Source organism: Sanguibacteroides sp. AM78-02pH3A, assembly GCF_027666085.1.
Lineage (GTDB): Bacteria > Bacteroidota > Bacteroidia > Bacteroidales > Marinifilaceae > Gabonibacter > Gabonibacter massiliensis.
The window spans coordinates 1-57,671 of the sequence record NZ_JAQEHX010000009.1; the positions used below are offsets into that span (position 1 = coordinate 1).

Consider the following 57,671-nt stretch of genomic DNA (forward strand, 5'->3'; position numbering starts at 1 on the left):
GACGGCTCGCGCTCGCTTGTTCGTCTTTTTCACTTCAATATATTCAAGAACTCGTCTCTCTATCTACCGGCTTCCCCCTTTTTTAACGGCGAAAGCGGACGCAAAGATAACACCATTTATTCTTACCTTCCAAATCTTTTTCACTATTTTTTCGAACTTTTTTCAACCCCCTCGTTCAACACCTCCAGGCCCGTTTCATCTCGCTACCCCTCCGGAAAGCGGGTGCAAAGATAAAACAACTTTATCCCCTTTTCCAAATTTTTTATCACATTTTTTCCAGGAAAAAATCAAACGGGAAGCTATCATCCTGCGGATGAATCGTTTGAAAAAAAAGAAACTAACGCGTTTTCACGCGAGAGGAAAATCGAGAATCGATCGCTTCGAATAAAAACACGGGGTACATAAAAGGTGGTCAAATACTCCATACATCGACCAAGGGCATTTTACAATTGTCAATTTTCAATTGCCAATTATCATTTTTATCTTCTATATTTGCAGCAGAAAAATGAGAGATTAACGTAAATTTTAGGCGAAAAGGCAATACATTGTCCGTCCTAATATATTAAAAACATAAATCTAAAACCGACCATGGCACAAATTCCATCCATACCCAAAGGCACAAGAGATTATTCACCTGAAATCATGGTGAAACGGAATTACATATTCGATACGATCAAATCCGTATTCAAACTTTACGGATACCTTCCATTGGAAACACCGGCTATGGAAAATCTATCGACATTGATGGGAAAATACGGGGAGGAAGGAGATAAGCTACTCTTTAAAATCCTTAACTCCGGTGATTTTCTATCCTCCGTCTCCAATAACGAGATCGAAGAGAGAAACATTCCCCGACTTACGAATAAAATCTGTGAAAAAGGATTAAGATACGACTTAACGGTCCCATTTGCCCGCTTTGTCGTTCAGCATCAAAACGAAATCAGCTTTCCATTCAAACGCTATCAAATTCAACCCGTATGGAGAGCCGATCGTCCTCAAAAAGGACGTTACCGGGAATTCTATCAATGCGACGTGGATGTAGTCGGTAGTGATTCCCTATTAAACGAGGTAGAACTTATCCAAATCGTAGATGAAGTATACCGTCGTTTAAAAATCAACGTACGCCTACTGATCAATAACCGCAAAGTCTTGGCCGGAATCGCCGAAACAATCGGTGCTTCCGACAAACTGACCGACATTACGGTCGCCATTGACAAAATGGATAAAATCGGTGCAGAAAGCGTAAATGCAGAACTGCGGGAAAAAGGAATTTCCGAAGAGTCCATCCAAAAACTGCAACCCATATTGAATTTGCAGGGTAGTAACGAAGAAAAATTGAACTCTTTACAGCATATACTTCAAGAAAGCGAAACGGGTCTAAAAGGCGTTGAGGAATTAATTACGGTCTTTCAATACATAAAGGAGCTGAACATTGCAACCGATATAAAATTAGACCTTACCCTCGCCAGAGGTTTAAGCTATTACACGGGAGCTATATTTGAGGTGAAAGCGAAAGACGCGGAAATCGGAAGCATCACGGGAGGAGGACGCTACGATGACCTAACCGGTATCTTCGGCATGAAAAACATGTCCGGCGTAGGTATATCTTTTGGAGCCGATCGTATTTTCGACGTCATGAATCAATTGGATCTATTCCCCAAAGATACTACCACTACGACCCGTATTCTGTTCGTCAATTTCGGAAAACGCGAGGAAGCATTTTGTCTCCCACTTCTGAAAAACTTACGGGATCAGGGCATCAATGCAGAGATCTATCCGGATACGGCAAAAATGAAAAAACAAATGACTTACGCCGACAAAAAAGGAATCCCTTATGTAGCATTAGTGGGAGAAAATGAGATGGCAAATCATACGGTAACATTGAAAAACATGGCAACGGGAGAACAGGAGAGTGTAGCAATCAACCGTCTATATGAAAAATTAAAATAACCTCTACCGATAAGTTCTATATTATGCAAATCTATAAAAAAGAACAGCGTCCTTTAAAGAATCACGGATTCGATACCCGTTTCCCATGAGAATCCCCTTCCTACTGTTTAGAGGATAGTTATCCTCTGTTTTACATATTGATAATTTCTAATTTTTAATTGTTAACAAGATGAAAACTCATTATATATCACCTGATATTTTAACCTTTGAAACAATCGAGGCTATCTTAACTCAAAAATATAAATTAGCCCTATCGGAAGAAAGCAAAAAACGAATCAACGATTGTAAAGCCTATTTGGACAACAAAATTGCGACATCAGACAAACCCTTATACGGTATCACGACCGGATTCGGCTCTCTTTGCAAAATAAGTATCTCGACAGAAGACTTAAGCCAACTGCAAGCCAACCTGGTCATGTCCCATGCATGCAGCATCGGAACTCCCATTCATAAAGAGATCATCCGCCTGATGTTATTATTAAAAGCCCACGCCCTCTCGTTAGGCAAATCCGGGGTACAACTTCAAACAGTGGAACGAATCATCGATATGTTCAATCGCGACGTGCTCCCTGTCGTTCGGGAATTAGGCTCGTTAGGTGCTTCCGGGGATTTAGCTCCGTTAGCCAATCTCTTTTTGCCGATTATCGGTGAAGGAGAAGTCTTTTATAAAGATAAAATCTACCCGGCGCAAGAGATCAATAAAAAATTCGGTTGGGAGCCTATTGCTTTAGGAGCGAAAGAAGGTTTAGCCTTATTGAACGGAACCCAATTCATGAGTTCTCATGCTGTATACGCCTTATTAAAGGCTTTTAAATTAGCTAAATATGCCGATATTATCGGAGCTCTCTCTTTAGAGGCTTACGATGGCCGCATCGATCCGTTTTTACCACAAATTCACGAGGCTCGTCCTCATCCCGGACAAATCGAGACGGCCCGTAATATACGCTCCCTGTTAGAGGGTTCCGAATTCCAACAAATAGAGAAAACACACGTGCAGGATCCTTATTCGTTCCGTTGCATACCGCAAGTTCACGGAGCCGTCAAAGATACGATCAATTATGTCGCCTCGGTCGTAGAAAGAGAGATCAATTCCGTTACGGACAATCCGACAATCTTTTTGGAAGATGACCTGATCCTGTCCGGAGGAAATTTCCACGGAGAACCCTTAGCCTTAGTACTGGATTTCTTAAGCATCGCCGTAGCTGAATTAGGCAGTATATCGGAAAGAAGAACATACCGGCTTATTGCCGGCGACCGTAAAACACCCGAATTTTTAGTCGCCAATTCAGGACTGAACTCCGGATTTATGATCCCGCAATATGCAGCAGCAGCTATCGTAAGTAAAAACAAACAACTGTGTACCCCGTGTTCCGTCGATTCTATTCCCTCATCCAACGAACAGGAAGATCATGTCAGCATGGGAGGCAATGCCGCCACGAAGAGTGTAAAAGTGATGGAAAACGTGGAGAGGATCTTGGCCATAGAACTTATGAATGCCGCACAAGCCATCGACTTGCAACGTCCCACTAAAACTTCTCCCTATTTGGAAGATTTCATGGCAGAATTCCGTAGCATCGTTCCTTTCAATGCAGAAGATCGGGTGATGTACAAAGACATTGAAAATGCCATCGAGTTTTTAAATCAAGGCGAATTCGCTAATTTTAAATAATAAATATAACGACCGAGGGGATAAAGCCTCTTGGTCGTTTTCACGCAAACCTATATTCTTCTATTTAAAATTCAAACGATATTCTTCCTATCGCCCGCACAAGCTTAAAATACAATTCCCAAATTGAAAATTCTGTATTTTCACGTACTTGATTAAATGATCATTCTCTTTCAATCAGGTACATAACAATGCCCCACCTCACGCGGGGACAGGATCGTCCGATTTCGTTCGATACCGCTCGTAAACACCCGCACGTTTAATATCTTGCCATCATTTGCTCCCTTTTTACATCTTGCAGAATGAGTAAAACATATGCATTCAAACGTTCAAACTACCGTTCCCAACAAGTAAAAAAGTATAAAAGAATAACATAAAACGTTCGTTTAATGCGTTCAAATGTAACAAAAAAAAATGATTTGCTATTTTTTTTGAAATAATTGATAATTAGTTTGTTTAAAAATAATTAAAAATTTCATTTGGCAATAAGGTTGTATATCATTAAACGAACATTTTTAGCTTGCATATGGCAGAAGGTATTTCATACGAAGCTATCAAAGGTGGTGATATAGACGCATTCGGGAAATTATTTGAAGAACTTTATCCGTCCATGTGCAGGATCGCGATGAAATTTATTGCAAATAAGGCTGCAGCAGAAGATATCGCACAAGAGGCATTTGTCCGATTATGGGAAAAAAGAACGGCTTACGATAGTATTCCCAACCTGAAAACCTTTTTATATGTTTCAGTTAAAAATTTATGTTTTAATCACTTGAGAGACAGAAAGGAGACCATCGAATATACCTCTCCCGAGGTTGAAAGGCAGGAGATCCTTTTCCATAACCGACTTATCGAGGAAGAAACTTACCGAATCCTTACACAAGCCATAGAGAAATTACCCCTTCAAAGTGCAAAGATTATAAAACTAACTTTGGAAGGTAAACAAAATAAAGAGATATCTGAAATTATGGGCATATCTGTCAATAGTGTTAAAACACTAAAATACAATGCCATACACAACTTAAAATACAGTCTTAAAGACTATTTCTACCTCTTATTGATTTTATTGAGTCAAAAATAAATTAATAGATACATTCACACTCTATCATTTACATGGAAGAATCCATTTTTGATCTCTATTGAAGAAAAAATTATCTACCATTCATCCTTTTTAATATTTGTCGTGTTCTCTAAAAAGGAACACGGAATTTTCCCGTTTTCCGGCCAAGTCGATGGCAAAAAAGATTGATTGTATGGAAATCTGTAAAATAAATTGAATGTATGGAAGAATCAGTAGTAAAAGTTGTACATCTTTCTCATCGTTATAGCATTCAATGGGCTATAAAGGATATCAATTTTGAAATAAAAGAAAAAGGTATCCTCGGTCTGTTAGGTTCTAACGGGGCGGGTAAATCCACGACTATGAATATTATTTGTGGAGTTCTGAATCAAACCGAAGGAGAGGTGTATATCAACGGTATTAATTTAAGTGAAAATCCGGTCGAAGCCAAGAAGCATATCGGTTTTTTACCGCAAAAACCTCCTTTACACCCGGATCTGACAGTTGAAGAGTACCTTCGACATTGTGCCATTTTAAGACTTGTCGAGAAAGAAAAAGTAAAACAAGCTGTCGATGAAGCAATGGAAAGGTGTCGCATCACCCAAGTCAGCAATCGATTGATCCGAAATCTATCAGGAGGCTATCAGCAACGGGTTGGTATAGCACAAGCTATTGTACATCATCCCCGTTTCGTTGTGTTGGACGAACCGACCAACGGACTGGATCCCAATCAAATAGTGGAGATTCGTAACCTGATAAAAGAAATTGCCAAAGATCGATCCGTATTGCTTTCCACTCATATTTTGCCCGAAGTACAAGCCACTTGTGACGAGATTAAAATGATTGAACACGGTCACGTCGTTTTTTCAGGTTCCATCGGAAATTTCAATAATTACATGGCACCCAGTACTTTCGTCATGACATTGGAAAATCCTCCCGATCTTTCCATATTAAATCAAATACCCGGCGTCGTACATGTCGAATCATTAACCAGAACACGCTTCAGGGTTCACTTTAAAGACAGTCCCGACATAACCAAAAAAATAACAGCATTAAGTGTTTCCAACGGTTGGAGATTAAGTGAAATCGTGTTAGAACGAGAGTCGTTAGATACGATTTTCGCTCAATTATCCGGGAAGAATCTTTAAAATACAAAATTAGATAACTTATGAATACTATATATAGACTTGCAAAATCCGAATTAGGACAATTGTTTTTCTCTCCTGTTGCCTGGTTAGTACTCATTATTTTTGCTTTTCAGACAGGAATGATCTTTTCCGACGTTTTCGGGAAACAGCTACAAAACCAATCCTTAGGGCATTCACTTTACGGTGTAACCCATCAAGTATACGTAGGGTATGTGGGAATTTTCACCAAAATGGTTCGTAATCTTTATCTTTACATCCCTCTTTTAACCATGGGATTAATGAGTAGAGAATTTAGCAGTGGTTCCATCAAGCTACTTTATGCTTCCCCCATCACTAATTTACAGATTATTTTGGGTAAATATCTTTCCATGATGGCATACGGTTTTATTCTCATCTGCATTTGGTTACTTTACATCCTATTCGGAGCATGCACCATCGACCATATGGATATTCCCTTGACGTTGTCATCCGTATTCGGTTTATATTTATTGATCTGCGCTTATTCTGCCATCGGACTTTTCATGTCCACTTTAACCTCTTATCAGGTTGTCGCTGCCATGGGTACTCTTGCTGTTCTCGGTTTTTTGAATTTTGTAGGAGAAATGGGACAAGGCGTTGACTTCATTAGGGATATCACCTATTGGCTCTCCATTTCGGGAAGAGTTTACGAGTTTTTAGAAGGTATGATCTGCAGTGAAGACGTCATCTATTTTGTTGTCGTTATTTTCCTTTTCCTCGCACTCTCCGTTATAAAGCTACAAGCCGAACGAAAAAAACGAAGCTTACCGAAAACCATATTTCAATACAGTGCAGTTATTATTTCCGCACTATTTATCGGTTATTTGAGTACTCTTCCCCATGCAAAATACTATTACGATGTAACAGCAACAAAAAGCAATACATTAACTCCTAACAGCCAAGAGATTGTAAAAAAAATAGAAGGAGGACTTACAATTACTACCTATGTCAATTTATTGGAAGAGAACCGTTACACAGGACTGCCACGGAACAGAAAAGACGACTTCAAAAGGTTCGAGAAATACATTCGTTTTAAGCCAGAGATTAAAATGAAGTATGTTTACTATTACGATCATGCCAAAGATGAATCTCTTGAAAGTCGCTATCCCGGATTAAGCGACAAGGAAAAAGCAGAAAAACTTTGTAAAGTGGATAAACTAAACTTCAACATGTTCCTGTCACCCGAAGAGATAAAAAAAATAATCGATTTAAGCCCGGAAGAAAATCGTTTCGTTCGTCTTATAGAAAGAGATAACGGCCAAAAAGCAGTACTACGAGTTTACGATGATATGGAGAAGCATCCTTCCGAAACCGAGATTACAGCAGCTTTAAAACGCTTTTTAGTAAAAAGTCCCCGGTTGGCCTTCCTCATCGGACACGAAGAACGGAACATCACGAGTGGCGGAGATCGTTATTACAAACGTTTTGCCACCGATGTTTATTTCAGACATTCATTGATCAATCAAGGATTCGATGTAACAACCCTTTCTCTTAAAGAGGAGGAAGTTCCTCAAGACATCGACATACTGATTATTGCCGACATGAAAACGCCCCTGGACCCGTTAGAGCAAGAGCGTTTGAAACGCTATATTGATAAAGGGGGTAACCTGTTTATCTTGGGAGAACCCCAACGTCAGGAATTCATGAATCCCATCTTAGCTAATTTCGGAGTTCAACTCATGCCGGGAATCCTTGTACAGGACAACAAAGAGGATTTTTCTCCTACCTTAATCATCGGAGAAATTACGGATGAAGCGGCAGAACGATTTCCTTCATTCAGACTGACCCGCTACCACGGTTATTCTTTTGCTTTTCCTTCTGCCTGCGGCTTAAACTACGTGACGAACAAAGGGTTCGATGTATGTCCCGTCGCCCGGAGTCCGCAACAAAAAAGTTGGAACGAATTAGAAACGACCAACTTTCAGGATGCCGTACTCACGGTCAATACCCAAGCCGGGGAAGTGGAACAGGCCAATTCCGTCGTTCTCGCTTTAAGTCGTAAACTCCACGATAAAGAACAAAGAATTATGATTGTCGGCGATGCGGACTGCATCAGCAACGGAGAACTGGGTAAACGACGGAATGGAATTTATATAGCCAATCACCAATTCGTAACAGGTACATTCAAATGGCTTTCTTACGATGAGTATCCCATCGCTACGGATCGTCCGAATCTCCCGGATAAAAAAATAAAGTTGTCCATTCAAGCTTCAACCTGGATTAAAACAGCAGCCATGGGTGTTATACCGGGTTGTTTATTCCTATTAAGCATCATGACTTGGATTAGAAGAAAAAGAAAATAACGCGAATCCTATCCTGTAAATCATCATCTATTATTATATATCAAAAACACATGGAAGAATCAGTCGTAAGAGTAGAACATCTCTCCCACAGATATAGTGTTCAATGGGCTATCCGTGATATTAACTTCGAAATCAAAGAGAAAGGTATCCTCGGATTATTAGGTTCCAACGGAGCAGGTAAATCCACCACCATGAATATCATATGCGGTGTACTAAACCAAACAGAAGGAGAAGTATATCTAAACGGTATCAATTTACGGGAAAATCCGGTAGAGGCTAAACGCCATATCGGTTTCCTTCCTCAAAAACCCCCGCTATATCCCGATTTGACGGTAGACGAATATTTAACCCTATGCGCCCATCTGCATCTGGTAGAAAGAAACAAAATAAAAAAAGCGATAGATACAGCCAAAGAAAAATGTTGCATTACTCATTTCAGCAAAAGACTAATCCGAAACCTATCGGGGGGATACCAACAACGGGTCGGCATTGCACAAGCCATTGTTCATAACCCCAGTTTTGTCGTTTTAGACGAACCGACAAACGGATTAGACCCCAATCAGATCGTAGAGATTCGCAACCTTATCAAAGAGATCGCAACAGACCGAACAGTCATGCTCTCCACTCATATTCTTTCAGAAGTACAGGCCAGTTGTGACAATATTAAAATGATCGAACAAGGAAGAGTCGTTTTTTCGGGGAGCATGGATGATTTTGATAATTACGTGGAACCGACCGCCTTTCTGGTTACTCTGGATAATCCTCCCGCAATAGAAGAATTACAGGCATTAGAAGGCGTAAAACGAGTTGAACCTCTCGATAACTCGATTTACCGGATTCAATTCGACGCACCCAGGAACATTACCGAAAGGATGGTAGAGCAAAGTATCTACAATGGATGGGAACTTCGTGAAATTCACCTTGATAAAGAATCATTAGATGAAATCTTCGCTCAATTGTCCGGAAAAAGATCACACAAATAAAAATAGTAAAGATACATTATGAGAACATTATTCAGAATCACCAAAACAGAACTAAGCACGCTGTTTTTCTCCCCGATAGCGTGGCTGATTCTAATCATTTTCACCTTTCAAGCAGGGATGACCTACGCGGATGTATACTCGGACGTGATACGTTATCAGGCATTGGGTTACAACCTTTCAGGTATAACTTCCAGACTTTTTTCCAACTACAACGGAGTTTTCTCTAAAATGCTCGATAATTTATATTTATATATTCCTCTTTTAACCATGGGATTAATGAGTAGAGAATTTTATAGCGGATCCATCAAATTACTTTTCTCTTCTCCTGTAACCAACAAACAAATCATATTTGGAAAATACTTGGCCATGATCATCTACGCGTTGATCCTAATTGCCATTCTCTCCATATATATCATATTTACCGCTTTTGCCATAAAAAACATCGATCTTCCCCAACTTTTGTCCGGATTGCTGGGAGTATTTTTAGTCACGTGTACTTACGCGGCGATCGGTCTCTTTATGTCTTGCCTGACCTCTTATCAAGTGGTTGCCGCAATAGGAACATTAGCTCTTCTAACTGTATTAAACTTCATCAAAGAGGTAGGACAAAACATGGAGTTTGTTAGAGAAATAACCTATTGGCTGTCGATCTCGGGGCGGTCATCCACCCTGTTGGATGGTCTGATTTGCAGCGAAGACGTACTTTATTTTATTATCGTGATAACTTTATTCTTAACTCTTTCCATTCTGAAATTAGGTTCTGAACGGAAACGGCACAAGCCATACGTTGTCCTCTTCCGGTATGCTTCAGTCATTATCATAGCCCTTTTACTCGGTTATATATCTTCCCGACCCCAGTTTATGAGTTTCTACGACACCACAGAAACTAAAATAAACACGTTAACGCCCAACAGTCAGGAGGTAATGAAAAAACTAACAGGAGGTTTAACGATCACTACTTATGTCAATATTTTAGAGGATAACTATTGGCGGGCAATGCCCGATCGAAGAAAATACGATTTCGAAGAATTTGAAAAATATGTACGTTTTAAACCGGAAACCGAAATCAAATACGTATATTACTATCATCCCTGCTATAATCCTTATATGGACAGGCGTTATCCCGGATTAACCCCCGAACAGCGGGTCCAAGAAATATGTAAAGTCATGGAATGGGACACCGCCATGTTCCTCACCCCGGAACAAATCAATCGACAAATCGATCTCTCCGGGGAAGGATACCGATTGGTTCGGGTTATCGAACGGGAAAACGGTCAGAAATCATTCTTGCGATTTTATGAAGACATACGGCGCACTCCGACAGAAAGTGAGTTTACGGCTGCTTTAAAACGTCTCGTCACGAAACCTCCCAAAGTTGCCTTCCTTACGGGACACGGAGAAAGAAACGTAGACGGGGCAGGAGAACGGGATTACGGAGCTTTCGTCAGAGATCTCACCTTCCGCTACTCGTTACCGAACCAAGGATTCGACGTAACCTTGTTAAGATTAGACGAGCAAAAAAATATCCCGGAAGATATCGATATACTTGTCATAGCAGAACCCAGAACGGTTTTAGCACCGGAAGAATTAACCAAAATCAAAGAGTATATAGACAGAGGAGGAAATATGATCCTATCGGGAGAACCCTACCGTCAACACATAATGAATCCCCTTCTCTCTTTTCTCGGACTTGAATTTATGCCAGGAATCTTAGTCCAACCCTCCAAAGATTTCACGGCCGATTTGATTTTTGGCAACATTACCGAAGCAGCAGCACAATCGTCCAAAGGGTATCAAAAACTATGGAGAGGAAAATATAAAATTACAATGCCGGGAGCCGTAGGAATCAAAATCTTAGAAGAAAAAGAATTCAAAGTCACTCCTCTTGTCACCACCAACGAAGAAGGAGCCTGGAACGAATTAGAAACGACAGATTTTATTGATAATCAACCTATTTACAACTCCCAAGTCGGAGAGGAGGAACGAACGATTCCGGTTGTTGTCGAATTAACGCGTCGGGTAGGAGAAAAGGAACAACGTATCTTCGTATGGGGAGATGCCGACTGCATCGGAAACGGAGAATTAACCACCTCGCGAGAGGGAGTGAGGAGTTCTAACTTTTCCTTGATTACAAATTCATTCGGCGATCTCAGTTACGGTGAATTCCCGGTAGACACGAGCCGACCTCGCCCCTCTGATGATAAAGCTTACATAGGAGAAGGTTCTGAAATCTGGTTAAAACTACTATTCATGGGACTTCTTCCCGGCATATTAGTATTTATCAGTCTGAGAATGTGGTGGTTCAGAAAAAGTAGATAATACAATAATCCAATTCATTCGTATCAACAACCAAGAGCTGTCCGAAACTAAAATTTCGGACAGTCTCTTCATCAAATCAATTATTTATAAAAAATAAACACTCTCATTCATCCTTTTCAACTTTTGCTGTGTTCTGTCAATAAAAGGTCCCATTAAAATAAAAATAATGACTACACATTATTCTGAAGGTTACAGGATTTCACAACTTTTAGCCAAATACTTGGCCAAAACCATAACCCCAAAGGAAGAGGCTGAGCTGGAGGCATGGAAAGCGACAGACGAAAACAATCGAATCCTATTTGAAGATATCTGTTCTACCGAAAACAGAAAAGAACGAGATCAATTCATACAACAAATTAATATCCCCCTGGCATGGAGTAAAACCCGGAAGCGCCTATTCATACCCCGAAAGAGAAATAAAAAGTTATTTGTCTATGGCGGTATGGCAGCAGCTATCAGTCTGTTTATCGGTTTTTCCATCCTCTTTCAATCTCCTCAATCGGAAAAAGCTGTAACTCCTACGGCACAAATTGTACCGGGAAGTTCAAAAGCCATGTTGATTACCTCCTACGGACAAAAAATAGCTCTATCATCAATTGATGAAGAAGAACAGGCCATTCAGCTTAAAAACGGTACAAAAATAACCAATGACGGGAAAAAAGTAACTTATTTCCCAACAACGGATTCCTTAGTTCCCGTTAAGATCGATACGATCCGTACTCCTCGCGGAGGGGAATTTATTCTAATTTTACCGGATGAAACCACCGTTTGGTTAAATTCGGAAACGGAAATCTCCTTCCCGACCCGATTCGATAAAGACAAACGAATTGTCAATTTAAAAGGTGAGGCTTTTTTTTCCGTGACAAAAGATTCTTCTGCCCCATTCATCGTTCGAACGGCGGATAAATTAACAATCAAAGTTCTCGGTACAAAATTCAACGTACAGGCCTATACCGATGAAAATACCATAGAAACAACACTTAGCGAAGGTTCTGTTTTAGTCAGCAACGGACAACGGTCGATCCAATTAAAACCGAACCAACAAGCCGTTTACCATACGAGTAATCGAGTTTTAAAGTCCAGAGAAGTAAATGCCGATCACATATCTTCCTGGAGAGAAGGCAAATTTATTTTCGAAAACGAAACGCTTGAATCTATCATGAATAAATTGAGCCGATGGTACGATATTCATCTGTTTTACGCGAACGAATCTGTTAAGAGTTTCCATTTTACAGGAGATTTGGAACGATACGATGATTTCAGTGAAGTACTAAAAATGCTTGAGAAAGCAACCAATATTCAATTCAATATCAACGGGAAAAATGTGATTATAAATAAAACTCATAAATAAAAATACAGAAGATAGTGGTAATATCTTCTGTATCCTATTAATCTATTAATCGACTATTAATAAATTCTCAAATTTATGGAAAAAAAACGAATCTATGTCTTTGATTTACATCAAAGATACAAAAAAACGTTAACCATTCTGCGAGCAACTCTATTGCTTACTCTGATTTCCACGTTTTCACTACAAGCCGGAAATACATCACAACACGGAAGGTTGACTTTAAAAATGCAAAATGCAACCATCGATGAGTTAATTAAAAGTGTCCGGGCAGAAACAGAATACAAGTTTCTGTATCGTATCGAAGAAGTCCAAAAATACGGGAAACGGGATATCGATATCAAAGATGCTACCATCGAAGAATTTTTACAAAAAATTTTAGCCAATACCCAACTATCATATGAAATCCAAAACGGAGTGATCATCATTCGCCCCCAACAAAAAGTTCGGGAGGACTACAAGCCTCGTGTAATCAAAGGAAAGGTTATGGACGATAAAGGTTTGCCTCTGCCCGGGGTTTCTGTTATCATCAAAGGAACGACACTCGGCATCGCTACCGGAATAAACGGTGAATTCAAATTGGAAATACCCAAGTTAGACAGTACGATTTTGGTCTTTTCGTTTATCGGGATGCAAACCGTAGAGCATCGTTTAAAAGAGGATCGCAAAGATGATAATAAAGATTTGATCATCAGAATGAAAGAAGACGTAACAGAAGTCGACGAAGTCGTTATTACCGGTATTGCCAATATCCGTAAAGAGAGTTTTACGGGTTCTTCCGTAACCATCCATAGAGAGGAACTGTTAAAAGTATCCAAGACCAATGTGATCAAGGCATTACAGGTTTTTGATCCCTCTTTTCGTATTCAAACCAATAACGAATGGGGATCCGACCCGAACGCCTTGCCTGAAATGTATATTCGCGGCCGTTCCGGAATCGGATTAAAAGAATTGGATAAATTAAAAGCCGATCAGGCACAAGGCTATATTTCCAAATCGGCGTTAAAAGACAACCCGAACCTGCCGACGTTTATCATGGACGGTTTCGAAATCAGCGTACAAAAATTATACGATATGGATCCCACGCGGATCGAATCGGTCACCATCCTAAAAGATGCCGCCGCCACGGCCATGTACGGCTCGCGAGCTGCCAACGGAGTTGTAGTTATTACAACCGTTGCCCCGAAAGCCGGAAGTATCAATGTCTCTTATAGTTTCGATAGTGAGATTACCATGCCGGACTTAACCGATTACAACCTGACGAATGCGGCGGAAAAACTCGAAACGGAAGTTCGTGCCGGTATCTTCGAGGCGGAAGACGAATATGACAGGGTAACCCTTGAAAAGATTTATCACAGGAAACAGGCTAATGTAGCCAAAGGTGTCGATACCTACTGGCTTTCGTTACCTTTGAGAACAACCTTTAATCATAAACATGCCCTTTTCGTGGAAGGAGGTTCAGAAGCCTTGCGTTTCGGGTTAGATGTTTCTTACCATAATCAGGACGGTATTATGAAAGAGTCTTTTCGAAACAGATTTGGCGTGGCCTTATATATAGATTACCGGTTAAAATCCTTACAGGTAAAAAATCAGGTCTCCTATACTGTTGTAAGATCCCAAGAGTCCCCTTTCGGAAGTTTCTCCGAATACACGAAAGCACAACCTTACGATGTGTACAAAGACAAATTCGGACGTTATTTGGAAAATTTGGATGGTTGGGGAGAAACTCTGAACAAGCCCAACCCTCTATACGAATCGACTTTGGGAAGTTTTGAAAAATCCTCTACCGAAGAGATTACCAATAATCTCAGCATCAATTGGTACGCGACAAACCACTTGTTGATTAAAGGAGAGTTCAGCATAACCAAAGAAGTGAACGACGGTAAAAAATTCTTAGATCCGCTATCGAAAAGAAATTCTCAACCACTCAGCTCTTACAATACCTCTTCTGGAGAGCTTAGAACCAACGACGGAAAAAATTTTAACTGGAACTTAAATTTCCAGGCATCTTATAACCGCAACATCAACAAACACAACATCAATGCTTTGGCCGGAATAAACGCCCGCTCAACCAAAACGACTGGAAATTCGGCCTTTTACAGAGGTTTCCCGTCAGGGAGTCTTTGTTCTCCAAACTACGCACAAACAATCGTTCAAAAACCGTCTTATTCGGAAAATTCTACCCGGTTAATCGGATTCGTGGGCTTAGTTAACTATAGCTACAACAATATCTATCTATTCGATGCCTCTATTCGCGTTGACGGTTCTTCCGAATTTGGAGTAGACAACAAATACGCCACCTTCTGGTCAACAGGAGCCGGTATCAATATCCATAATTATGCCTTTCTAAAAAATAACTCCATTATCGAACAATTGAAAATTAAAGGTACTTACGGACAAACCGGTAAAGTAAATTTTGCCCCCTATCAAGCGAGAACCACGTACGAAATTCTTTCGGAAGAGTGGTACAAAACCGGATACGGAGCATCCTTAAAAGCATTAGGAAACAAAGATTTAACTTGGGAAACCACGAATAAGATCAACCTCGGTATCGAATTAGGTTTATTGAAACAGGCTTTCTATGTCGATTTCAACTATTACAACGAAAAAACCGTTGATCTGGTCAATAGCGTAACGATCCGCAGTTCAACCGGTTTCACGACCTACGTGGATAACATCGGGAAATTACGGAAAACCGGATTCGAAATCAACATGAGAAGCAACCTGATCTCAAAAGGAAATCTTTTTCTCGCCCTGTTTGCCAACTTGGCTCACAACGAGGACAAACTACTGGAAATCGCCCAAAGTTTAAAAGATTATAACAACCAGGTTAACGATCATTTCACGAATAGTAGCCGATATGACGGATCGAATACCAAACCCTTCCGTCAATTTGAAGAGGGAGGCTCGCTAACGTCCATTTTCGGAGTCCGCTCATTAGGAATCGATCCTGCCAGCGGCAATGAAATATTAGTGAAAAAAGACGGAACGTTAACCGATCTGTGGAATGCCAACGATCAGGTTATCCTGGGAAATGAGGAGCCCAAAGCAAAAGGATCGTTCGGTATGAATGCAACGTATAAAAATTTCAGTTTATTCGTTACCTTTTCATATGAATGGGGAGGTCAGATCTATAACCAGACTTTAGTAGACAAAGTTGAAAATGTTAACATCCGTACCACAAACGTGGATAAACGCGTATTGAAAGAGCGTTGGAAAGAACCCGGAGATATCGCGAAATACCGTAAAATTAATTTAGGAATAGCCAACCAATCGGAAGAAACGACCCGTCCTTCCTCTCGTTTTGTTGAAGATAACAACTGGTTGTCTTTGAACTCCGTTACCCTCGGATATGATTTCGACAGAGAGGCAAGCTGGATGAGAGCTTGTCGCTTAAGCATGTTGCGTTTAGAAATAGGTGGCAGCGAAATCTTCAGATGGAGTACGGTAAAGGCAGAACGCGGATTGAGTTATCCCTTTGCAAGATCTTTCAGTTTCTCAATAAAGGCCAGTTTTTAAATTGTAAGTTATGAAATTAAAGAAATTCTTAATCATATGTATTTTACCGATCGTGCTGAATTCCTGTAATGATTGGTTAGACGTCGACCCGCAAGATACCGTAACGGAAGAAGAACTTTTCTCGACTTACGAAGGTTATCGAAATGCACTACACGGAGTATATCGCCAAATGTCCTCATACGACATGTACGGACAAGAGATGAGTTGGGGCTTGATCGATGTCATGGGACAACTTTATTACAAATCCCGCTTCAAAAGCTCTACCGCCTATCGCAAAATTGCGGATAGCTATGCTTATACCGACAAAAGGGTAAAGCCTATCACTGAAGGCATCTGGACGAAAACATACAATTGCATCGCTAATTGTAACAACCTGATTACGAAACTACAGACAACCGATCCCCTGATTTTTCCGGGAGCTCAGGAAGAGAAAAACCTAATCGAAGGAGAAGCATTGGCCTTGAGAGCCCTACTCCATTTCGACATGTTACGTCTTTTCGCTCCTTCGCCGGAAGCAGCCAAAAACGACGATAGAGGTTACATCCCTTATTTCAGTAAATATCCCTCTACTTTCGAGCCGGATAGAACCGTGACCGAAATACTGAACCTGGTCGAACAGGATTTGCTAAAAGCAAAAAACCTCGTGGGTTCTTTCGACACGATCCCCGCTCATGTGGATATGCTAAACATGGCACAATACAGGTATTATCTTTCAGGTGAAAGCAGTTATGTCCCTAAAGATTTATTTTACAGGTATCGCGGATATCGCATGAACTATTACGCGGTAACGGCCTTATTAGCCCGCGTCTACAATTACATGGGCAAACACGAAGAGGCCTACAAACAAGCAAACGAAGTAATCGATGCCGCTTACGGAAGCTGGGATACCAAAGTATATAGTTTTACCGATGCTTATGATGTCGAAAGCAACAAGGATCGTAAAATGTACGAAGAAATCATATTTACATTATCTAACACGCTGTTATTGGATCGGTATAAATCGGTCAATAATTACAATGACAACAGTATAGAGTTCACCCTTATGACCAAAACTACCGATCTGAAAACGATGTTCGATGACGGAGGAGATTGCCGCGGAAATGCCGTAACGGAATTGATCGGAAGTTACAGAGCTTGCAACAAGTTGTTAGAACCTACCGGAAGTGCAGGCAATTACAGCAGAAGTGCCGACATGATTCCGATGATTCGTCTTGGTGAAATGTACTATATCAAAGCCGAATATCTTTTCAGAAATAACGACAAAACCGAAGCTTTGAAAACCCTCGACGATTTAAGAGAAGCTCGGGGATGCGAACGAGAAGGCCTTAACAACAAAATCAACGATTTAGATAGTTTCCTGGAGGAATTAATAAAAGAAGCCAAAAGAGAATTCATGCAAGAAGGCCAGCTCTTTTACTACTACAAACGTTTAAACATAAAGCCGGTCAGAACGATGCCCGATAACGGATTTGTTATTCCATTACCCGATAATGAACTCATCAATTAAACATCTATACCATGAAAAAATATATTCTGTTATTCGCTTTTTTTGCAGCATTAATCGGCTGTGAAACAAATGAAACCCCCATCTACGAAGGGGAAGCACGCTATCTCTATTTCCCCAATGATGAAGGACGGGATTCTGCCGTGATCTCCTTTACCCATTATCTCACGAATGAACTGGACGTTCCGTTTGAAATTGCCTTAATCGGTAAACCGTCTCACGACTCTCTGGAATACAAATTGGTTGTCGTCGATTCATTAACAACAGCGCTACCCGTGGATTACGAGTTACCCAATACATTGAAATTCGCTCCGAATCAAGATAAGGATACCATCTATATCCACATCAAAAAAGCCAGGCCGGAGCTTTCGGAAAGAAGCTTTAAAGTTACCTTCCGGATCACTGCCAATGAAAATTTCTCACCGGGAATTTACAACAAGCAGGACATCAAAGTTATTTTCAGCAATATTAAAAGCCAACCGCTGTGGTGGAAAGACGATGTCGAGTTGATTTTGTTAGGAGAATACAGCGATGCTAAATACGACCATTTTGTTATTGCCACCCAGGTCAGCGATCTTTCCGACATGTCTTTTTCTGAAATTCGAATTCTTGCATTGAAATTCAAAGAATATCTGATTAAAAACAACATCATGGAAAAAGATAAGGACGGCAATGAATTTCCGATGGTAGATGGAGTTCCGGCTTACTAACTTTATAATAAATAAAATATTATGAGATCGAAAAATATCATATATGCACTTGCGGTATTGATACTGAGTTTTATCGGATGTTACGACGATAAAGGAAATTACGACTACGCCGATCTGAACGAGATTCAGATCGAAGAATTCAACTATATCTCCAGTCCGACCCTCGGAGATACCATACGGATCGTTCCGAAGTTCACTTACTCGAAAGGCGACAGCAGCAATGTGGAGTTAAGTTACGAATGGACATTTGCAGGTAAGGTTATTGGCAATGAACGGAATCTGGAATGGATTATCGACACCATGACCAAAGCCTATTGCATACTGCGGGTCACGGATCACAAATACAATGTGCAATACATGCAAACGACCCAGTTGAATATTACAACTCCTTACGTCAACAACGGTTGGTACATTTTAACGGAAAAGAACGGGTATTCCAGTTTAAGTTATATTCGTGAAATTCAAGATGACGAGACGAATATATACCACAATCGAATCTACGAAAATCTCTATAAAACCGTAAACAAGGAAGAGATGGGAAGCGGCCCGTTAAAATTACATGAACATTTCGGTCGCCGTACGACACCTCCCGCCCAACTTCTGGTACTTCAATCAGGAGGACAAGGCGATATCGATGTTAACAGCACCACATTCGAAAAAGATATAAACTTGAAGCAAGCGTTCATTGGAGGCAATTACCCTGTCGACTTCCGTCCGGTAAACGCCATGTTTATGCAATGGGTTGATCTTTTACAGAACCACGACGGCAAAATCTATTCGCGTGTCAAACAAACCAATGAATTGATTCATTCCGGATTTTTTATTCAGACTCCTATGAAAATCGAGGAACATGAAATTTACGGACAATTGATTCACTCCAGAATCGGAGATACTCAATATTGTCTCGTTCATGAAAAAGGTACTTCTCAAGCTCCTCAAAATAGATTCTTGGTTGTATTCGACGTAAAAAATACTTTCCAGGATGTTTATGCCATGGGGAAAGTGGAAGTGTTGCCGGATCCTAACGACGGATGGCCCAAACAATACATACCGGCAAACAACTTAGGAAACAGCACCTTGATTCATTGTGGCTATATATTCCAAGGTAATACCTCTTGTCAATATTTCTTAGTATTGAAGGACAACACAACCAATAAGTATTACCAGGAACAATTCATTCTCAAAAGAGATTACAGCTCGACCGGCTTAACTTATGAATTCCCCGGCACGGCATATGCGGAATTACCTCGGCAAGCATCAGACGGAACCCCGTTAAAATACGAAGATTGTGTCATTTATAACTTACCCTATAAATCTAAACCTTTCGTGATGATTGCCCAAGGAAAAGATTTATTCATCTACAATCTCAATAACCCGGAAAACGGAGTTAAACCGTATTATCATTTCGAGGACAGCGAAATTGCTTGTATGAACGCTGAAAATTACAATTCAAACAGATTAGGCATCGTTCTTAAGAACGGCCGGGTCATTATACTCGAAGTGAACGGTTTGAATCTGGAAAAAGAAAAACTACTTTGGGAAATGCCCAAGGGAACGAGCTTAGGTGATAAAATTATTAATATTCTTTTTAGAATAGGAAGCGACTTCGGATAATTATTTCTCTAACATAGCGCAAAGGGCAGCCTCGCAATGAGGCTGCCCTTTTCATTTCAGCAAGAATCATATTATCGATACGAAACCAGACAAAAAAAGTTGAATTCAAAAGTTTTAAGCTTTTGAATTCAACCTCCCGTTAGTAGAATCGATTTTTCCGTTACTTCACGTAGTCGTATTTCTGATCAATTCCCCTCTCGTTAACGTCAATTCCTTCATCCATCCAACGAGGCATAGGCGCATCCTTCAAATAATAATCGAAGAACTGTTGCAAACGGATAGTCCAATCCACCTCTGCAGCATGATTATAGATAAAATGACGATCTCCCTTGTAATTCAATAACCAGGCCGGTTTCTGCAAACGACGCATGGCTAAGAAAAGGTTTAATCCTTCCGAATAGGGCACGGCTTCATCGGCATCGCAATGGAAAATCAACAAGGGGGTTTCAATCTTATCGGCAAAAAAGATCGGGGAGTTTTTAATATACATCTCCGTATTTCCTTCTCCCCACAACGGTTTACCCATACGACTCTGAGTCTCTTCGTACATAAACATACGAGGCATCCCGCTGCCGGAACGAATACCCGTATAAGCCGAAACCATGCTGGACACGGCAGCTCCGGGATTAGCGCATTTAAACATATTCGTACGCGTCACCAGATAAGCTACCTGATATCCGGACCAACTATGCCCCTGTATACCTATCCGGTCTTTATCGGCGATCCCCTTGTCTATCAACATCTGGGTTCCACTGACTACCGCATTATAACTGCTCTCACCGGGAGCCCCGACCGTAAAATGGACATCGGGCATAAAGACGACATAACCATTGCTTACATAGGTCACCGTGTTGATCATGGCACTACTTAAAGCGGGGACATGGTACATGTGAATATCTCCCGTGTGAGTTTCGTAAAAATTCACGATGGTAGGATAAGTTTTGGTCGAATCGTACCCCTCCGGCAAATAGAGTAAACCCCGGTTAGGTTTTCCTTCGTAATTGGTCCATTCCACCAACCGAACGGAACCCCACTTATAGTTTTCCTGTTGCGGATTGGCATAAGTCAAACGTTTCGGGTGTGTAAAATCGGACTTACTCCACCATAAATCACGGAATTCCGTGTAACTCTGTCGCGTAAAGATACAGGATTTTCCATCTGTAGAAAATTGATTGACATAAATGGAAAAAGGTCCTTCGAGCAATTTCTTAAATTTTCCGTTAGGAGAGAAACGATATATTCCCATATCCAAATTACTTACCTTCACCGTACGCAATAACAGACTCTGGCTTGCGTCCAACGTTTTGGTGTCGTAATCCGCTTTCAACCAGCGCAAAATAATATTATGCTTGCGTCCGTATCCTTGTGTTAAGGAAACGGTTTTATTTTTCCCCGTCAGATCAATGGTCCAGATATCATAACGATCGTAAAGATAAACGGTATTCCCGTCTTCCGACCATCCCGCTATACCGTAAGCATCCGCAGGTTTCGGCTTATCATGGTCTTCATCGTATACCGGATAACCGATGGCCGAAGAGATGTCGCTCAACTCTCCCGTCCGTACATCCAACTTGTACCATACTTTTTCCACCCCGCGATACAGCAAGGCATATCGTCCGTTCGGACTCCAGACAGGACGTCCTTCGAAATCCTTAAATAACGGTTTACGCTCCCCCGTTTCTAAGCTGACCAAATACAAATCGGCGTTCACTCCGTCTTTCCAATCGGAGAACCTACGATAGGGAGCTTCATCCACAAGGATAACATATTCATAATTCTCACAGGTGGGAGCAGAGATCCGCTCGATATCAGCCGGAGCGATCTCGATGCATTTTTTATCTTCCACATGATAAACATATTTCGGCATTTCCCTCCTGAGACGGGTCCCTCCCTGCCTTTGGCGGCTTTGTGAAACTTCATCGTCCCATTTCCACAACTCCAATTCAAAACTGGTATCCGGTTTTGCTTTAGGCTTACGCGGTTCTCTCACCTTAGGTTCTACATCAACTAAAATATACTTACCGTGGTTAAAAACAGTATAAGTACTGGGACTGATCTTGTATTCTCCCGGTAATTCCACCTCTTTCAAATCCATCACCAATTTATATTTTCCATCGGCAACAGAAAACGTATACAGTAGATCCGGATTTTTCAAATAGGAGGTATCGGAAGCGACCGTAAACACACCCTCTCTTCCTCCCATTTTCAAAGAGAAATTCTTTATCGGAGCCTTTGGGTCCCCGTATATCAACCGATGCTTTCCTTTCAACGGTCCGACGTAAAGACTCTTGTGCGTTCCGTTATTCTTCAGGTAAGCGATCGTCTTGTATTGGTCATAAGAAACGGGATATTCAATGCTGTCGAGCACCGTGGAATCTCCTGTCTCAAAATTCCACACTACCAATCTGTTAACAGGTTTCCCGTCAGCTTCTCCGATAGAATAAGTATACGTAATAAGCGGTGAACGGGGCGATTCATTACACGCATATTCCCTATCCCAATACGTTTTTTTCATGTCCTTTAAGGAGAGTAATATCGTAGAGTCGGATGTCAGATTGGCGGTATCCAACGGAGATTTATTCACGGTATATTTCAACCCCTTACCCCCGTTAAAGAAATTCACGTAATTAACATTCCGCAATTCATACTCTTTACCGGTCGCCACATGGCGTAAATAGGTTACCGGTTCATCCTTATCATGTCCTTCGCCGTCAATATACGCGAAACGGTAAGTAACCCATTTACCGTCCTCGGACATCTTTTGAGCTTCCACCCGTCGCCATAGTTTATAAGACTCCAAATCCAAAGGCCTCTTTTGGGCTCCGGCTTCCCATACGACAAGCAACAGGATCAATACACCGAAAATTCGTTTTAAACACATAATATACAATTTAGATTTACCTTTAAACGAATACAGGCTGACCAAGTACGAAAAATATACCCGCCAGCCCGTAATCTTATACTGCATTAAAGTTATTTCGGGTCAAGAGCTTTCTCTACCTTAAACAATAACAATTGATAATAAGATTTGGCCTCGCCTGTACTTCTGTTCACGGCCTGCGCCAGCATATCTTTTGTTTTCAAAAGCATGTTATAGAATAGATGAGTGGTAGAATACGGTTTTGCCTCGATATAATCCACCATACCGAATCCCTCTTTTTCTCCGGCAATCATCATACCCTCTTTCATCGGCCCTACCGGGAATTTGGCATTTTCAAGCAAAGCAAAATTATGCTGATACATGCTCCGGACACTCAAATCCTCGAAATCGGCCAAACGGAAGGCTTCCCTCGGAACATCGAATACGGCCGGAGACATATTAACCGTAGAAGTCGTAATGATTCCCATCAAAAAGGCACTCTGTAATTTCATATCCTTATTGGTCAATTTCTGATTCTTCATCGTCGGAGCCCAGATGATATTATAAATATCATTTACATACTCTTCCGGAGTATAGTCTCCTCCCCGTTCCGCCGAAAGGGCGATAAACCGGATCCGATCCAACAATCCGTAAATGATCTCTTCCTCGTTTTTAGACGCTATTCTATCTCCGATTTCAAACTCCTTCAAAACCGCCTCATTATCCAACCAAGAGAGATCACGGGAAAGATCGACCAAATACTTCACAATCTCCTTTTGTTTTGCCTTCGGTACCGGCTGATAGGAAGGCTTGGTATCTCCCGCACGTTTATCCGTCAAGTACATACCGCCGATATAGGCAAAAACATAATCCAGTTTCGTCCTGAATGCGGAAGTCAATCCGGAATACATGGAACGTCTCTTCGTCATACTTCTGTCCTTGTCTCCCCCATACCAGGTAAACACATTTTGAAGAGACGTTTTCAGGTTGTTCACGGTATAAATCAATCCTTTCACGGGATCATCCCCCAAATCGGCATACAGCGAAGTCGGATCATAAGAAGCGTAAGAAGCTTGTCTGATCCCGAAACGATACATCGGATCATCCTGGTGTTCACGAATCCACTGATCCAGCACGGGTTCTTCATCTTTCGGGGTAGCAGCTTCATATATGGGTTTATACAACCATTGAATGGCATAATAATCATAAGCCCCGATCCCGGTAGTCGTTAAACGAACGCCCTTCTCCACGTCTCCCGGTTGCGCCACGTAGTTAAACATGAAGTAATCCATGATGGAAGGACTCAAGCCGTACTTCTGGGTGAAAGAAGCAGAACGCAAAGAATCGGTCGGATAGGCAGCCGTAGCTCCCATATTTTCCGTTAAACCAAGACATTTACCAACAATTTGCATCACTTTCAAACGAAGAGCCTCTCCATCCAACTCCGGGGTCGGATCGAACGTACGAACGGAAGGATCAGCAGCCATTGTCGTGATCAAACGATCCTCATGCAAACCGATAACCACATTATCGTGAATATACATGGATGCCTGTAAAATTTCTCCCGTACGAGGATCCGTAAACATGGAGTTTTGAATAAAATACATCCACAAGGGAGCGTAACGAATGGTATTATAGTTGATGTTATTGGCATCAAACGTGGGATCATCAGCAGGAAAATCTTTTACCCGCAATACATTTTTAAATCCGATCTTCTCGAAAGCCTTATTCCACTCTTCAACACCGGCCTTGATATAGGGTTTCCAGAATGCAGGCATTAACGTATCGATATAAAATACAATCGGTTTTTTCGGTTCAACCAACTCTCCGTTCCGGTATTTTATCTCGTCGGAAGGTTCTATTCTCCAGCGTTTCGTATAATACATCGGTTTGAAACCTTCGCTTCCTCCGGTATAAGCGGTTTTTCCCGTGTAAGCGACTCCGATACGGGAATCGGCCATACGGGGACGCATCGGTTCTTCCGGCAAAAGAGATAACATTTTATCCACGTTTACGCTTACCGGAACATCCTTTTTCATTAAGAAAGCCCCGAATACCAAATGATCCACATCGTACCCCATATTACACATCACCACGACATTATCGTCATAAGCCTTAATACCGGAGATGGAAGAACGGTCACCCTGGAATTTATGCGTCCGTGCCACAAAACCGAAAAAAGAGTTTCCGGCATAGCCGGCAAACGGATTGGTATAATAGGAATGCTCCAGGAACAAGTCCGTCATGTCGACAACAATTGCCGTACTGTCCGGAGTGTAAGCCTTAATTTTAAAAGATTTGAAAATACCCGGTAGATTGGATTCTACCAAAGCCTGATTCGCTTTCACCTCTTTTCCCGTATTTACAGGAATGTTGAATAAAAGAAACCGAGCTTGTAATAACGAATCCTGACGGGTAAAACGCAAATGCATAGGACGGCCGGCAAACTGTCCGACAACACCCTCTCCGTTATCGCTAATCGTTCTGATAGAGGAGGTCAATGCCATATCCCGATCCAATAAGGCAACCGGGAATTCGACCCAAATCTTTCCCTGCATGTTATGAATCTTCATCAGCCCCTCTGCCGTAGTATATTTCTTTCCCCTGAACAACTTATCATAAGCTGTCTCGGTCGCTTTTTTGGTTTCCTTGCTCGTCTCTTTTTTCCGCTTGGCATCTACTTGAGTACAGATACCGAACAAGAAAAACGAAAGAAACAATAAATATATTCCTTTTTTCATATATCAAACTTTAGATTCATGATTTCAGACCCGGGAATTTCGGCGACATACCGCCCCGGATCTTCTATCGCAAATTATTTTTTTAGCGCTTGTTCTATTTTGTAGATCAACAATTTGTAATGTTGACGCGTATCTGCATTTCCGGTATTCGCTTTACTCTTCAATAAAGTCAACGTATTTTGCAACGCGTTGAAGTAAAGGTGTTCCAGCGGTTCATAGGGAGGTGTAACACTCACATACCAACCAAATCCTTGTTTTTCGACACCACCGCATTGTACATGGTCATGACTTATCTCTTTCTTGTTCGTGAACATACCCATCCAATGCTCGGACACCTCACCATACATTTTACGGCTCTTCTCTTTTATACATTCGGGAACCTGAATCATCAGGTCTTCGGCATGGAAACTCAAAGAATTGCCTCTCATCATATTCATTCCGGTATTTCCGATAGTGAAAGAAACAAAATTCAATTGCAGTTTTTTCTCGATATTACTCAATGATTTGCCTTGCTTGGTAGGAGCCCATACAAAGTCCATCAAATCTTTCATATAATCTTTTTGCGTGTAAGGATTCTTCTCCGCTTTGTCCGCACTCATGGCAACGGCACCGAAACGTTTGGTCAAACCTTCCCAAATAGCATCTTCCATATCGGAAATGATATTGCTGCGGATTTCGAAATTCTTCAATAAAGACTGGTCATTCAACCAAGCGAGATCTTTCAATTGAGCCAACATAAATTGAGTTGCCCGTTTCTGTTTCTCCGTCTCCACGGATTTATAGCTCGGACGTGCATCCTGTGCATAACGCTCGTTCAAATAGATACCACCTATATTGAAAATCACATGATTGATATAGCGGAAATATTGATAAACCACCTCATTATAAATATTCTCGCGGAAACGGAAGTCCTTATCTTCATCACCGATCCAGTTGTTCAGGTTTTTCATCAGATATTTCAAGTTCTTCACACCGTAAGTAGCAGCCTTTATCGCATCGTCACCCAAATCTTCTTCCATAGCACTCGGGTCGATCCGGTAATTGATCTGTTGTTTTCCGTAACGATAAATCGGGTCATGGGATTTTTCCGTAATCCATTTATCCAATACAGGCACCTCCTCTTCGGATGTTTTAGCTTCGAATATCGGAGTATACAACCAATGGATAGCATACATATCGTAAACACCCAAATCAGGAGGGGTCATTTTCACACCCCGCTCGGCGTCTCCCGGTTGCGCTACATAATTGTTACGGGCATAATCCATAATAGAGTATGTCGTTCCGTATTTTTGAGTAAACGACGGAGAACGCAAAGAGTCTACCGGAATAGCGGAAGAAGATCCCATGTTATGCATCAATGACAAACAGTGACCGATCTCGTGAGCTACCACATAATGGATGCAATCTCCCAAAGTCTCTTCATCCAATACCATTTTACGAACGGAAGGATCTGCAGGTCCTCCTTGGATGAAACGCCAGTTCTGTACTAACTCGATCAAGTTATGATACAGGTATACGGAAGCATTCAAAATCTCTCCGGTACGAGGGTCCGTCCAGGAGGGTCCCATCGCGTTAGCCGTCCAGGAGGGAGAATAACGCACACAAGAATATTTCAAATTATCCGGATCGAATTCAGGATCATCCGTGGGAAAATCCTTAGCGATAATCGCATTTTTAAAGCCGATAGCTTCAAAAGCAGCCTGCCATTGCTCTACACCTTCTTTGATGTATTTACGCCAAGCTTCCGGGAAAGTGTTATCCACGTAGAACACGATCGGCTTTACCGGCTCTACCAACTCTCCCCTCTTATACGCTTCCACGTCAGAAGGCTCCAATCTCCAACGGTTAGCAAAATAACGAGGCTGTATACCGGAACCGTCACTCGTAAATTCAGAACGACCTCCCACGAAGATTCCGATACGAGGATCGGCGTAACGGGGACGCATCGGCTCTTCCGGCAGCAAGATAATACTCCGGGTCATTACCGCATTGAAAGGAGCCTTATAAATATAATAGTAACGTTGATCGCTTACGCTGACAACATAACTCAATGAAGACTCCACGCTAACATTATCAGCATAGGCTTTAATACCGGTAATCTGGGAATCCTGTTTTTTAAACTCTTTCTCCAAACGACGACGATATAAAATAGGAGCATACGGTGAGAACGGTCCGATGTTATCTTCGTTGGAAAGGAAATAATCCGTCACATCGAATACGACAGCCGTACTGTCCGCATTGTAAGCCATAATCTTAAAGGTCTGCATAACGGCGGGAATCGTACTCTCCTCAATCCGCTTGCCAATGTTTTCATCTTTGGTCGTATAATTGGTGTTAACGGCACAAAGATTCATGGAAGAATCTCTTTTCACAAAGGTGATGTGCAAAGGATCATACGGTTTTTCACCAACACTACCAAAACCGTTATTGGTAATCTGGGTAATCGTTGATCCCAAAAGCATATCCTTATTCAATAAATTCAATGGAAATTCAAAATAAACTTTCCCGTCCATTTTGTGAATGGTAATCATTCCCTTTACAGTCTCGCACTTCTGACCTTTAAATAATTTGTCATAAGCAGACTCTTTCTTTACTTCAACTTTCTCTTCCTTCGATTTCTTTTTTTTCCTTTCTCCTGCAAAAGTCACACTGCTTTGCAACAAGAAAAGACCGACAACAACAAAAACGATAGTTTTCAGTCTCATAATAAATCAATTTTGGTTTAAAATATAGTACACATTAATTGTTCGATCCGTCATGCCGCATGCCCTTGTTAGACCCCTTTTCTACATACACATCCGGCATCACAACTCATTATACAAATGAAATAATTTTAATTTAGACAAACTTGCAATATAACATATATAACATAAGTTTAACAAAAGTACCCCGTTCCGTTAAACTTATAACAAAACGGAGTTCCGGGACAGCGGTTAACCGGATGTTATTCCCGGTTAACCCCATAGCTATATCCCTCCCCACAAACATTAACGCTTCATAAAATAATTGATATCGCCTTCGTAATCAGCGGAATCATCTTCTAAAAGATGCTTTGCAAAATGAAACCACAATTTCCGTTCGAAGAAATCTTCCGCTTCTCCGCTAAAACCGTGCGTATTGCCCGGTAATACCAACATATCGAAATTTTTCCCCGCCTTTATCAAAGCATCCACGACCCTTAACGTATGTGACGGATGAACCGTCTTATCCATATCTCCGGTAACGATCAACAACCCCCCTTTGTAATTTTTGGCCAACTCCGCATTGCTCTTACTTTTAGTCGTAAATGTAATCTCCTCCCGGTCTCCGTTAACGCTATCCTTAACGATTTTCTTGTTCTCCTTCACGCCATAATGGATCTCCACGAATCCCTTATTATAAATATTATTATCATGATTTCCCGCGGAAGATACAGCCGCACTGTAAAAGTCGGGATAAGTCAATAAAGCCGCCGTAGACATAAAACCGCCCCCGGAATGGCCGAATATTCCGACTTTCTTCCCGTTGATATATGCATGACGGTCTGCTAACTGTTCGATAACGTATTTATCATCTGCCAAAGGGTAATCCCGTTGATTACCATAGCCATAGGTATGATAAAATTTACCCCGCATAGGTGTTCCCCCCCGGTGTCCGACAGAGATTACGATAAAACCGACTTGTGCCAAACGGGTATTCAAATCATCATTTAAGGTAAAACGAGTCTGGACATACTCGAAAAAAGGTCCCGGGTACACGGAAGAGATAATCGGGTAACACTTGGTCGAATCAAAATCGGCCGGTTTCCACATCGTCCCGTATAAATCGGTAACCCCGTCAGCCGCTTTCACTTTAAAGCGTTCCGGTTTTTTCCATCCCAATTCATAAAGACGGCGTAAATCCGGTTTTTCCAACTCCATAATAACTCTCCCTTTCCGGTCGCGAACCACATTTACAGGCTCCATATCTACCCTCGAATAACTATCGGTAAAATAGTTGCATGAAGGAGACAGACTGATATCATGCGTTGCGTTCTCGGGAGTCAGCAAGGTTATCGCGTTCGTTTTATCTATATCGGCCCGGTATAGCACGTAGTAATAAGGATCCACGTTTGCCTCTTTACCCAAACCGATAAAATAGATTTGTCTCTTTACCGTATCGATTTTCATAATCGGTCCGGCGACCCAGGCCCCGGAAGTCACCTGATTTTTCAGGTTCCCGTTTTCGTCATATAAATAATAATGCCCCCATCCGGTACGTTCCGAACGGAATAAAATCTCCTTTCCGTCATTCAGAAAAGAGATACCTCTCATCTGGTAATCCAAATAAGGCTTATCAACCTCATGAATCAACACTTTCACCTCTCCGCTTTCCGTGTCCACACAGCAGATTTCACATTCATCCCAGGTTCTCTTGTAACGTTGGAAATAAAGTCTTTTCCCATCATTACTGGTATACAACACGTCAATATACTGATCTTTCCACCGGCTTATATCTATTTTCTTCACTTCCCCTTTATCTGCATCTCCGATCAGAAGTTCATATTGGATCACATGTTCGTCCCCAGCTAATTCAGCCTTGTAAGTTTTCAGTTTCGGACGCGGTTCCGCTAACGCATCGACCAACCACAGTTCCTTTACTAAACGGGAATCCTCCCTTATGGCATAAAACTTATGCCCCTGCTTAAACCATTTGGCGGAACAACCGAAACGATCGTCGATCTCTCCTTCGTCCTCCCGGTTAAAAGTATAATAACGTTCTCCATCCTTTGTCAGCTGTATCTCTGTCGTATCCTTTCCTTTTTCAGCATTCCCGACCACGTAAAGATTATGTCTTTTAGCAAAAAGCATGTAGGAACTATCCGCACAATAGTACATCCAATAAGGAGAGGAAGAGTAATAACCTCTCGTTTTCTCTTCCGTTTTCAGCACTTTGGTTTCCGTATTATAGGCAAAATTATTCCGGTCGAAGTTGAAATAAATGGTCTTCCCGTCGGGAGCAAATTCAAAATTTATATCCAACTCTTTATCGCTATAAGCCTTACGGGTAATCTCGCTGATTTTCATCAACAACTCCGCGTTGTCAAAGAGCAAACGTTTACTTTTTTTCGACGGATCGACCAAATAATACCTATTCCCCTCTTCCGTCCGGAAATCATACCAGAAACGGTCGGTATTATTGATATAACGGGGACGTATCTCCAACGAATTTTTCACGACAGGCACCCGAGTAAGACACCGGAAACGTTCCGCCAACTCGTAATTCGCCCTTTGTTGCGCCGTACTGCAAAATACGATCCCTGACAATAGTATACATATTAAAATACTCCGCATCACATATAATATTATTTATGATTTAACGATTAAAAGATTCTGTGATCGAATGAAGTAATCACAGAATCTCTAAATTACATCCTCTTCGAATCTTTTAGTTTCGATCCTTGTACTGCTCTATCTCGTAATAAAAATCACCCGTTTCGTCACCCAACAGATGCTTGGCAAAGTGAAACCACATTTTCCGCTCATAGAAGGTATTGGCAGCGCCTCCAAAACCGTGATTTTCAGCAGGTAGAATAATCATATCAAAGTTTTTATTCGCACGGATCAAGGCATCCGCCATCCGCAAGGTATGTGCCGGATGCACATTATCGTCCACCCAACCGTGAATCAGCAACAAACCGCCTTTGTAATTCTTGGCCAATTGCATATTCGTGGGGACACTAAATTTAAAGGTACTCTCCGTCCGATCGCCGTTGATACTGTCTTTAATCACTTTTTTCTCCTCTTTTACCCCGTGATGAACCTCTCCCCACCAGGAATTATAGATGTTATTGTCGTGATTTCCGGCAGAAGACACGGCAGCACTATAAAAATCAGGATAGGTACAAATAGCTGCCGTGGACATAAAACCACCTCCCGAATGGCCGTATATACCGACCTTCGTACCGTCGATGAAAGAATAACGGTCCGCCAACTGTTCGATGGCATATTTGTCATCCGCCAAGGGATAATCCCGTAAACGACCGTGGCTATAAGTATGATAGAACTTACCCCGCATAGGAGTTCCCCCGCGATGTCCCACGGCAATCACGATAAAACCGAGCTGAGCCAAACGGGTATTATCGTCATGCAGCAATGCGAACTGGGTCGGAACATACTCGTAGAACGGTCCGGGATAAACCGAAGAGATAATCGGATACTGTTTCGTGGAATCAAAATCGAAAGGTTTCCACATTACACCGTACAAATCGGTCACGCCATCGGCGGCTTTTACCTTAAATCTTTCGGGGGCTTTCCATCCCATCTCCACCGCTCTCCGGATATCCGGTCTGGCTAACTCCATTAACTCTTTACCTTTCTTATTTTTGAGTACAATACGGGGAACCATATCTACCCGGTTGTATATATCCACAAAATAGTCATAGGATTTAGGAAAATGAACCATATGGGTCGCATTTTCAAAAGTCAGTTGCTTCACGCTTCCCGGTTTGTCGATATCCACTTTACACAAGGTATAGTAATAAGGATCGATATTTTTATCTATCCCCAAACCATAAAAATAGAGCGTGCGTCCCACCGTATCGATATCGGACACAGGACCGGCCACCCAAGCTCCCGAGGTAATGGCATGTTTAAAATTACCCTCCCCGTCATAAAGATAATAATGTCCCCAACCGGTACGCTCCGAACGATAAATAATATCTTTCCCGTCATTCAAAAACATGATATTGGCCATCTTATAGTCCATAAAAGGCTTATCGACCTCATGAATCAACACTTTCACCTCTCCCGTTTTCGTATCCACAACGCCAACTTCCTGTTCGTCAAATGTCCGGGGACGACGCTCGAAAAAGATTTTATCGCCGTTCTTCGAAGTATGTAAAACAGAAAAATATTCTCCGTTCCATTTTTGTATATCGATATTTTTGATCTCTTTCGTCTCTACATCGATAATCACCATTTCCGTACGGCCGGCTTCCTGATCTCCCGGCATTGAGTATTTATAGGTTTTCAGTTTGGGACGAGGCTCTGCCAATACATCCACGATACCCATCTCTTTCATATTTCTCATATCCTCGCGAACGGCAAAGATTCTCTTCGAATCTTTCAACCATACGGCAACAGGAGCCGTCGGAAACGTATCCGCCTCCTCTTTCGCGTAAGTATAATATTTCTCCCCATCCGTCGTCAATTGTACAACGGTCGTATCTTTTCCTTTCTCCTTATTCCCCATCAGGAACAGATTATGATTTTTGGCATAAACGATATAGGAACTATCCGGAGAATACTTTTTCCAAGATTCTCCCCATCCCTTGCTGATCACGGTATCCACCTTTTCAACGAGCCCCGTTTTCATATCGTAACGATACCTGTTTTTCTCAAAAACGAAGGTGAAAGAGGACCTTTTCTTATCAAACTCGACTCCCTGAAGAGTAAAATCCTTTGTATCGTATGCCTTACGGGTCTCCTCACTCAATTGTCCCAATAACTTTCCCGTGTCGAATAACAACCTTTTTTCCCGTTTAGCCGGATCCACGTAATAATACTTTTTACCCTCTTCCGTCGTAAAGGAAAACCAGAAACAATCCCCGTCGTTGATAAATTCCGGGTAAATAGATAAACTGTTCCGGTCGGCATACCGGAAATTTTTAAAGGTAAAACGATCGGCCAATTTATAATTCGCTTTCTGTTGGGCAGAAAGACTAAAACCTGCCAATAACAGCATCCCTAACACTATATTCTTTATCATCGCTTTCAATTTTCTGTTTCTTTATATTGATCTATAGTTCCAAAATGATCGGCCGTCGTATCGCCTAATAGATATTTGGCAAAGTGATACCACAATTTCCGTTCAAAGAAATAGTCGTCATTTCCGTATCCGTGGCCTTTTCCGGGCAATACCAACATATCAAAATTTTTCCCGGCTTCTATCAGTGCATGAGCCATCCGCAAGGTATGAGCCGGATTAACGTTTTTATCCATATCCCCCGTGACCAACAAAAGATGTCCCTTCAGATTTTTCGCAAGCTCCATATTCGTAGCAACCTTCACGCTGAATTCCGACACTTCCCGGTCTCCGTTGATGCTGTCCTTGATCACCTCTTTCCTCTCTCTCACGCCATGATGAATTTCGACCCAACCGTTATTATAGATATTATTATCGTGATTTCCCGAAGAAGAAACCGCTGCTTTGTAAAAATCAGGATAGGTACAGATGGCAGCCGTGGACATGAAACCGCCACCGGAATGCCCGAATATACCGACTTTCGTGATATCTATAAAAGGATAACGATCGGCTAACTGTTCTATGGCATATTTATCGTCGGCCAAAGGATAATCCCTTAAGTTTCCGTATCCGTAACGGTGGTAAAACTTACCCCGCATCGGGCTTCCTCCGCGATGTCCCATAGACACCACGATAAATCCGAGCTGCGCCAACTTCATATTGTAGCTGTCGTTCAAACTGAATCCGGTAGAAACATATTCGAAGAAAGGTCCCGGATAAACGGAAGAGATGATCGGATATTTCTTGTTCGGATCGAAATCGGCCGGCTTCCACATGATTCCATGAAGATCGGTCAAACCGTCTGCCGCTTTCACGGTGAAACGTTCCGGAGCCTTCCACCCCATCTCGTAAGCCCTTCTGAAATCGGCTTTTGCCAATTCCGGGATAATCACTCGTCCCTTATTGTCTTTTAAAACAAACTTCGGTTCCAGGTCTACCCTTGAATAGGTATCTATAAAATATTTTCTGGATTCGGAAAAGGTAGCTTTATGCTGACCGTCTTCGGGAGATAACAAAGAAACCCCTTCCCTGTCGATATGGGCTTTTACTACTTGGTAATAGTAAGGATTCATCTTTTTATCATACCCGTGCGCATATAGATAGACGGTCCGGCCGGCAGTATCTATGGCCGCAATTTGTCCGGCCACCCAATCGCCTGAGGTAATCGTATTCTTCAGGTTTCCTTCCCCGTCGTAATGATAGTAATGGGCCCATCCGGTTCGCTCCGAACGGTAAAGGATATCCTTTCCTTCATTCAGGAAGACGATATTCCGCATATGGTAATCGATATAGGGCTTGTCCTCCTCGTGGATCAATACTTTCACCTCTCCGGTCTCGGTATCGGCAACACAAAGTTCCACCTCATCCCGCTTCCTCTTGTAACGCTCAAAGAAAATTTTATCTCCCTTTTTGGTCGTGTATAACACTTCCATATCCTGATCCTGCCATTTATCTGCATTGATCTTCAATACTTTGCGTTTCTCAACATCGATAACGGACAATTCCCATTTAGACAGCTCTTTCGCCCCGGCCATATCGTATTTATAACTTATTGCCCTGGGTCTCGGTTGAGCCAATACGTCGATCACGGCCATCTCTTCCACTTTCCGTTGATCCCGGCGTAAAACGTAAGCTTTATTGGCGAACTTAAACCAACGTCCCTCCATTTCCGTCTCCGTGGAGTCCATACTTTGGTTATCCCGGGCATAGGAAAAATATTGTTCCCCGTCGGTTGTCAACTGTATTTCGGTCGTATCCCGACCTTTATATTTATTTCCTCTGACATAGAGGTTATGATTTTTCGCGTATAAAATATAACTGCTATCCGGAGACAGCGACATCCAGGTATACCTCTCGGGTTCCTCCTTCTTTTCCTGCTTCGGCAATTGTCGTACAACCTTCGTTTTCATGTTGTATTCGTATTCTCCGTTATCCATGGAAAAGGTCATTTTCGACAAATCTTTGGAGAAATCGATATCCGACAATACTAAATTTTTCTCGTCATAAGCCCTGCGGGTGTACTCACTCACTCCCCGGGCGATATCCGTATTATTGAAAAGCAGACGCTTTTCTCCTTTTTCCGGATCTACAAAATAAAATTTCTTCCCCTCGTCCGTTCTGAATTCAAACCAAAATTTTTCTCCGTTATGGATATACCGGGGAACGACCCGCGTGCTATTCTGCGATACGACCCCGCTCAACCCCATCCGGGTAAATTTTTCTGCTAACTTATAATTCGCTTTCTGCTGTGCATTCCCACTTTCAAAAACAAAAAATAACAGAAATAAAATCAAACATTTTTTCATACAATTATCATTTACATACAATTACCATCTATATCCCCCACATCCGCACCCTCCTTCGTTAGAACATAGAAGGGAGCCTGAGCTCCCTTCCACATTTATTAAAATCCAGTTTGTAATCAATTCGGCTGATACGGGAAAGTTACCATAGTACTTTCTCCATACTTGTATATGACATCTACGATACTACCAAATCCGGCATAATGATACAACTCCCGCATCTCGGTCACTTTCGCCGCATCCTCGTCATACTTGAGCTCGTAGATATAGAACTCTCCGTTATCCAACGCCACTCCGACATGAGCACCGCCGAAATCATATCTCGGGCTATCCGCATCTCGTCCCATATCCTTGGCATCGATGGCAACGATATTACCGGCGAAAGTCATAAACTCCTTACCGGGATCGTTCTCGTCGGTCAAAGAACAACTGTATAATTTGTTGCCGTTAGCCACGATCAAACATTTATAGTAGTAAAGTGCAGCCGCATCCGTGAAATTATCCATCATGGCAGAAGAAATTTTATGTGTTCTTCCGTTGGTCGAGGTAACATCCAAATTGGGCTCTTCCGAAGAAGGATTACTCTTATATTCAAAAGAATAAGTATGCATGTAATAATCGCTCTGTCCTTTCAGCAAAGATACGAACGAAGGATCTTCGTACTCTCCATCCGTCCATGTCGTAAACAATACCTCTTCCGGTATTTTCTGGAACAAAGTCTTATCGTAGCTTGATTCGGGGAAACGAATCTCGGCTAACGCACCCGCTTTACCCCCCATTTGAACATCCTGACTACCGTATCTGGCGGTAGCATCGTCTACGATTCCGACCAAGGTATTATTTTGGTCAAGAGCTAAGAAAAACTTAGCGTTATTCCGGTTGGATTGATAAAGTGCTTTAAATTTTCTTCCGTTGAAGGCCGGCTCCGACGGATATCTTCCGGCATGGAAATCGGTGATTACGGCTCCCGTACTCGTGTAAACATAACCGTTTTGATCCAATACGCATTTTAATCCGGTGGTCATAATAGCATCCAAAGGACGGAAGTTGGAGGGAACGGCTCCCGAGAATTCTTCTTCCGTGTTAATTACCTTATGCAAGTCGCTCCCGTGTAATTCTGCGCATTTGTTATCTTGTAACACAACAATTTCATCCATGGCTCCGTCAAAACCATAATCGTAAATCATAAAAGATTCTCTCAATTTCTTCGGTCCCGTTCCCAGATCCTTTACAATATTGATATCCTGGCCATCATAGTAAATCGTATCTTTGGTTTGATTTTCCGGTAAAGCGACTTCGCTTCTTCTCATCAACACCATGGATACCTGAGAAGCGTCTCCGGCCCCCTTGGACAAGATCATCCACCCTTTTAGCCAACGAGAGTCAACGGAAACCTGAGTTCCTGCCACAAACTGAACACCGGTCTGATTATCGGTCACACAAAAAACGATCTTATGTGTGGCGATAACATCCGATTTGAACGTATACGTGGGCTCCGTATGTTCGGTTAAAGCACCGTTAACATACCAGGAGTAGCTTACATCCGGATTCAACGTGTCTTTGGAAAGCTTTACTTCGGGAACCAAATGCACCTCTTCGCCGGGGAAACAAGTATAAACACTTCTTAATCCTGTAATCTTAGAATCTCCAACCGTATTTATATCCTTGTAATTGTAGTTGTTTTTATCGTCCAAACAACTCACTGCCATCAGCAGCATTACAATCCATAAAAAATTATGTCTCATCTTATTTTCTCGTTTTAATTATCCCTTGATAGGAACAGTTATTACTTTACCATTCTCATCCTTCAACGGTGTCAACCCGGCAGCTTGATTAGCCGGATCATTGTTGAACTCCTCGATCTTGTACTTCAATTGCAAACAATAACCCCTCAATTTGTTCCGGTCCTTTCCGTCAAAAGGCTCACCGTCCAGTATATCCAGGAACATCAGGTATTTCGTATCCGAATATTCTCCGATATAATAAGCTTCCGCTATATTAAAGAGGGGTTGTCCGTTCGTACCGATAAAATCCCATACGGTCCACCACTCCGGTTGGAAAATCCGGTCCGTGATAGAAATAATCGCTCTTTGATTGATAACCGGTCCTTCCAAAACATCTCCTTTCGGATCGATTTTCAAAACCAATCTCAAATTTTTCGTGGCCAAATCGGGATGGTTGATAAATTCGATAAAGATCGTATCAACCTTATGATCGGCGCGGTAAACGAATTTTTCCGGAATAACATAGTTCTCTGGATACAAGGTGGTTTCGTTCAAATCCGCAGATACGGTATACTCGATATCCTGATCCGGCCACTTACCGGCAACCGTTACCTCCACGGGAATCGTAATCCGGTTCTCTCCGGCAAACAATTTAAAAGAAGTCGCCGTGCTGTCTTTTGTCGCATCCTTAGAGAAATAGATATAAGTCACATCATTCGAATTCTCCCATAAACCTTGCTCGTCGCAAGCCGACAGAGAAAACAGGGACAATAAAAGAAGTAATATAATATTTGTCTTCATAATTCGATTTTATTTAATAGTAATTTCACTATCGGGTACCGGAAGTACAAAATACTCATCCGAAGGACCGAAGGTCTCGTAATCCGAAGGAATAGCTTCGTTCAATCTCTTAAACATAAAGAACAATTGTCCTTCTCCCCACAAATCTCTACGCATATCGTTACGCAAAGCTTCAATAAAGGTATCTTTATCCTTAATAGCCTGTTTTTGTTCCGTCACGGCAGCAGATCTGATTCCTCTTCCGGATTTTACTTTAAACAGATACTCCTTAGCCTCGTCCAAATTGGTTCCACAAATAGCCTCTGCGGCGATATAATATACTTCGCTCATACGCAACATCGGAACCAAATAGTTAGCAACCTTTGTCTGGGTCGTAGTCGCCGTTTGTTCTTTGTATTTCAAAGGACGGAAATACTCGTATCCCATGTAGTTCTCGATTTGATACTTAAAGCGATAATCGTCACTCGTTATATCTTCATAAGAACCCTTTAAGTCCGGAGCAAAGATTTTTTTAATGTTCGTCAGTCTCAAATAATACATGCTGCTTCCGCTCATCACCTCATTGGCAGCCCGATCCCAATCTCCTAACTTGGGAGCATACAATCCCATAATGATATCGCTATAGAATTTCAAATCTCCATTGCTGGCCGAATTTCTGAAAGAGAAATAGTTATTTTTCTTCTCCATTTCGATCAAAGCAGTAGCTTCGTTATACGCGTTGGTCGTCTGACCTGCATACAGGTATACCCGGGCCAATGCAGCACAAGCGGCATAATAGTTCATCCGGTAGCCCCGGGTCGAAATAAAGCGGTTGGTCAAACTTCCGGCAACCTCAAAACGATTGGAAGTAGTTAACGCGTAAGCAGAATCGCTCTTCCACAAAAACGCTTTTGCATCCTTCAGATCTCTGATAATCAGATCCAAACATTCATTTACACTTTTCTTGTTAGAGATCAAAGAGGGATAAGTATCCACGTAAGGAATATATTTCGTGGTCGGATTCGTTACCGGAGCTGCCGCGTACAAACGCAACATATCGAACTGGATAAAGGCGCGTAAAGCCAAGGCTTCTCCCCATATCATATTCTTTTCCCGTTCTCCGGCTGCAAAAATTTCAGGATCAGCCTGAGGCACATTATTCAATATGTTGTTGCAATTGGCTACCGTATTATAAGCCTCTTCCCAGATCGTTTCGATAACCGGTTTCAAAGCTTCGTCTTCGAACTCGTACTCCACGGCCTTCTTCATATCCCTGGTAGCATTATCCGCCGCGTAATTCATATTATAACATTGTCCCAAAGCATCTACCAATCCCCAAGTCAGATTACGACCGTAAAGGTTATAAGCGGCCATCGATTTATAAACACCGTTCAAGGCATTCCGGAATCCCTCTCCCTTACTCCAAAGTTCTTCCTCCGTGATCTGATCCTCCGGAGAGACATCCAGCCACTTGTTGCACGAAGCCAACACAAAAGGCAACACGCAAACAGAAAGTAATATTAACTTATATCTTTTCATAGTTTTCTAATTAATTAAAAGTTGACCATTAACGAGAAGCTTACACCCCGTGCAAACGGATAGCTAAGTCCCCGTTCTTGACGAATACTGGACCATCTTACGATATCCTCCATACTTACCTCAAAACTCATCCGGCTCATTCTAAGACGTTTTACAAATGATTCGTTGAAATCATACGTCAAAGAGATGGAAGACAAGGTGAGGAAATTATCATCCTGCACGAAACGAGAGGTGGGCAAAGTCGTCACGTCACGATTCTTAATATCTTTCAAAGGAGTCACGTCTCCCGGATTTTGCCAACGATCGGTCAATACCCGTTTGTCCACGTTTCTGTTTTCCACTTTTGCATTCTCAACCCGGTCGACCAACGTTTGGTTATAAGCCTGTCCACCCCATTGATACATAAAGTTAACAAACAAGGTGAAGTTCTTATAAATGGCATTCAAACCGAAAGAACCCTGAGCATCCGGCTCGGTATTTCCAACGATTACCTGTTGGGTTGCACTCCAGGTATGAGTAACGGATCCGTCGCGATTCAGGAAAAGTTCCTTTCCGTTACTCGGGTCGATACCCAAAGATTGCATCGCAAATAGAGAGGTCAAAGAACCGCCCTCTTCGTATTTCATAATCGGCTTGGAATACTTGGGATCTTTACTAATCCAAGAAGCACTAACCTGATCATCCTCGGCATCTTTATAATAGTCGTTTACCTGGTCATTGTACATTTTCAACGACTCGGAGATTTTCAAAATCTTATTTTTATTGTGGGCTAAATTTCCCCAAAGAGCGATGTTCAAATCCCGCTTCTTAATGATATCCGCGCGAAGTTGAATTTCAAATCCGCGGTTTTGGTTCTCTCCCACGTTGTCTACATAATAAGAGAAACCGGATGAGGTCGGAAGCGTCACATCATTGATCAAGTCAACCGTTTTCTTATTGTAGAAGTCGAAATTCAACGTGAACCGGTTAAACACGGTCATATCCAAACCGACATTCAACTCATTCGTGGTTTCCCAGGTCAAATCTTTGTTTCCCAAAGCTTTCAATTTCACACCGTATCCGGTTTTGTACCACTCGTCCGTTTGAGCTTCGTAAGTAGTTATTGCACTGTACGGAGAGAAATTCACCTTACCGGTTTGTCCGTAAGATCCGCGGATTTTCAACTGATCGAAAATTCCGTTGTCTTTCATGAATTCGAAATTATGAATATTCAAACCCAAACCGCCGGACCAGAAAGAACCCCAAGGTTGATTACGTCCGAATTCGGAAGAACCGTCAAAACGTACGGAAGCGTCCAACAGGTAAATATCATTATAAGTATAGTTCAAACTTCCGATAAAACCGACCAAACGGGTCTGGTTCTCACTCTTGGAAGGTTTATCGTATACTTCGGCAGCATAGTTCGGTGAATGCAACTCTCCGGACGGGAAACCTCTGTAGTGAATGGAGGTCGTGGTCGTTTTCGTAGAGCGGGCATTCATACCCAAAGAAAAGTTCACACTGTGGGCACCGATCAAACGGTTGTAATAAACGAATACATTGGCATTCCAGTTCGTATTTTCTCCTTTATTCCAGTACAAATCTCCCAAAAGACCGTCGCTATCGTCAGAATCCTTGGCAGATACCTTGTTGGAAAGAGGATCGTAAAAACGTTCTCCTTTCGTATACTGCTTGGTGATACTGAATTGTCCTTTGACTGACAAGAAATCATTAACATACCAGTTCATACTGAGGTTATCGATAAACTCGTCGTATTTGCTATACTCGAAATTATTCAAAGTAGCTTCATACAACGGGTTGTTCAAACCTGAATTGGAGGCATCCACGGAGAAATCCAACTTCTCTACCAATTTACCATTCTTATCGTATGGACGATCGTAGGGCAACAACTCCGTATAATCGCTGAAGGAACCGTAAGGAGACTCTTGCGATTTCGTGTAGGTATAAGAGATTGTATTCTTTACCTGGAACTTCTTGTTCAAACGATAATCCACGGAAAATCCCACACCCATCGTTCTACGATAAGAGTCTTTCATTACACCGCCTCTGTTGTTGAATTGGGCATCCAAACCGTAACGCAAATCATTGTTACCTCCTTCAACATACAAACTGTGTTGGTGTTCAACGACATTACGCAATGGCATCGACATCCAATCGGTATCCACACCCTCTACAAGCCTTTCGTAACGTCTATTGTATGCCTTCATGGCATCGTCCAAACCATTATAATTAGCCGGATCGTATAAGCCGGAAAGCACCTCGATATCTAACTTCTCCTTTGCATTTGCCAAATTATAATCGGACAAGTCAGGCATGGTTACCGTGGCTTTTCCGGTATAAGAAACCGTCACTTCTCCCGGTTTCGGAGCGATCAACTCGATAACGATCACACCGTTAGCAGCACGAGAACCGTACATAGCCGTTGCAGCAGCATCTTTCAAAATCGTAATATTGGCAACCCGGTTCATATCCAAGTCGTATACCTTCTGTACATCTACCTCAAAACCATCCAAAATAAACGTCGGTAGGTTCGGGTTATTCTGCAAGGCTGATTTAGATAACGGATCTTTATTCAACTCTTTCACACCGATACCGGAACGTCCCCGGATATACATTTCAGGCAACGCGTTCGGGTCGGATCCCCATTGATTATTCGTCTGTATTCTAAAAGAAGGATCAAAAGCCTGCAATGCTTTTATCACATTACTTTTAGAAGCCTTCAGCAACTCTTTACCCTCAATCGTTTGCGCACTACCGGTAAAACTTTGCTTCTTGATCTGTCCGTATCCGGTAACCACAACCTCGTCCACTTCCGTTACATCCGGTTGCAATCTTACGATAACATCTTTGCTCAGATCCTTGATCTTGTTAACATCCACTTCGTGGGATTTCATTCCAAGGAAAGAAAAGACCAGAATCATCGTATCCCGTTTGGGAAACTTAATTTCAAATTTACCATCAATGTCCGAAACGACACCCAAAGTTGTCTTTTTCAAAATAACCGCAACACCGGGTAGAGGTTCGCCCTTTTCATCGAAAACCTTACCTTTTACCGTAACAGCCTTTACTTCTTCTTTCTTTTGATCGTCCGGAGTAATGATGATGATGTTATTCACGATCTTAAAATCATACTTCGTTCCGGACAAACAGGACTTCAATATTTCAGAAATCGTCGCGTCCGTGAAGGAACGGGTAATGTTCGTGATATTCTTCACCTCTTCGTCATTGTACAAAAACTCATACGTAGTCTTCGTTTTCAGTACATTCAACACCTCACTCAAGGACTGTTTTTCAAACTGAACTGTAATGTTCTGTTGACTGAAAGCTTTTTCGCTTGAAAAAGCAATGTGCGTGATTAGCAATAGCATTAACGTCAGTTTCGAGCCTAACGAAAATCGACTATGACCAAACAACCAGTTTTTCATTTTACTTCTCATTGATTTTTAATTTATTTAGGTCATTTTTAGTACATATCACCAGAGTCAGAAAGTTACCATAGTATTCTCTGAATCAAGTAATTGATGTTTTATAAAAATTCAATACACCACAAACCCCCTTTCTCCCGCATAATTTTTTTTCAAAATTATCGCGAGAAAATTTGCTTAATATTTGTTTATGGGAAAAAAAAGAGTATATTTGTAATCCCTTTTGGTTTATTTTTAGTACACATTTAAGGGTCAGGGTTGCAGCTCTGGCCCTTTTCTTATACCCTTTCTTTTATTTTTCCCTAACCCATACACTTTTACCTTTCACTTCAAACGCTATATTTTTTGTCGTCAAACTTAACAATTCCAACACATCTTCGATTTTTGCATAACGAGGCAAAAAACCGGTAAAATGAAAATCTTTTACCGCTTGATTGGCATAAAACACATCCACCACGTACCATCGAGCCAATTTTTTCATGATCTCCTCTATACTACCGCCTTTAAAGCGGAAGCTCTCGTGCATCCACGTAGTGTAAAGTTCCACATCTATTCCTTTCACATCCACACCTCTATCCGTCACTATGGCCTGCTCCCCCGGCTTCAATACGATTTGCTTGTTATTACGCGTATTTATTTCGACCTTCCCAGAAGCCAACGTTGTCCTCGAATCTTCATCGTCCTCGTAAGCGGAAACATTGAAAGAGGTTCCCAAAACCCGGACATCGTAAGCTGAACACACAACGACAAAAGGCCGATCGGCATCCTTAGCCACCTCGAAAAAGGCCTCTCCCGAAAGATACACCACCCGTTCCTTACAGCCCGCAAAACTCTCCGGAAAACGCAACACCGTCGCCGAATTCAAATAAACTTTGGTGCCGTCGCTTAAAACCATTCTATATTCTCCTCCGCGCGGAATCTCCATTTTTCCATATTGGGGTAACGAATCCTGCTGTACTTCATCTAAATCCTTAAACACCACTTCCCGTCCGTTATTCTCTGCTGCAGAACTTGCCAACATCAAATCTCCCAACGTATCCAATTGATATGTAATCCCTGAAGCAACCGTCAACCTCGCCATCGGACGTCCCGGCACGATCTCTTCTCGAACGGCCAGTTTCTCCTCCTCCGCAAGCTTATTCGAAGATTTCAACCACAAAATCATAGATACACCGAACAAGACCACGACAGAAGCTGCAACCTTGTATATCCTGAATAAACGTTGTTTACGGCGCCTTTCGGCTTTTATCTTTAACACCACCCATGCACTGTTGGCATCATGAGACAGAATTTTCCGAATCTCCTCCAACTGCATCGTCTCGTCACAAATCCGTGAAAAGAGCTCCTTATGACGAACTGAAGAAGCCACCCACGCGTCTAACTTCCGTTGGTCGGCCTCATTGATTTCATTCCGCAAATAGGAAACTATTATGGCGGCAATGTCATACTGATATGTCCGGTTTTCTCTTTTCATCATCATTATTACACGAAGGGTATTCAAAAGGATTAAATGAATCTTCGTTTTTTTCGAAAAAAGTTTTTGCCTCCGCTTCAGGAACAATTATCCTAAAAACAAATACATCATAAAATCCTTGTATACAAGTTAATAATCACATCAACTATATTTATCCAAAATATTCAAAAAAAACATCACGAAAGGAAAAATGTCTTTTAACCCCTCTCTCAAAATTTTTTTCCCGCGCGCTTTTTGAGCCTTCACCGTATTCACGCTTAGTCCTAACTCTTCCGCCACGGTTTCATTGTCCTTTCCCTGAAAATAGGAAAGATCGAACACTTTACGACACTCGGACGGCAGCTTCTCCACCGCTTCGGCCAACTCTTTATGAACCTCGGTAAGAATCAGGTTATCTTCAAAATTCTCAGAAGACTCCTCCCGGGTAATAAACTCTATATACTTTTCCCTGGAAACCTTATTCCTCAAAGCATTTAAACAAGCATTCCGCACAGATAGATACAGGAAGTTTTTCAAATGAAGTTCTGTCTGAAAAGTAACTTTCTTCTCCAATAAACTGATAAAAACATCCTGCACTATGTCCTCCGTAATACTGTCATCCTGGATATACTGAGATGCAAAATAACATAAGGGACTATAATATTCTTTAAATACAGTCTCTACATTATATGCATATCCGTTTACCTTTTTCAAATTCCTATCAGTCATCTCGTACACGTCTTTCATACACAACAAAAATGGTGATAAAGTAACCAATTTCTCACGTGAAAACGATATGAACAAAATAGAAAAATTAAGAAAAAATACTAATAAAAACAATACAAAAATAGCTCAATAAATACAAAAAGAGAACCCCAAATAAGCTAAAAAGGTCCTCTTCTTCCCATTTATAGAAAATGACTGTACATTTACGACTTAAAATAATTTCCTTTTTGTTCATTAAAAGGAAATTCACAAATTATAAAAACCATATCTGTCCTACTCTCTTCAATCTATTACCTCATCTCTCTCCATTTACCGGAATCATAAACCCGGTATAATTTCCCCTTTTTCATCATAACGCCGCGTCCCCGCTGGGCTTCCCGATTTTTTACATTATTCACGTTTACCGCAATCACCCGTTCCCCGTAAAACCGGGATATATCCTTAAAGATAGTATGCCCTACCCATACCTTGTCTACTTCCAATTTCTGCATAACGGATTTAACCTCTTTTAAAGTCATCGGATCGTATTTTTTCTTGTTCAGCACCATCCCCCGGTACCATAAAGGTCCTTTCCCCGAAAATAGAAAGGCGGACAGTTCGGATACGGCCTTACGTTCCGGCTTAGATAAAAACAAAGAAGTACTTACGGTTCGATTTACCACTCCCAAATCTTCCTTCAAAGTGGCAAACTCTCGACTAAAACCGGCATGCACAAAAATGTTTCTCCCGATAAGAGCGACCGTATTTTTGGTTTGAAGCCAGCGGCCTAACTCACTATTTCCATGCCAAAGATTCTGATAAGAAAGCCCCAGACGCTTGGCCAGATTCAAATATTTTTTCCGGGTATAACGTAAGTCTCCCCGCAATACCATCTCTTCGTGATTCCCTAACAATAAGGTAACGGCTCCCCCCGCCTCCCGGGCCTCTTGTTCCAATTTATAAATCAACCAGAAGATCGGGAGCACGTCTTTTCCCCGATCGAAAACATCTCCGATAATAACCAAACGATTTCGACCGAAAATCCAACTATATGTCTTGTCTATAACTTTTCCGGCCTGCAATATGGAAACAAAACAATCCAAATTCCCGTGAGGATCGGAAATTACAAAAACCTGATCCGAAACCCGGGGAATTCTATACTCCTCCCGTTCAAATTCATGTAACCGGACGGAAAAACGGTGTTCTCCATCCTCCGAACGTACCTGAAAAGAGAAGCGATCATCCGGAAAAAACAAACTATCCGTCAATTTTCCGGCCTCATCCACTTTCAACAACCTCAACCACCCCTCTTTCTCGTGTAGAATATAAGGCCCATCTACCGAAAGGGCCGTATCTTTCGTTTGTATTTCTTGTGCAAATACCCGATCTGCAGGGAGCCACATTATGAAATACAGCAATCCCCATATTATCCTGTTCATTTTCATACCTTTCATTAAAATCTAAAAAAACATTTTCAAAACACCATGTATAATCCGACCGTATAGGTCGTGGCCGAAGGATAAACCTCCGGTCTTCTATAACCGGTTAAGGTGATTTCCGGATCGAATCCTTTCAATTCGGTCCACACAAAAAGATTTTCTGCTTGCAAAAACAAATGCGCATGCTCTATTTTAAATTTTTGGGTCCAACTTTCAGGCAGGTTATATTGAACCTTCATACTCTTCAACTTTAAATAATCCCCGTCATACAAATACCGGGTCGAATTATAACGATCCCAACCATTATTTATACGGATCGGATTTTTCCCGGCCGGATTATCCGGTGTCCAACGATCCAATTGATCCCGCTCTATATTCCGATAGTTCCGGGCACCATCATTCTTCGTACTATAAAAACCGGTATAATCCAAGACCTTATATCCGCAGGCATAAGTAAACAAACATCTCCATTCCCAATTCTTATACCGCAACACACTTGTCAATCCTCCGCTAACCTTAGGCAAAGCACTACCTCTCACGTCCCGCGAACCTTTTGAATATTTTGTTGTCAGCTCCTTTTTCCCATTTTTTTCCACATGAACCCATTGCTGTTCGCCCGTCTGCCGGTTCACCCCGACCCATTCCCTTAAATACCAGGAATATATACTCTCCCCGTTCCGCTGTATCTGTAATCCGAGGTAGTCTCCTTTCAATCCGAAAAATCGATTCTTCAGGGTTGCCAGATTAAAATCAATACCCCAACTCCAGAATCTCTTTTTCAGGAGATCCAACTCCACGTCCAACTCAATCCCGGCATTGCACAATCCTGCTTCCGTATTCTCCAAGCGGCTGGAATAACCACTTACGTAGGAGAGAGGAACATCCTGCAACAAATTTGCCGTCACCCGGTAATAATATTCCAGATTCAGATGCATCCGGTTCAAAAGAACGGCTTCTACCCCCAGATTCAATATCCGGTTATTTTCCCAAGTCAAACGTTTATTGGCAATTGTTTCGGCGTTCAATCCCGGTTTACCGTTATATTCATAACCAAAAGAATAAAGGGAACGCCAACCATAAAGCTTCTGAGGCAAACAGCCGTTACTTCCGTAGCTGACCTTCAATTTCAATTCTTGTATCTTATCCTGCCGTTGCATAAATCGCTCCTGGGAAATCCTCCAGGCCGCCGAAACAGAACCAAAAAATCCGAAACGATAGTCGGGATGAAAACAAGAAGAACGATCCCCACGCAAAGAAACCGACAAATAATATTTCTGCCTGTACGTATAATTCGAATTAAACAACCAGGAAAACATGGCATAACCTTCTCCGCCGCCGCCTACTCTCGACACCTTGGCGGAAGCCGATAAATAAGGAAAGTCATCCGAGAGGAAACGTATTCCTCTGGCCGATATATACTCCTCCTTTACATCTTCCAGTTCAAATCCGGTATAAGAACTCCACTCGTGCCCCTTCCCCAGAACGGGACAATAGTAAAGTATTCCCGTACCCACGATTTTCCGGCGACGGGCATCCCGTTCGTAAAGAGCCCCTCCATCTTTTTGTCCATCTCCGAAATCCTTATCGTAATATTGACGACGACGGGCCATTAAAGCCGACAAAGAAACGGTTCCCCGAAAAGAAAGAGATCGAGACAACAAACAACGTATCCATCCCGAAGCATAAACGACTGTTTGCGGACGGGCATAAATGTTATATTTATTAACGGCTAACGGATTCATATTGCTATTCTGTCCGTACGGAAATTCCAGATTCAAAGATCCATCCTCTAAATAAACCGGAACGACCGGAGCCAAAGAAAGAGCCGTATACTGAGGCATGGCATACCCCATAGCATCCTGTCGCGGCCCTCTCTGATCGGAATGAGAAAGCATAGTCTTTATTCCCCAATGAAACGATTTTCCCGCGGGTTCCGAAGCAAAATTCACCCGTAAAGAATAACGTTTCAACTGACTTCCCCGAATAACTCCCTGTTGATTCAGATACTCCAGCGAAATATAGTAGTTTCCGGCAGGATCTCCTCCATCCATGGAGAAATTAATTTTTTGAAACGGAGCCAAGCGAGTCACTTTCTCATACCAATTGACATCCGGTAACTTTCTTCGATCCACCCCAAACAAATCCTCGTAATACCCCCCGTCTCCTCTTTTTATCTTAAAGACCTCATTAAACCTTTGTTGTGCGATATGATACCAATCATAATAGTTCTTCCCCTCGATCAGATAGTTTTCTTTATCCGCATACAACCGTTTCACCTCTTCAAAAAAATTATTTTTAGAGATCTGTTGGTATACTAAACGGTGCATTTCACCCTCCACCCATAAATCGGTAAACTCGTCTGCATTCACCAGATCGGGCTTTGCTCCGGAGAACAACGAAGACAACCCCAACTGGGCATCCAGGGTATAACGGGTCTTCCCGTTTCCGCTTCCCTGTTTTGTCGTAATAACGATAACACCGTTTGCTCCCCGGGAACCGTAAAGGGAAGCGGAAGCTGCATCTTTCAATACCGTAATATTAACAATATCCTGCGGGTTAATCGTGTTCAAAGGATTGATCGGATATTCATCGTCACCGGAGAGATTCATCAAATCCCAAACCATCCCGTCCACGACATACAGGGGATCCTTGGAAGCATGCATGGAACCTACCCCGCGGATTAAAACGGAATAAGCCACCCCGGGTTGTCCCGATCCGCCGACCAACGTACCGGAAGAGAGTCCCCGGATAACATCTTGCAACGAACTGACGGAACGCCCTCCTATATTTTCCGATCCGATAACCGTAGCCGATCCCGTGTAGCCGGTCCGTGCATACTGACCATACCCGGTAATGATCACTTCCCTCAAATGTTTACAATCCGGCCGCAACACCACGTCAACGGTCGCTCCTGCAGTAATCTCCACTTCACAACTTTCCATCCCGATAAAAGAATAAACCAATATCGATCGTCCCTCTTTCGGTACTCGCAAAGCGTAGCAACCGTTTATATCCGTGGCGACTCCGATAGAACTTCCTTTCAACCGTACGGTAACTCCCGGCAACACGACTCCCTCTTCGTCCCGTACGCATCCCCGTATCGTTCTCATTTTCATCTTTACAGGCTGCTTGTCGCATTGTCGAAGTACAAAAACCTCGTGACGGACATCATAACACAACCCGGTACCCTCGAGGTATTTATCCAGAATCGCCCGAACCCCCTTGTTTCTCTCTTTTACCCGGGACAGTCGTACCGATTCCACATCGGACGTACTATAAATAAAAATCAAATCGGTTTTACGCTGCAACTCCCAGATCAAATCCCGTAACATGACATCCTTCAGATTCAAATTAACCCGTTGCTCCTGAGCCTGAAGAGTTTCCCCCATGCTCAGAGACACCCAAAGCAATAGATATTTAATAAATCTTTTCATAAATGCTTCTGTTCGTCCTCGATCTTACGATTTTATTCTGGTTATCGATTACTGTAATTCTCCGGCATAAACCCGGTAGTATCCCTGACGCAAATAAGATTGTCCGAAACCCGTTTTCGGACAATCTCTCTACAAACAAGCAAATCTATTCACCCAAACTTACTGATAAGGCGCATAGCCCGGGTTCTGTTCTCCCCGGATATTGGGATTCGCATCCATCTCATTCTCCGGTATCGGATATACTACCTGAGGCAAAGTATAATCAATATTTTCGTTTGCAGCCGTCACACATCCTTTCCTTTCCCGTTTAAAAGGAATCGCCCGACGGAAACAATCCCAATAGGTATGTCCCAATAAAACCAATTCTTTGCGACGCTCCAATAATATGGCATCGATCAATTCCTGTTTTGTCAACAATCCTCCTTCAAACGTTTCGTCCGTCCGAGCTTCATGCACCTCATTCATATAATCCAAAGCCGTCTTTAATCCGTTGGGACGGCTACTCTCCGCGTAAGCTTCGGCCAGATTCAGATAGACCTCAGCCAAACAAACCACAGGAATATTATGTTGATAATGGGTAGGATCACCTATATATCTCCGACACCCCTTGCCTTTTCTATTGTCACAAATCAAATAACTCCGCACGTCCTTTGCATCCTTTTTTACGATATTCATCCACAACGAATTGATACTATAAGCAGCATATCCCTGCTTGGCCGAAACTTTTCCGTCCTTCGGATCTTCCGGATTATCAATTGTCGGATAGCGTATAATATAATTCAAGGCTGCCGTACTCAAATTATCCGTTGCCGTATAAGCCAACTCCCATATATTCTCCTTACAGAAAGGTTTATAATAATTCGTTTTGTACTCGCTATAATCCATCATCTTACTTTTTCCCCCTAAAGCCAACTCCCCTTCCGTGATCGCCTCTTCCCATTTCCCCAAATAAAGGTATACCCGGGAAAGCAAAGCACAAACGGCATAATAAGAGATCTCTCCCTGTTTTACCGGCATTCCCTTCAAACAAGTCTTCGCCTGATTCAACTCATGGAGAATTTTCTCATAACAAGTGGCTGCATCCGAACGACCGATAGGTGTAGTAATCACACTATTCAACTCCTCGATCGTCAAAACTACAGGTACTCCCTTCTTATATTTATCTTCGTACTTAGCCCCTCCCGGACAAGAGAAGATCGGAGGATAAGCAAACATCCGCATCAAATCGAAATAGGTCAATCCGCGTAAAGCATGAGCCTCTCCTTTTATCCGTTTTTTCTCTTCCTCATTACCGGGAACATTATCGATACGTCCGATGATATTGGTCGTAGCCTTTACCACGCCATAAAGCTGTTCCCACGTATCGATCGCAAATCCGCCGGAAGAAGAGGACTCCTGGTAACCATTCTCCCGTTCGAAACGGTTTCCCGTCCCGCTGTTTACGTAAAAGTCAGGGCCTTTTGCCGCCTCATAAGCATACACTTGGCGTCCATAATAATTTTCATGAGATATCGCATCATACACTCCATACAAAGCCCCCTGTACATGCTCCAATTTCTCGAATACAATATCTTCATCCATATTATCGTAAGGTGTCCGGTCCAAAAAGTGATCACAACCGGATAACATGACCACCAATATTCCTAATAGATATATCTTTTTCATAACTGTATCATTTTAGAAGTTAATCTGTAAACCTGCCGTAAACGTCATAGCCGAAGGATAATCGTCCGGATTACGATAACCGTTTAAGGTCATTTCGGGATCATATCCTTTCAATTTGGAAAGGGCAAACAGGTTCTCCGCCTGTACAAAAACTTTGGCGCTTCTCAATGTCAATTTATCCATCCAGGGTTTTGGAAAATCGTATTGCAATTTAATATTCTTCAATTTCAAATAATCTCCCTTATACAAGTACCGGGTAGAGGTCCAGCGACTCCATTTCTTGGAATTGATCCGTAGCGGATTTTTCCCGGTAGGATTATCAGGAGTCCAACGATCCAGCTGATCTTTTTCAATCGCCCGAATATCCCGGGCCCCGTCATTTTTCGTGGCCGTACGACCGGTATAATCCAACACCTTATGCCCCATAGCATAGGTAAACAGGAAACTCAACTCCAACCCCCGATACGAAACGGTACTGGAGAACCCTCCGTTTACCTTCGGAAGTGCCGTCCCCCGGATATCCCGGTCTGCTTCATCATAATCCTTGGTGATTACTTTATTCCCCTGATCGTCCTTTTTATACCACTGCTGTTCCCCTGTCTGCGGGTCTATACCGGCCCACTCCCTCAAGTACCAGGAGTAATAACTCTCTCCGTTACGTTTGATCTGAGTACCGATATCATCGTTGGTCAAACCGAAAAATTCATTTCTCAACGTGGCTATGTTGATATTAAAATCCCAATTGATCTGACGCTCCTGAACAATCGACGCATGTAATTCGATTTCCCATCCCCGATTTTTCAGCCCGGCAGAAGAGTTCACCAAACGTTCTTTATGTCCCGTTACGTAAGAGATCGGCAGATCTTGTAATAAATTTTCCGTCCTTCGGTTATAATACTCCACGCTCAAATCGATCCGATTGAAAAAGCCCATCTCCAAACCGATATTAAAGATTTTATTCTCTTCCCATGACAAGTCCTTAGAAGCAATTGCCGTCGGTTTTAAACCCAAATGTCCATTGTAATTATAGCCGAAAGAGTAACGGGAACGCCAGCTATAATAAGAACTCGGCAAGGTTCCGTTTATACCGTAACTGGCTTTGACTTTCAGGTTATTCAACCAATCTAAACCTTGCATAAAAGACTCTTCCTTTATACGCCAAGCTCCTGATACGGACCAGAAATTACCCACCCGGTAATCTTTATGGAAGCGGGAAGAACGGTCACTTCGGAAAGAAGCAGAAAAGAAATATTTATTATCATAACTGTAATCTCCTTTCAACAGCCAGGAAAGCATGGAGTAACGATCTCCGTCCCCAGCGACCTCATCGGGTACGGCAGCCGCACTTAGATAAGGAAAATCGTCTGAAAGAAACTTCGTCGCTTCTGCCCTGATATACTCAGATTTCATATCTTCCCACTCGATTCCTCCATAGATTAATACCTCATGTACTTCGTTAAAGGTTTTTTCAAGATAGGCTAAATTAGTATTGGAGATTTTCCGTCGACGGGCATCCCGTTCGTATAAATAACCATCACTCTTTGCTCCGTCACCGAAATCCTTATCATAATACTGACGACGACGAGCGTGCAGATAATCAAGACCAAAAGTACTCTTTATCTTTAACCACTTCGTAAGATTAAACTGTAAAAAACCGGATGTCAATACTTTTGTCTGCGGACGATCGTAGCTATTGTATTTTGCTACAGCCAGGGGGTTCATATTCGAATTGACATTTTTGGGAAAATTGAAATTAAAAGATCCGTCCTCTAAATAGACCGGAACAACCGGAGCAAGAGATAAAGCCGTATAATGCAACATGGCGTACCCCAATGCATCCCGGCGGGGCCCCGATTGGGCGGAGTAAGTTAATTGAGTATTCAGCCCCCAATTAAAGAAATTGTCCGGATCATCGGAAGTCAAATTCATACGTAGAGAGTAACGTTTTAATTCGCTCGATTTCAAAACTCCCTGTTGATTGAAATACTCCAACGAAGCATAAAATTTTCCGACACGCGACCCACCCCGGGCCGAAACATTGATCTTCTGGAAAGGAGCCGTACGGGTCACCTCGTCATACCAATTCACATCAGGCATCCTGTCGGCATCCGCCCCGAACAGATCGGTATAGTACTCGTCACTATCCGCTCCTTTTTTGATTTTAAAGACGTCACAAAACTCGGTTTTGGCATCCGCATACCATTCGTTGTAATTTTTCCCGTCAAACTTATATCCCTCCTTGTCTTTATACAAATCCTTAATGATCGCAAAGAAATCATCTTCCTTGGAACAGGCAGCATATACCATCCGGTGCATCTCCCCTTCCAGCCAAAGCTCCGTAAACTCTTTTCCGTTTACCAACTCCGGTTTGGAGGCTTCAAATATTTTGGAAAAACCGAATTGCATATCAACCGTATATTGCGGTCTTTTCCCTATCTGGCCTTGTTTCGTGGTAATTACAATTACCCCGTTGGCTCCGCGCGAACCGTATAAAGAAGCCGATGCCGCATCTTTCAAAACCGTCATACTGGCAATGTCCGAAGGATTTAAGGTATTCAACGGATTGGTGGGGAACTCTGCGCTACCCGACATGTTGGCGGCATCCCAAACAATCCCGTCCACGACATAAAGCGGAGCATTGGAAGCATTCATAGAACTGATTCCTCTTAAACGGATAGTTCCGGAAACTCCCGGTTGTCCGGTCGAGGTTACTAACGTCCCCGGCGAATTTCCCCGCAATACATCCTGAAAAGAGGCCACCGGCCGCTCTTCGATCTTTCTTGCTGTCATTACGGTAGCCGAACCCGTGTACGCTTCCCGGCGGACGGTCGCATAACCGGTCACCACTACATCTTTTATTCTTGCCACATCTTCTTGCAATAAAATTTTCAACGTTGTTTCCGGTTTAGTGATTTTGATCTCTTTGGTCTTCATGCCGATAAAAGAGACCACGATAATCATCTCCTTAGATTTCGGAATTTTAAGTTCAAATTTACCGTCGGCAGCCGTAGCCGTACCGATTTGCGTTCCTTTTAAACGAACGGAAACTCCCGGCATCGGTTCTTTCGTCACACTATCGATGACCATCCCCTTTATCACCCAGAGTTCCGGCGCATGCTCGTTTGTCGTGTTAGCGGAGGGAAGGTTTCCCGCCGATAGGTCTGACAGACTCCAAATAACCACATAAAAGGCTAATCTCATCAGAAAAAAAACCTTTTTTAATTCTTTCCGTGTGAAAGAAATTCTTTTTTTTTCCATAACTTTGTGTGTTAAGTTTAACATAAGTTCTTGTTTTACAAGAACTGGAGCTACGCGATGTTCCCGCATCACGTAGTTTTTTATTTAGTCTTAGTATTCGCTTTTTCCAATACGACGGTGTTCCCCTCTACCTTCACCGTCACTTTACAGGTTTCCTCGAGCAACTCCAATACCGGAGTAATATCCCGGTAACGATTAAAACAACAACCGAACCGGATATCTTTTAAAGCTTCTTCCCGGAATTCGACCTTCATATCGTACCACCTGGCCAACTGCTCCATGATCTCTTCCAACCGCCAATCTTTAAAACGAAACAATCCCTCTTTCCAGGCAATAAAATCAGCTACATCTACCTCTTCCACTTTTGCTTCTCCGGACAATTTATTAAAGCTGACCTGCTCCGAAGGCTTCAGAAGGAATGATTTTCCCCGAACCTTCGCCGTAAAACGGACGCTCCCGCGTATTAATGTTGTTTTTACCTCTTCATCCTCCGGGTAAGCAGAAACATTAAATTTCGTACCCAATACTTCCGTTGACGTTTCTCCGGTCGTCACTATAAAAAGACGATTATCCTTTTCTACCTCAAAATAAGCCTCCCCGGTTAATTCAACTTCCCGTCTCTCTCGCGTGAATCGAACCGGGAAACGCAAGGAACTCATGGCATTAAGATGTACTCGGCTACCGTCACTCAACACTAAAAAATATTCTCCCCCAAGAGGGGTTTTTATCGTATTATATATAACCTTTTCTCCGCTCGTTTCTCTTTCATCCTTCCCCCGGTAATCCAACACGGAAGAGTCTTTACAAATCACCGTCCCATCGGATTCCTGAAGAGTAAAAGAGGAACGGGTTTCCAATGTAACATGCTGCCCGTCGGCTAAAACCAAGACAGCTTTAGCTTCACCCGGACGAATAAGCCGGGCTTGTCCGACCTTTTCATTCGGTCCTTCAGACAAACGAAAAACAAAATAGGATGCTACAAATAAAACAATCAATAAAGCCGCATAGGTCGTCACTCTCCTTACCGTTACAAACCGCCGATTGTCTATTCGTTTCTCCAGATCTTCCCAACGTTGTAATTTCCGGTAACGTTCGGCATGCTCGTTTCTACGGGCCAAATTTTCGGGAGAAGATAATCTTTCGAATAATCGCCGATGGGCAATATCCTCCTCTTTCCATGCTTCCAATAAAGCATGTTCCTCCTCGTTCATCGTTCCGGCTAACGATTTTGCGATGAAAGAAGCAATATCAAATTCCCGATGTAACATTTTTTCAGTTTTTCTCTATAACAACTGAAAGTCAAAAATGGGGTAGTTAAAAATAATTTTTTTTGCAGTTTTTTTATTGTACGCTGTGCATCAATAAGATAAACAAATAAAAATAATGCTTTAACTCTTCTCGCAAACGTCTATAAGCCGTCTTTTTTAAAGAGTGTACCGTACCGTCCGATATTCCCAATTCTTCGGCAATCTCTTTATTCGCCTTGCCTTCCATGGCCAACATAATCACCCGCCGGCACTGCGCCGGTAATTTTTGAATCGCTTGCATCAGCAACCGATAACTCTCCTCTTCTATTACCTCTTCCCCCCAAAGTCGGAAACCCTCTCCCGCCCAATCCCGATAAGCCTCCTCCACACGTTTATGCTTTATTTCATTGAGGGCCAAATTTCGGACAGATACGTATAAAAAAGATTTCACCTGATGTAAGTAATTAAAATTCTTTCGATTCTGCCATAATTTAACGAAACTTTCCTGTACAATATCGGCAGCCATTTCAGGTTCTTCCACGTATCTCTCCGCAAAAAGACACAAGGTCACGAAAAAATCGTTGAACAGACTTTTAAACACGGCCTTATCTTCTATATTTATCTTATATACAGACGAATACATGAAATTTTCCCTTATCTTTAATAAAACAACATCCTGACAACCAATGTAACATCAGACTCTTAAAAAGAACGATTATAAAGATACAAAACTAAACAAAATTTCTCATTATGCAATATTTACATGCGATGTTTATATGATTAACAATCAAAATATTACATTATTGAATAATAAACCACAGTCTACTTATACTGCCATCTCAAAAAAAGTTCGTTTTTTGAGATTCTAAACCGCCTTGTTCGTTCTACATATCTATCACATTTTCAGAAAGTTACATCGCAAACGTATGCATAATTATATGTTGTATAAGATGTTTTTTAATCTAAACAATTGTACTATTTTTGCCCGCGTATCTTAACAACAGGAGTATAATAATTATATCTTAATCAAACGAAAGATGATTTATTCACAAGAGGTGCAACACATGTGTGTTGTAAAAAAAGGACCGGATCATGGTCCGGCTCCCATTCCGGAAGAAGGAAAATGGGTACGTTCAAAAGAGATCAAAGACATTTCCGGTCTAACACACGGAATCGGTTGGTGTGCTCCGCA

The 57,671-nt window shown here is 42.1% G+C and carries 32 protein-coding genes (1 of these 32 running past the window's edge); 14 read left to right on the plus strand and 18 right to left on the minus strand.

Translation table 11 applies throughout. From position 1 onward, the window contains the following. The 13 genes from PGR74_RS11840 to PGR74_RS11900 form a co-directional block, all read left to right on the plus strand. Nucleotides 1-388: hypothetical protein (locus tag PGR74_RS11840; protein ID WP_270517230.1), on the plus strand; the 388-nt coding region annotated here is incomplete at its 5' end. A 200-nt stretch (nucleotides 389-588) separates the two neighbouring features. Continuing rightward, nucleotides 589-1,950 carry a histidine--tRNA ligase gene (gene hisS / locus PGR74_RS11845; protein WP_041501950.1) on the plus strand — a complete coding sequence of 454 codons (1,362 nt, stop codon included), beginning with the start codon at nucleotides 589-591 and terminating at the stop codon, nucleotides 1,948-1,950. 169 nt (nucleotides 1,951-2,119) lie between these two features. Beyond that, nucleotides 2,120-3,619 (plus strand): histidine ammonia-lyase, encoded by a 1,500-nt coding sequence (gene hutH, locus PGR74_RS11850; protein WP_041504878.1) that lies wholly within the window; start codon nucleotides 2,120-2,122, stop codon nucleotides 3,617-3,619. A 523-nt stretch (nucleotides 3,620-4,142) separates the two neighbouring features. Next, entirely contained in the window at nucleotides 4,143-4,697 is a 555-nt protein-coding gene (locus tag PGR74_RS11855) for an RNA polymerase sigma factor (protein ID WP_059025351.1), read from the plus strand. Between the two features lie 200 nt (nucleotides 4,698-4,897). Then, nucleotides 4,898-5,824 (plus strand): ABC transporter ATP-binding protein, encoded by a 927-nt coding sequence (locus PGR74_RS11860; protein WP_059025350.1) that lies wholly within the window; start codon nucleotides 4,898-4,900, stop codon nucleotides 5,822-5,824. Nucleotides 5,825-5,844: 20 nt separating this feature from the next. Next, nucleotides 5,845-8,145 (plus strand): Gldg family protein, encoded by a 2,301-nt coding sequence (locus PGR74_RS11865; protein ID WP_059025349.1) that lies wholly within the window; start codon nucleotides 5,845-5,847, stop codon nucleotides 8,143-8,145. A 50-nt stretch (nucleotides 8,146-8,195) separates the two neighbouring features. Next, the gene (locus PGR74_RS11870; RefSeq protein ID WP_270517235.1) at nucleotides 8,196-9,128 is read left to right on the plus strand and encodes an ABC transporter ATP-binding protein; all 933 of its coding nucleotides are present in this window, start codon (nucleotides 8,196-8,198) and stop codon (nucleotides 9,126-9,128) included. 18 nt (nucleotides 9,129-9,146) lie between these two features. Continuing rightward, nucleotides 9,147-11,447, plus strand: coding sequence for a Gldg family protein (locus PGR74_RS11875; RefSeq protein ID WP_270517237.1), 2,301 nt, complete (start codon nucleotides 9,147-9,149; stop codon nucleotides 11,445-11,447). Between the two features lie 166 nt (nucleotides 11,448-11,613). Then, entirely contained in the window at nucleotides 11,614-12,798 is a 1,185-nt protein-coding gene (locus PGR74_RS11880) for a FecR family protein (protein ID WP_270517238.1), read from the plus strand. A 75-nt stretch (nucleotides 12,799-12,873) separates the two neighbouring features. After that, nucleotides 12,874-16,314 carry a SusC/RagA family TonB-linked outer membrane protein gene (locus PGR74_RS11885; protein ID WP_270517240.1) on the plus strand — a complete coding sequence of 1,147 codons (3,441 nt, stop codon included), beginning with the start codon at nucleotides 12,874-12,876 and terminating at the stop codon, nucleotides 16,312-16,314. A 10-nt stretch (nucleotides 16,315-16,324) separates the two neighbouring features. Beyond that, the gene (locus PGR74_RS11890; RefSeq protein ID WP_270517243.1) at nucleotides 16,325-17,821 is read left to right on the plus strand and encodes a RagB/SusD family nutrient uptake outer membrane protein; all 1,497 of its coding nucleotides are present in this window, start codon (nucleotides 16,325-16,327) and stop codon (nucleotides 17,819-17,821) included. Nucleotides 17,822-17,832: 11 nt separating this feature from the next. After that, entirely contained in the window at nucleotides 17,833-18,528 is a 696-nt protein-coding gene (locus PGR74_RS11895) for a DUF4843 domain-containing protein (protein ID WP_059025343.1), read from the plus strand. 21 nt (nucleotides 18,529-18,549) lie between these two features. Beyond that, nucleotides 18,550-20,142 (plus strand): PKD-like family lipoprotein, encoded by a 1,593-nt coding sequence (locus PGR74_RS11900; RefSeq protein ID WP_059025342.1) that lies wholly within the window; start codon nucleotides 18,550-18,552, stop codon nucleotides 20,140-20,142. A 160-nt stretch (nucleotides 20,143-20,302) separates the two neighbouring features. On the opposite strand, the gene PGR74_RS11905 is transcribed toward PGR74_RS11900, so the two are convergent. From PGR74_RS11905 to PGR74_RS11990, 18 genes are all read right to left on the minus strand, one after another. Then, nucleotides 20,303-23,023 carry a S9 family peptidase gene (locus tag PGR74_RS11905; RefSeq protein WP_270517246.1) on the minus strand — a complete coding sequence of 907 codons (2,721 nt, stop codon included), beginning with the start codon at nucleotides 23,021-23,023 and terminating at the stop codon, nucleotides 20,303-20,305. A gap of 92 nt (nucleotides 23,024-23,115) precedes the next feature. Next, nucleotides 23,116-25,743, minus strand: a complete 2,628-nt coding sequence (locus tag PGR74_RS11910) for a zinc-dependent metalloprotease (RefSeq protein WP_270517247.1) — start codon at nucleotides 25,741-25,743, stop codon at nucleotides 23,116-23,118. 74 nt (nucleotides 25,744-25,817) lie between these two features. Beyond that, complete coding sequence (locus PGR74_RS11915; protein WP_270517249.1) at nucleotides 25,818-28,448, minus strand: zinc-dependent metalloprotease; 2,631 nt, start codon at nucleotides 28,446-28,448, stop codon at nucleotides 25,818-25,820. Nucleotides 28,449-28,730: 282 nt separating this feature from the next. Further along, the gene (locus PGR74_RS11920) at nucleotides 28,731-31,055 is read right to left on the minus strand and encodes a S9 family peptidase (protein ID WP_270517250.1); all 2,325 of its coding nucleotides are present in this window, start codon (nucleotides 31,053-31,055) and stop codon (nucleotides 28,731-28,733) included. A 94-nt stretch (nucleotides 31,056-31,149) separates the two neighbouring features. Then, nucleotides 31,150-33,471, minus strand: coding sequence for a S9 family peptidase (locus tag PGR74_RS11925; protein ID WP_059025337.1), 2,322 nt, complete (start codon nucleotides 33,469-33,471; stop codon nucleotides 31,150-31,152). Nucleotides 33,472-33,476: 5 nt separating this feature from the next. After that, nucleotides 33,477-35,813 carry a S9 family peptidase gene (locus PGR74_RS11930; RefSeq protein WP_059025336.1) on the minus strand — a complete coding sequence of 779 codons (2,337 nt, stop codon included), beginning with the start codon at nucleotides 35,811-35,813 and terminating at the stop codon, nucleotides 33,477-33,479. A 116-nt stretch (nucleotides 35,814-35,929) separates the two neighbouring features. Beyond that, nucleotides 35,930-37,555: a PKD-like family lipoprotein gene (locus tag PGR74_RS11935; RefSeq protein ID WP_270517252.1), complete on the minus strand. Its 1,626-nt coding sequence runs from the start codon at nucleotides 37,553-37,555 to the stop codon at nucleotides 35,930-35,932. 18 nt (nucleotides 37,556-37,573) lie between these two features. Next, a complete protein-coding gene (locus PGR74_RS11940; protein ID WP_059025334.1) occupies nucleotides 37,574-38,335 on the minus strand; it encodes a DUF4843 domain-containing protein in 762 nt (253 codons plus the stop codon). A 9-nt stretch (nucleotides 38,336-38,344) separates the two neighbouring features. Next, nucleotides 38,345-39,853, minus strand: a complete 1,509-nt coding sequence (locus PGR74_RS11945) for a RagB/SusD family nutrient uptake outer membrane protein (protein WP_270517254.1) — start codon at nucleotides 39,851-39,853, stop codon at nucleotides 38,345-38,347. Nucleotides 39,854-39,867: 14 nt separating this feature from the next. Then, complete coding sequence (locus PGR74_RS11950; protein ID WP_059025332.1) at nucleotides 39,868-43,290, minus strand: SusC/RagA family TonB-linked outer membrane protein; 3,423 nt, start codon at nucleotides 43,288-43,290, stop codon at nucleotides 39,868-39,870. A gap of 280 nt (nucleotides 43,291-43,570) precedes the next feature. Beyond that, nucleotides 43,571-44,758: a FecR family protein gene (locus PGR74_RS11955; RefSeq protein ID WP_146216448.1), complete on the minus strand. Its 1,188-nt coding sequence runs from the start codon at nucleotides 44,756-44,758 to the stop codon at nucleotides 43,571-43,573. 135 nt (nucleotides 44,759-44,893) lie between these two features. Next, a complete protein-coding gene (locus tag PGR74_RS11960) occupies nucleotides 44,894-45,478 on the minus strand; it encodes an RNA polymerase sigma-70 factor (protein ID WP_059025330.1) in 585 nt (194 codons plus the stop codon). A gap of 269 nt (nucleotides 45,479-45,747) precedes the next feature. Then, nucleotides 45,748-46,875 carry a metallophosphoesterase gene (locus tag PGR74_RS11965; protein ID WP_270517256.1) on the minus strand — a complete coding sequence of 376 codons (1,128 nt, stop codon included), beginning with the start codon at nucleotides 46,873-46,875 and terminating at the stop codon, nucleotides 45,748-45,750. A gap of 35 nt (nucleotides 46,876-46,910) precedes the next feature. After that, nucleotides 46,911-50,309 carry a SusC/RagA family TonB-linked outer membrane protein gene (locus tag PGR74_RS11970; protein WP_270517257.1) on the minus strand — a complete coding sequence of 1,133 codons (3,399 nt, stop codon included), beginning with the start codon at nucleotides 50,307-50,309 and terminating at the stop codon, nucleotides 46,911-46,913. Nucleotides 50,310-50,468: 159 nt separating this feature from the next. Then, nucleotides 50,469-51,974 (minus strand): RagB/SusD family nutrient uptake outer membrane protein, encoded by a 1,506-nt coding sequence (locus PGR74_RS11975; RefSeq protein ID WP_059025327.1) that lies wholly within the window; start codon nucleotides 51,972-51,974, stop codon nucleotides 50,469-50,471. A gap of 12 nt (nucleotides 51,975-51,986) precedes the next feature. After that, on the minus strand, nucleotides 51,987-55,175 hold the full coding sequence (locus PGR74_RS11980) for a SusC/RagA family TonB-linked outer membrane protein (protein WP_270517258.1): 3,189 nt from the start codon (nucleotides 55,173-55,175) through the stop codon (nucleotides 51,987-51,989). A gap of 137 nt (nucleotides 55,176-55,312) precedes the next feature. Beyond that, nucleotides 55,313-56,500 (minus strand): FecR family protein, encoded by a 1,188-nt coding sequence (locus tag PGR74_RS11985; protein WP_270517259.1) that lies wholly within the window; start codon nucleotides 56,498-56,500, stop codon nucleotides 55,313-55,315. Between the two features lie 73 nt (nucleotides 56,501-56,573). Next, complete coding sequence (locus PGR74_RS11990) at nucleotides 56,574-57,122, minus strand: RNA polymerase sigma-70 factor (RefSeq protein ID WP_059025324.1); 549 nt, start codon at nucleotides 57,120-57,122, stop codon at nucleotides 56,574-56,576. A 394-nt stretch (nucleotides 57,123-57,516) separates the two neighbouring features. Here PGR74_RS11990 and PGR74_RS11995 point away from each other — a divergent pair, with 394 nt between their 5' ends. After that, nucleotides 57,517-57,671, plus strand: the 5' end (the start) of a protein-coding gene (locus PGR74_RS11995; protein ID WP_270517260.1) for an iron-sulfur cluster assembly scaffold protein. It continues 538 nt past the right edge of the window; only the first 155 of its 693 coding nucleotides appear in the window; its start codon is at nucleotides 57,517-57,519; its stop codon lies off the right edge, out of view.

Bases quoted from the DNA above. Each gene is read 5' to 3' on its own strand.
- PGR74_RS11865 (WP_059025349.1), top strand. From the start codon at position 5,845: ATGAATACTATATATAGACTTGCAAAATCCGAATTAGGACAATTGTTT.
- hutH (WP_041504878.1), top strand. From the start codon at position 2,120: ATGAAAACTCATTATATATCACCTGATATTTTAACCTTTGAAACAATC.
- PGR74_RS11925 (WP_059025337.1), bottom strand. From the start codon at position 33,471: ATGATAAAGAATATAGTGTTAGGGATGCTGTTATTGGCAGGTTTTAGT.
- PGR74_RS11935 (WP_270517252.1), bottom strand. From the start codon at position 37,555: ATGAGACATAATTTTTTATGGATTGTAATGCTGCTGATGGCAGTGAGT.
- PGR74_RS11980 (WP_270517258.1), bottom strand. From the start codon at position 55,175: ATGAGATTAGCCTTTTATGTGGTTATTTGGAGTCTGTCAGACCTATCG.
- PGR74_RS11965 (WP_270517256.1), bottom strand. From the start codon at position 46,875: ATGAACAGGATAATATGGGGATTGCTGTATTTCATAATGTGGCTCCCT.
- PGR74_RS11870 (WP_270517235.1), top strand. From the start codon at position 8,196: ATGGAAGAATCAGTCGTAAGAGTAGAACATCTCTCCCACAGATATAGT.
- PGR74_RS11910 (WP_270517247.1), bottom strand. From the start codon at position 25,743: ATGAAAAAAGGAATATATTTATTGTTTCTTTCGTTTTTCTTGTTCGGT.
- PGR74_RS11860 (WP_059025350.1), top strand. From the start codon at position 4,898: ATGGAAGAATCAGTAGTAAAAGTTGTACATCTTTCTCATCGTTATAGC.
- PGR74_RS11985 (WP_270517259.1), bottom strand. From the start codon at position 56,500: ATGTTACATCGGGAATTTGATATTGCTTCTTTCATCGCAAAATCGTTA.
- PGR74_RS11970 (WP_270517257.1), bottom strand. From the start codon at position 50,309: ATGAAAAGATTTATTAAATATCTATTGCTTTGGGTGTCTCTGAGCATG.
- PGR74_RS11905 (WP_270517246.1), bottom strand. From the start codon at position 23,023: ATGTGTTTAAAACGAATTTTCGGTGTATTGATCCTGTTGCTTGTCGTA.
- PGR74_RS11945 (WP_270517254.1), bottom strand. From the start codon at position 39,853: ATGAAAAGATATAAGTTAATATTACTTTCTGTTTGCGTGTTGCCTTTT.
- PGR74_RS11955 (WP_146216448.1), bottom strand. From the start codon at position 44,758: ATGATGATGAAAAGAGAAAACCGGACATATCAGTATGACATTGCCGCC.
- PGR74_RS11960 (WP_059025330.1), bottom strand. From the start codon at position 45,478: ATGAAAGACGTGTACGAGATGACTGATAGGAATTTGAAAAAGGTAAAC.
- PGR74_RS11880 (WP_270517238.1), top strand. From the start codon at position 11,614: ATGACTACACATTATTCTGAAGGTTACAGGATTTCACAACTTTTAGCC.
- PGR74_RS11950 (WP_059025332.1), bottom strand. From the start codon at position 43,290: ATGAGAAGTAAAATGAAAAACTGGTTGTTTGGTCATAGTCGATTTTCG.
- PGR74_RS11900 (WP_059025342.1), top strand. From the start codon at position 18,550: ATGAGATCGAAAAATATCATATATGCACTTGCGGTATTGATACTGAGT.
- PGR74_RS11915 (WP_270517249.1), bottom strand. From the start codon at position 28,448: ATGAGACTGAAAACTATCGTTTTTGTTGTTGTCGGTCTTTTCTTGTTG.
- PGR74_RS11855 (WP_059025351.1), top strand. From the start codon at position 4,143: ATGGCAGAAGGTATTTCATACGAAGCTATCAAAGGTGGTGATATAGAC.
- PGR74_RS11930 (WP_059025336.1), bottom strand. From the start codon at position 35,813: ATGAAAAAATGTTTGATTTTATTTCTGTTATTTTTTGTTTTTGAAAGT.
- hisS (WP_041501950.1), top strand. From the start codon at position 589: ATGGCACAAATTCCATCCATACCCAAAGGCACAAGAGATTATTCACCT.
- PGR74_RS11940 (WP_059025334.1), bottom strand. From the start codon at position 38,335: ATGAAGACAAATATTATATTACTTCTTTTATTGTCCCTGTTTTCTCTG.
- PGR74_RS11885 (WP_270517240.1), top strand. From the start codon at position 12,874: ATGGAAAAAAAACGAATCTATGTCTTTGATTTACATCAAAGATACAAA.
- PGR74_RS11895 (WP_059025343.1), top strand. From the start codon at position 17,833: ATGAAAAAATATATTCTGTTATTCGCTTTTTTTGCAGCATTAATCGGC.
- PGR74_RS11875 (WP_270517237.1), top strand. From the start codon at position 9,147: ATGAGAACATTATTCAGAATCACCAAAACAGAACTAAGCACGCTGTTT.
- PGR74_RS11920 (WP_270517250.1), bottom strand. From the start codon at position 31,055: ATGCGGAGTATTTTAATATGTATACTATTGTCAGGGATCGTATTTTGC.
- PGR74_RS11890 (WP_270517243.1), top strand. From the start codon at position 16,325: ATGAAATTAAAGAAATTCTTAATCATATGTATTTTACCGATCGTGCTG.
- PGR74_RS11975 (WP_059025327.1), bottom strand. From the start codon at position 51,974: ATGAAAAAGATATATCTATTAGGAATATTGGTGGTCATGTTATCCGGT.
- PGR74_RS11990 (WP_059025324.1), bottom strand. From the start codon at position 57,122: ATGTATTCGTCTGTATATAAGATAAATATAGAAGATAAGGCCGTGTTT.